This is a genomic window from Corynebacterium sp. HMSC074E01 (genome assembly GCF_001808885.1).
Lineage (GTDB): Bacteria > Actinomycetota > Actinomycetes > Mycobacteriales > Mycobacteriaceae > Corynebacterium.
In genome coordinates, this window is record NZ_KV794854.1 from 114,785 (window position 1) to 162,974 (window position 48,190).

General features: G+C 60.9%; 49 protein-coding genes and 1 tRNA gene (1 of these 50 only partly in view). 12 read left to right on the forward strand and 38 right to left on the reverse strand.

Annotated elements, in window-relative coordinates; all coding sequences use genetic code 11:
* The 22 genes from uvrC to pyrR all read right to left on the reverse strand — a co-directional run.
* Positions 1-1,185: the 5' portion of an excinuclease ABC subunit UvrC gene (gene uvrC / locus HMPREF2537_RS09960; protein WP_070528452.1), read on the reverse strand. Its footprint begins 870 nt before the window's first position; 1,185 of the gene's 2,055 nt are visible here — the first part of the coding sequence; its start codon is at positions 1,183-1,185; its stop codon lies off the left edge, out of view.
* A complete protein-coding gene (locus HMPREF2537_RS09965) occupies positions 1,185-1,808 on the reverse strand; it encodes a PH domain-containing protein (protein ID WP_070528454.1) in 624 nt (207 codons plus the stop codon). Before HMPREF2537_RS09965 ends, uvrC begins: the two co-directional genes overlap by 1 nt.
* An 85-nt stretch (positions 1,809-1,893) precedes the next feature.
* Positions 1,894-2,376, reverse strand: a complete 483-nt coding sequence (gene ribH, locus HMPREF2537_RS09970; protein ID WP_070528456.1) for a 6,7-dimethyl-8-ribityllumazine synthase — start codon at positions 2,374-2,376, stop codon at positions 1,894-1,896.
* Between the two features lie 49 nt (positions 2,377-2,425).
* Positions 2,426-3,688, reverse strand: coding sequence for a bifunctional 3,4-dihydroxy-2-butanone-4-phosphate synthase/GTP cyclohydrolase II (locus HMPREF2537_RS09975; RefSeq protein ID WP_070528458.1), 1,263 nt, complete (start codon positions 3,686-3,688; stop codon positions 2,426-2,428).
* An 11-nt stretch (positions 3,689-3,699) separates the two neighbouring features.
* Positions 3,700-4,338, reverse strand: coding sequence for a riboflavin synthase (locus tag HMPREF2537_RS09980; protein WP_070528459.1), 639 nt, complete (start codon positions 4,336-4,338; stop codon positions 3,700-3,702).
* A gap of 104 nt (positions 4,339-4,442) precedes the next feature.
* Positions 4,443-5,471, reverse strand: a complete 1,029-nt coding sequence (gene ribD / locus HMPREF2537_RS09985) for a bifunctional diaminohydroxyphosphoribosylaminopyrimidine deaminase/5-amino-6-(5-phosphoribosylamino)uracil reductase RibD (protein ID WP_083299013.1) — start codon at positions 5,469-5,471, stop codon at positions 4,443-4,445.
* Complete coding sequence (gene rpe / locus HMPREF2537_RS09990; protein ID WP_070528461.1) at positions 5,468-6,145, reverse strand: ribulose-phosphate 3-epimerase; 678 nt, start codon at positions 6,143-6,145, stop codon at positions 5,468-5,470. The genes ribD and rpe overlap by 4 nt, the downstream gene beginning before the upstream one ends.
* 28 nt (positions 6,146-6,173) lie before the next feature.
* Positions 6,174-7,772 (reverse strand): RsmB/NOP family class I SAM-dependent RNA methyltransferase, encoded by a 1,599-nt coding sequence (locus HMPREF2537_RS09995; protein ID WP_070528464.1) that lies wholly within the window; start codon positions 7,770-7,772, stop codon positions 6,174-6,176.
* Positions 7,769-8,767, reverse strand: a complete 999-nt coding sequence (gene fmt / locus HMPREF2537_RS10000; RefSeq protein WP_070528465.1) for a methionyl-tRNA formyltransferase — start codon at positions 8,765-8,767, stop codon at positions 7,769-7,771. The genes HMPREF2537_RS09995 and fmt overlap by 4 nt, the downstream gene beginning before the upstream one ends.
* 85 nt (positions 8,768-8,852) lie before the next feature.
* A complete protein-coding gene (gene def / locus HMPREF2537_RS10005; RefSeq protein WP_070528468.1) occupies positions 8,853-9,362 on the reverse strand; it encodes a peptide deformylase in 510 nt (169 codons plus the stop codon).
* Positions 9,363-9,457: 95 nt separating this feature from the next.
* Positions 9,458-11,500: a primosomal protein N' gene (locus HMPREF2537_RS10010; RefSeq protein ID WP_070528471.1), complete on the reverse strand. Its 2,043-nt coding sequence runs from the start codon at positions 11,498-11,500 to the stop codon at positions 9,458-9,460.
* An 11-nt stretch (positions 11,501-11,511) separates the two neighbouring features.
* Positions 11,512-12,735 carry a methionine adenosyltransferase gene (gene metK / locus HMPREF2537_RS10015; protein ID WP_070528473.1) on the reverse strand — a complete coding sequence of 408 codons (1,224 nt, stop codon included), beginning with the start codon at positions 12,733-12,735 and terminating at the stop codon, positions 11,512-11,514.
* 115 nt (positions 12,736-12,850) lie between these two features.
* Positions 12,851-14,110, reverse strand: coding sequence for a bifunctional phosphopantothenoylcysteine decarboxylase/phosphopantothenate--cysteine ligase CoaBC (gene coaBC, locus HMPREF2537_RS10020; protein WP_070528475.1), 1,260 nt, complete (start codon positions 14,108-14,110; stop codon positions 12,851-12,853).
* A 160-nt stretch (positions 14,111-14,270) separates the two neighbouring features.
* Positions 14,271-14,573: a DNA-directed RNA polymerase subunit omega gene (rpoZ, locus tag HMPREF2537_RS10025; protein WP_010186799.1), complete on the reverse strand. Its 303-nt coding sequence runs from the start codon at positions 14,571-14,573 to the stop codon at positions 14,271-14,273.
* Between the two features lie 38 nt (positions 14,574-14,611).
* Entirely contained in the window at positions 14,612-15,181 is a 570-nt protein-coding gene (gene gmk / locus HMPREF2537_RS10030) for a guanylate kinase (protein ID WP_010186800.1), read from the reverse strand.
* An 8-nt stretch (positions 15,182-15,189) separates the two neighbouring features.
* Entirely contained in the window at positions 15,190-15,510 is a 321-nt protein-coding gene (mihF, locus tag HMPREF2537_RS10035) for an integration host factor, actinobacterial type (protein ID WP_010186801.1), read from the reverse strand.
* A gap of 270 nt (positions 15,511-15,780) precedes the next feature.
* Entirely contained in the window at positions 15,781-16,629 is an 849-nt protein-coding gene (pyrF, locus tag HMPREF2537_RS10040; protein WP_070528478.1) for an orotidine-5'-phosphate decarboxylase, read from the reverse strand.
* On the reverse strand, positions 16,613-19,954 hold the full coding sequence (carB, locus tag HMPREF2537_RS10045; RefSeq protein WP_070528481.1) for a carbamoyl-phosphate synthase large subunit: 3,342 nt from the start codon (positions 19,952-19,954) through the stop codon (positions 16,613-16,615). Before carB ends, pyrF begins: the two co-directional genes overlap by 17 nt.
* Positions 19,955-19,984: 30 nt before the next feature.
* The gene (carA, locus tag HMPREF2537_RS10050; protein ID WP_070528483.1) at positions 19,985-21,148 is read right to left on the reverse strand and encodes a glutamine-hydrolyzing carbamoyl-phosphate synthase small subunit; all 1,164 of its coding nucleotides are present in this window, start codon (positions 21,146-21,148) and stop codon (positions 19,985-19,987) included.
* A 105-nt stretch (positions 21,149-21,253) separates the two neighbouring features.
* Positions 21,254-22,612 carry a dihydroorotase gene (locus HMPREF2537_RS10055; RefSeq protein ID WP_070528486.1) on the reverse strand — a complete coding sequence of 453 codons (1,359 nt, stop codon included), beginning with the start codon at positions 22,610-22,612 and terminating at the stop codon, positions 21,254-21,256.
* A gap of 44 nt (positions 22,613-22,656) precedes the next feature.
* Positions 22,657-23,628, reverse strand: a complete 972-nt coding sequence (locus tag HMPREF2537_RS10060) for an aspartate carbamoyltransferase catalytic subunit (protein WP_070528489.1) — start codon at positions 23,626-23,628, stop codon at positions 22,657-22,659.
* Entirely contained in the window at positions 23,629-24,219 is a 591-nt protein-coding gene (gene pyrR, locus HMPREF2537_RS10065; RefSeq protein ID WP_010186814.1) for a bifunctional pyr operon transcriptional regulator/uracil phosphoribosyltransferase PyrR, read from the reverse strand. It abuts the gene before it with no gap.
* 160 nt (positions 24,220-24,379) lie between these two features.
* Between pyrR and HMPREF2537_RS10070 the strand changes: the two genes are divergently transcribed.
* The 5 genes from HMPREF2537_RS10070 to HMPREF2537_RS10090 are packed head-to-tail and all read left to right on the forward strand — an operon-like array spanning position 24,380 to position 27,895.
* Positions 24,380-25,777 carry a TIGR01777 family oxidoreductase gene (locus tag HMPREF2537_RS10070; RefSeq protein WP_070528491.1) on the forward strand — a complete coding sequence of 466 codons (1,398 nt, stop codon included), beginning with the start codon at positions 24,380-24,382 and terminating at the stop codon, positions 25,775-25,777.
* Between the two features lie 28 nt (positions 25,778-25,805).
* Positions 25,806-26,321, forward strand: coding sequence for a YbjN domain-containing protein (locus HMPREF2537_RS10075; protein WP_070528493.1), 516 nt, complete (start codon positions 25,806-25,808; stop codon positions 26,319-26,321).
* The gene (locus HMPREF2537_RS10080; RefSeq protein WP_070444961.1) at positions 26,314-26,835 is read left to right on the forward strand and encodes a YbjN domain-containing protein; all 522 of its coding nucleotides are present in this window, start codon (positions 26,314-26,316) and stop codon (positions 26,833-26,835) included. The genes HMPREF2537_RS10075 and HMPREF2537_RS10080 overlap by 8 nt, the downstream gene beginning before the upstream one ends.
* Complete coding sequence (locus HMPREF2537_RS10085) at positions 26,832-27,368, forward strand: hypothetical protein (RefSeq protein WP_070528499.1); 537 nt, start codon at positions 26,832-26,834, stop codon at positions 27,366-27,368. The genes HMPREF2537_RS10080 and HMPREF2537_RS10085 overlap by 4 nt, the downstream gene beginning before the upstream one ends.
* The gene (locus HMPREF2537_RS10090; RefSeq protein WP_070528501.1) at positions 27,365-27,895 is read left to right on the forward strand and encodes a YbjN domain-containing protein; all 531 of its coding nucleotides are present in this window, start codon (positions 27,365-27,367) and stop codon (positions 27,893-27,895) included. The genes HMPREF2537_RS10085 and HMPREF2537_RS10090 overlap by 4 nt, the downstream gene beginning before the upstream one ends.
* A 3-nt stretch (positions 27,896-27,898) precedes the next feature.
* On the opposite strand, the gene HMPREF2537_RS10095 is transcribed toward HMPREF2537_RS10090, so the two are convergent.
* The 8 genes from HMPREF2537_RS10095 to HMPREF2537_RS10130 are packed head-to-tail and all read right to left on the reverse strand — an operon-like array spanning position 27,899 to position 35,803.
* Entirely contained in the window at positions 27,899-28,753 is an 855-nt protein-coding gene (locus HMPREF2537_RS10095; RefSeq protein WP_210383649.1) for a PPK2 family polyphosphate kinase, read from the reverse strand.
* A 25-nt stretch (positions 28,754-28,778) separates the two neighbouring features.
* Positions 28,779-29,534 (reverse strand): sulfite exporter TauE/SafE family protein, encoded by a 756-nt coding sequence (locus tag HMPREF2537_RS10100; protein WP_070528510.1) that lies wholly within the window; start codon positions 29,532-29,534, stop codon positions 28,779-28,781.
* A gap of 6 nt (positions 29,535-29,540) precedes the next feature.
* The gene (gene coaD, locus HMPREF2537_RS10105; RefSeq protein ID WP_070444976.1) at positions 29,541-30,017 is read right to left on the reverse strand and encodes a pantetheine-phosphate adenylyltransferase; all 477 of its coding nucleotides are present in this window, start codon (positions 30,015-30,017) and stop codon (positions 29,541-29,543) included.
* Positions 30,018-30,019: 2 nt separating this feature from the next.
* Entirely contained in the window at positions 30,020-30,622 is a 603-nt protein-coding gene (rsmD, locus tag HMPREF2537_RS10110; protein WP_070528513.1) for a 16S rRNA (guanine(966)-N(2))-methyltransferase RsmD, read from the reverse strand.
* Positions 30,623-30,664: 42 nt separating this feature from the next.
* The gene (locus HMPREF2537_RS10115) at positions 30,665-32,761 is read right to left on the reverse strand and encodes an ATP-dependent DNA helicase RecG (protein ID WP_070528516.1); all 2,097 of its coding nucleotides are present in this window, start codon (positions 32,759-32,761) and stop codon (positions 30,665-30,667) included.
* Positions 32,762-32,764: 3 nt separating this feature from the next.
* Complete coding sequence (locus tag HMPREF2537_RS10120) at positions 32,765-34,183, reverse strand: DAK2 domain-containing protein (RefSeq protein WP_070528519.1); 1,419 nt, start codon at positions 34,181-34,183, stop codon at positions 32,765-32,767.
* A 10-nt stretch (positions 34,184-34,193) separates the two neighbouring features.
* A complete protein-coding gene (locus HMPREF2537_RS10125) occupies positions 34,194-34,802 on the reverse strand; it encodes a uracil-DNA glycosylase (protein WP_210383656.1) in 609 nt (202 codons plus the stop codon).
* A gap of 35 nt (positions 34,803-34,837) precedes the next feature.
* Positions 34,838-35,803 (reverse strand): thiamine-phosphate kinase, encoded by a 966-nt coding sequence (locus tag HMPREF2537_RS10130; protein WP_143342265.1) that lies wholly within the window; start codon positions 35,801-35,803, stop codon positions 34,838-34,840.
* A gap of 92 nt (positions 35,804-35,895) precedes the next feature.
* Between HMPREF2537_RS10130 and HMPREF2537_RS10135 the strand changes: the two genes are divergently transcribed.
* On the forward strand, positions 35,896-36,810 hold the full coding sequence (locus tag HMPREF2537_RS10135) for a DUF3515 domain-containing protein (protein WP_070528530.1): 915 nt from the start codon (positions 35,896-35,898) through the stop codon (positions 36,808-36,810).
* Positions 36,811-36,862: 52 nt separating this feature from the next.
* Here HMPREF2537_RS10135 and HMPREF2537_RS10140 read toward each other — a convergent pair whose 3' ends face one another.
* Together HMPREF2537_RS10140 and HMPREF2537_RS10145 are read right to left on the reverse strand one after the other, a co-directional pair.
* Positions 36,863-37,933: a D-alanine--D-alanine ligase family protein gene (locus HMPREF2537_RS10140; RefSeq protein WP_070528532.1), complete on the reverse strand. Its 1,071-nt coding sequence runs from the start codon at positions 37,931-37,933 to the stop codon at positions 36,863-36,865.
* 21 nt (positions 37,934-37,954) lie between these two features.
* Positions 37,955-38,953, reverse strand: a complete 999-nt coding sequence (locus HMPREF2537_RS10145; protein ID WP_070528535.1) for an NAD(P)H-dependent glycerol-3-phosphate dehydrogenase — start codon at positions 38,951-38,953, stop codon at positions 37,955-37,957.
* Positions 38,954-39,101: 148 nt separating this feature from the next.
* On the opposite strand from HMPREF2537_RS10145, the gene HMPREF2537_RS10150 reads away from it, so the two are divergent.
* The gene (locus HMPREF2537_RS10150; protein ID WP_070528537.1) at positions 39,102-40,100 is read left to right on the forward strand and encodes an NUDIX hydrolase; all 999 of its coding nucleotides are present in this window, start codon (positions 39,102-39,104) and stop codon (positions 40,098-40,100) included.
* 50 nt (positions 40,101-40,150) lie between these two features.
* On the opposite strand, the gene HMPREF2537_RS10155 is transcribed toward HMPREF2537_RS10150, so the two are convergent.
* The 3 genes from HMPREF2537_RS10155 to leuC all read right to left on the reverse strand — a co-directional run bounded on the left by HMPREF2537_RS10155 (position 40,151) and on the right by leuC (position 43,136).
* On the reverse strand, positions 40,151-41,011 hold the full coding sequence (locus HMPREF2537_RS10155; protein ID WP_070528539.1) for a hypothetical protein: 861 nt from the start codon (positions 41,009-41,011) through the stop codon (positions 40,151-40,153).
* A gap of 75 nt (positions 41,012-41,086) precedes the next feature.
* Positions 41,087-41,677, reverse strand: coding sequence for a 3-isopropylmalate dehydratase small subunit (leuD, locus tag HMPREF2537_RS10160; protein WP_070528542.1), 591 nt, complete (start codon positions 41,675-41,677; stop codon positions 41,087-41,089).
* A gap of 16 nt (positions 41,678-41,693) precedes the next feature.
* The gene (gene leuC / locus HMPREF2537_RS10165; RefSeq protein WP_070528544.1) at positions 41,694-43,136 is read right to left on the reverse strand and encodes a 3-isopropylmalate dehydratase large subunit; all 1,443 of its coding nucleotides are present in this window, start codon (positions 43,134-43,136) and stop codon (positions 41,694-41,696) included.
* A gap of 48 nt (positions 43,137-43,184) precedes the next feature.
* On the opposite strand from leuC, the gene HMPREF2537_RS10170 reads away from it, so the two are divergent.
* Positions 43,185-43,898, forward strand: a complete 714-nt coding sequence (locus tag HMPREF2537_RS10170) for an IclR family transcriptional regulator (protein ID WP_070528547.1) — start codon at positions 43,185-43,187, stop codon at positions 43,896-43,898.
* Positions 43,899-43,948: 50 nt separating this feature from the next.
* Here the strand turns inward: HMPREF2537_RS10170 and HMPREF2537_RS12540 are convergent, their stop codons facing one another.
* Complete coding sequence (locus HMPREF2537_RS12540; protein ID WP_083299014.1) at positions 43,949-44,752, reverse strand: chymotrypsin family serine protease; 804 nt, start codon at positions 44,750-44,752, stop codon at positions 43,949-43,951.
* Between the two features lie 167 nt (positions 44,753-44,919).
* Here HMPREF2537_RS12540 and HMPREF2537_RS12545 point away from each other — a divergent pair, with 167 nt between their 5' ends.
* Both HMPREF2537_RS12545 and HMPREF2537_RS10180 read left to right on the forward strand, forming a co-directional pair.
* Complete coding sequence (locus tag HMPREF2537_RS12545) at positions 44,920-45,210, forward strand: hypothetical protein (RefSeq protein ID WP_083299015.1); 291 nt, start codon at positions 44,920-44,922, stop codon at positions 45,208-45,210.
* 209 nt (positions 45,211-45,419) lie between these two features.
* Positions 45,420-46,034: a hypothetical protein gene (locus HMPREF2537_RS10180; protein WP_070528549.1), complete on the forward strand. Its 615-nt coding sequence runs from the start codon at positions 45,420-45,422 to the stop codon at positions 46,032-46,034.
* A gap of 76 nt (positions 46,035-46,110) precedes the next feature.
* On the opposite strand, the gene HMPREF2537_RS10185 is transcribed toward HMPREF2537_RS10180, so the two are convergent.
* Positions 46,111-46,183: transfer RNA gene (locus tag HMPREF2537_RS10185), tRNA-Glu, on the reverse strand.
* A gap of 635 nt (positions 46,184-46,818) precedes the next feature.
* On the opposite strand from HMPREF2537_RS10185, the gene HMPREF2537_RS10190 reads away from it, so the two are divergent.
* Both HMPREF2537_RS10190 and HMPREF2537_RS10195 read left to right on the forward strand, forming a co-directional pair.
* Positions 46,819-47,223 carry a hypothetical protein gene (locus tag HMPREF2537_RS10190; protein ID WP_070528551.1) on the forward strand — a complete coding sequence of 135 codons (405 nt, stop codon included), beginning with the start codon at positions 46,819-46,821 and terminating at the stop codon, positions 47,221-47,223.
* A complete protein-coding gene (locus HMPREF2537_RS10195; protein WP_070528553.1) occupies positions 47,216-47,545 on the forward strand; it encodes a transcriptional regulator in 330 nt (109 codons plus the stop codon). Before HMPREF2537_RS10190 ends, HMPREF2537_RS10195 begins: the two co-directional genes overlap by 8 nt.
* On the opposite strand, the gene HMPREF2537_RS10200 is transcribed toward HMPREF2537_RS10195, so the two are convergent.
* Positions 47,540-48,103, reverse strand: coding sequence for an RBBP9/YdeN family alpha/beta hydrolase (locus HMPREF2537_RS10200; protein WP_070528560.1), 564 nt, complete (start codon positions 48,101-48,103; stop codon positions 47,540-47,542). The two genes, HMPREF2537_RS10195 and HMPREF2537_RS10200, sit on opposite strands and share 6 nt — an antisense overlap.
* Positions 48,104-48,190 lie beyond the last annotated feature (87 nt).

The window sequence follows — 48,190 nt, forward strand, 5'->3', positions numbered from 1 at the left end:
GTCGCCTCGCTGCGGTACCCGTACATCAATCTGGGCACCCCGCAGTTCCTCCAGAACAATCTTCACCTCCTCGGCTTCCTCCGGCAGTGCTTGGACCAGAATCTCGCGAGGAATGGCGTTACCCTGCCGCGTCTCGGCATGAGATTCTTGGTCCACTCCCCTGCGCTCCATTTTGGCGTCCTCGGCAGCCTCTTGGCGCTGACGCTCGACGGCATCCGAATAAAACTGGATGAGGAAGTTCTGGATCAGTGCCGGCAGACCCGGATCTGGTTGGCCCTCCTCAACCACGTGTGTCGTTGCCTGATCACCAGAGCGCTCGACCACCCAACCACGCTGACCGCGAATACGGCCTGCGCGCACATGGAAGATCTGCACGGCCGCCTCCAATTCATCCGAACTAAACGCGATGAGGTCTGCATCCGTGCCGTCGGGCAGGACGACGGCTTGCTGCTCCATAAGCTTGTCGATGGCGCCAAGGTCATCGCGCAGGCGCGCTGCCAGCTCGAACTCCAAGTTCTCTGCTGCCTCTTCCATGCGCTGGGTCACCCTCTTGCGCACGGGCGCGGTATTACCGTTCATGAAGCTGATGAGCTGGTTGACCGTCTCGCGGTGTTCCTCGGGGCTGACTCGGCCAATGCACGGTGCATCGCACTTGCCGATATAGCCCAACAAGCAAGGCCGCCCTAGCCGCTCGTGGCGATTGAAAACACCTTTGGCGCAGGTGCGCACAGGAAAGATTCGAGTGAGAAGATCAAGGGATTCACGCACCGCCCAGGCATGGGAATAGGGACCAAAATAGCGCACTCCCTTACGGCGTGGGCCCCGGTAGAAGAACGCACGCGGAATGCTCTCCCCCACAGAAACCGCGAGCATGGGGTAGGTTTTGTCGTCGCGGTACATAACGTTGAAACGTGGATCGAAGCGCTTGATCCACGTGTACTCCAGCTGCAGTGCTTCCACCTCGCTGGCCACCACGGTCCATTCGACTGAGGCCGCGGTCAGAACCATCTGGCGGGTTCGCGGGTGCAGTTGGGTGATGTCCTGGAAGTAATTGGATAGCCGCGCGCGCAGGTTCTTTGCCTTGCCCACGTAGATGACGCGGCGGTTTTCATCGCGGAACTTATAAACGCCCGGATCCGTGGGGATGCTTCCGGGCGCGGGGCGGTACTCTGAGGGATCAGCCACTAGTCATCCTGCGGCATGTAGCGGGCTTCCAGGTCGCGGAAGGAGCGGACCTTGGTGATAACGTCCTGCTTATCACCTGATTGCAGGGCCCAAACCGGCACGTATTCGAAGTCAGGCAGCTCGATGCGCGCCATGCGGGATCCTTCGGGGAAGGACAGGCCGTAGATGACCTGCCACGGGTAGAAGCGGGTACCCAGGATGTTGCGGATCTCTACTCCATCGGAGTTTGCACGCAGTCGCGGTCGAGTCAATGCCAACCACGATAGGATTGAAATCACCACGCCCACACCGGGGAAAGCGAACTTATCAATCGTCGTCACCGTCGCACCGGTAAAGGACAAGCCCACCGTGAAGCCCATAAACAAGTGCGCTGCCATGACGAGGATGATCCAGACGATCGCCACCTTGCGCAGATAAGGCGAAGTAGCTTCATATTCCCAAGGCTTGGATGAGGTCAGGGCAAAAGGATCAGCGCTGGTGTAGGCCAATAACTGCTCCTCGCTCATGCGCTGTGCGCCCTCCGCAGAGCTCGATGCGGCCGGCCGCAAAGATTGCGAGGACTTATTTGCGTGAGCTGACTGTTCCCGCTCTTCATGGCCCAAGGGCACCTGTGGGTCCGTCATCGAGTTCTCCATCTCCTCATCACTCCGCTGAGGCAGGCCACGGCCTTGTCCTGATATGCAGGGCACAGTGGTTGCGCATGGCAGCCTACTTTAGGTTTGACTCGTCCAGTGTACGCAAGGTGTGCACGGTTTCTAAAGCTGCCTGCATGGCCTCCGCACCTTTATCTTCCGCGGAATCAGCAAAGCCGGCGCGATCAACTGCTTGTTCATAGTCGTTGACAGTGAGCACACCATTAGCCACCGGAGTGGATTCGTCGAGCGCGATGCGGGTCAGGCCCTGGGTGACGGAATCACACACATAATCAAAGTGCGGAGTACCACCACGGACAACACAGCCCAGTGCCACCACGGCATCGTGCGTGCGCGCCGCGGCCTGCACCACCACGGGGAGCTCAAGAGCGCCCACAACGCGCAGCGGGGTGACAGTGGCACCGGCTGCTTCAGCGGTCTCTAGTGCGCGGCGATGCAGCTGGTCACATATCTCGGCGTTCCACGTGGCGGTGACAACGGCAACGCGGAGTCCTTCACCCGAGACATTCTTCGGGGTTGGCAAGCCTTCCTTGCTCATTGTGTGCTCCTTTGTTTTAGTCTTTTACTCGATCTTCCGGCTTAATGCCTTACGAGTGCTTCTGGTCCCACTCAGCGACCTGGGGCAGATCATGCCCCATGCGGTCGCGCTTCGTGCGCAGGTAGCTGATGTTCTCCGCCGTTGCGGGGGTCGCCAGCGCGGTGCGTGCGGTGGCGTCGATGCCGAAGCCCTGCAGACCCTCGCCTTTGTGGGGGTTATTGGTCAAGAGGTTCACGGATTTCACGCCCACGTCCCGCAGGATTTGGCCGGCCACGGAATACTCGCGGGCATCTTCCGGTAGGCCCTGCTCCACGTTGGCATCAACGGTGTCCATTCCCTTGTCCTGCAGGCGATAGGCCTTGAGCTTGTTCACTAAACCAATGCCGCGGCCCTCTTGCCCACGCAGGTAGATGACGATGCCTCGTCCTGCTTCTTGCACCGCACGAAGGGATTCCTGCAGCTGCGGGCCGCAGTCGCAGCGCTGAGAGGCAAAGACGTCACCTGTAAGACACTCGGAGTGCACACGAACGGGCACGTCCTCCGCACCGCTATAGCTCTCCACGTCACCGACGAAGAGGGCGATGTGCTCGCGCTTGTCGACGTCACTCGAATAACCCACCGCGCGGAACTCGCCGTACTCGGTGGGCAGGCGGGTTTCTACCTCGCGACGAATCTGCTGTTCGTTGTGGCGACGCCACTCGATGAGCTGCTCGATGGAGATCATCGTCAGCCCGTGGGCGTCCGCAAAGCGGCGCAGCTCCGGCGAGCGGGCCATGTCCGTGGGGTCCTCTTCGGAAACGATTTCACACAGCACGCCGGCTGGGCGCAGACCAGCCAGCCGGGCCAAGTCGATGGCGGCTTCGGTATGTCCATCGCGCTCGAGGACACCATTCGGGCGGGCTGCGAGCGGAACAACGTGGCCAGGGCGTGTGAACTCCGCTGGCTCAGAGGAAGGATCAGCCAACCTGCGGATAGTTTCGCAGCGCGAAGTGGCGGAGATGCCTGTGGAGCCATTGGCCAAGTCCACCGTCACGGTGTAAGCGGTCTGGCGCACGTCCTGGTTAACCGCCAGCATTGGGGGTAGGTTCAACCGCTCACAGTCTTCCGGGAGCAGCGGCGCGCAAATGTAGCCGGAGCTATAGCGCACCATAAAGGCCACGAGCTCCGGAGTGGCGAGCTCAGCGGCGAAGATGAGGTCGCCTTCATTCTCGCGGTCCTCATTGTCCACGACGACGACTGCCTTGCCGGCCGCGATATCGGCGATGGCCTGGTCGACGCTATCTAAACTAAAAGCTGAATCTGCAGCGCTCATAAGGACTAACTCTATCCCTCTGTTCCCACGCCGTGGGCGTTAGGGTGAACCATTTTCTCCACATACTTTGCAACCACGTCTACCTCGAGGTTTACCCGGGCGCCTGGCTCCATGGAACCAAAGACGGTATCCCGCAGTGTGGTGGGAATGAGTGAGACTTCAAAATAGCTCTCTGTATCGGACTCTCCTTGCCCATCTGACAAGGCCGATACCGTCAGGGAGGTTCCCTGCACCGCGATGGAACCCTTTTCCACCACGTAGCGTGCCAACTCAGCCGGCAGGCTAAAACGCAATACCTCCCAGTGCTCTGAAGGCGTGCGGGACAACAAGGTCCCGGTGCCATCGACATGTCCCTGCACAATGTGGCCGCCCAAACGGGTCGTCGGGAGCACCGCGCGCTCAAGGTTAACCGGCGAGCCCTCCGCGAGTTCGCCGAGGGAGCTACGGTTCAAAGATTCTTTCATGACATCAGCGATGAAGGTTCCTTCTCCTAGCTCAGCCACGGTCAGGCATACGCCATTGACCGCTATGGAATCCCCCAGTTGCGCGTCACTCAATACGGTGGACGCGGCAATACCCAACCGCACGGCATCACCCTGCGGTTCGACGCTATCGACGCGACCAATCTCTTCAACGAGTCCGGTAAACATAGACCGCACTCCCCTTCCCTTTTAACTCTCTAAATCTCTAAATCTTCTAGCCCGTGAAACTACTAGCCTTTGAAAGCTTTCCAGTTTTCAATGCTTGTCAGCTTTCAAAGCTCTTCATCCTTGCGATATTCCACAAGTAGGTCCTCGCCGAGCTCGGTAACCGCGCAACGCCGCCATCTCTGGGCGCGGGCCAAGTTCGACGACACAGCACTGGTGAGAACGCCTCTGCCTTCGCCGAGGATGACATTTCCTATATAAGCCTGGATCCGGTCGACGAAACCTAGCTCCATGAAGCTGGTTGCGAGCCCCGCGCCACCTTCGACGAGAAGGTCCCGGGCGCCCGTGGCATAAAGCTCAGCTAGGGCCTCCTGTGGGGAGGCATAGTGCTCAAAACCTAGTCTCTCGAGGTTGGTTCTTCCACCTTGAGACACATCCCGGGATCCGATGACCACACGCCTCGGTTGCTGAGGGCGCAAGGAACCATCCGGAAAGCGCGCCGTCAAGGATGGGTTATCCGCTAACGCTGTGCCCGTTCCGATAAGGATGGCATCGCGCTGGGCCCGGTCACGATGCACATGCTCGCGGGCCTGCTCCCCTGTGATCCACTGGCTGCTGCCATCCACCGCGGCGGTGAAACCATCCAGGCTCTGTGCGAACTTCAGCGTGACGTGCGGGCGACCGAGTGCGACGGCACCTAACCACGGCTCCAGTGCATCTGCTCTCTCTGCCGGTGCCGAGAGCTGTCCCACGGTGATGCCGGCGCGGCGCAGAGTGGTCGATCCTCCCCCGGCTTGCGGGGTGGGATCCGGGTGGAGGTAGTACACGGCGGCCACGGAGGCATCGATAAGCGCCTGCGCGCAGGGCCCAGTACGGCCAGTATGGTTGCAGGGCTCCAAGGTGACCACCGCGGTTCCACCGCGCGCCTTGTCCCCCGCATCGCGCAGCGCCATGACTTCAGCATGCGGTCCGCCCGGGGGCTGGGTTGCACCGACGCCGACGATCTGCCCGGAGGCATCAAGAATCACCGCACCGACTGGCGGATTCGGGCTCGTCGTACCGCGCACCTGCTGGCCGGCCTCCATGGCTAAGCGCAACGCTTGCGATAGGGCAGCAGAATCGAGGCGTGGGTTCACAGCGTGGCCAGTCGGCGCAGCTCCTCGACGGCCGCTGCCTTATCTGCTTGTTTATAAATGGCCGAACCCGCTACGAAAGCATCGCAGCCCGCCTCAGCGGCGGAGCGGATCGTCTCGGCAGAAATGCCACCATCGATTTCGATGAGGACATCGAGGCCGCGCTCATCAATAGCTGCGCGCAAGGTGCGGACCTTGTCGAGCTGATCCGGCATGAAGCTCTGACCGCCGAAGCCTGGTTCGACTGACATGACGAGAACCTCGTCGAAGTGCTCCAGGGCATCCAACCAGGGCTCAATCGGGGTGCCCGGCTTGATGGAGAAGCCCGCGCGCACCCCTAGGTCACGGATCTTGCGGGCCAAAGTGATGGCCGCATTCTTGTCGGCCACGGCCTCGACGTGGAAGATGATGCAATCAGCTCCGACCTTGGCGTAGGTTTCCACCCACTTCTCCGGCTCCTCGATCATGAGGTGAACGTCGAGGGTCTGCGAAGTAATCCCATCCACCGTCGCGGTAATATCTGGGCCGAAGGACAGGTTGGGCACGAAGTGACCATCCATGATGTCAACGTGGATCCAATCCGCGTTGGCCACGGCCTGAACCTCCTCACCCAAACGGGTGAAATCAGCGGCCAGAATGGATGGGGAAATGATGGGACCAGACGAGTGTGCAGACATGACACTCAGCCTAGTCCCTCACGCGGCGCTAGTCCGCCACTCGGCGAAGGACGGCGAAAAACATTGCATCTGTGCCATGGCGGTGCGGCCACATTTGGGCAGAAAGCTCGCTGCCGAGGTCTCCCATGTCAGGCAGCACATCGCGCGCATCCAGCTCCTCGATACGCACCTCCGCCCCGGCTCCATGGCGCTCCAAGGCCGCATCCACGATGCCCCGGGTCTCACGCAGATCGGGCGAACAGGTGGAGTACACCACAACACCACCGGGGCGCACGAGCTCCAACGCGGATTCAAGGAGCTCGGTCTGGAGTTTGTTGAGCTCCGCAATATCGGACTCGGCTTTGCGCCAACGGGCTTCGGGGCGGCGGCGCAGTGCACCGAGGCCGGAACAGGGGGCGTCGACAAGCACGCGGTCGAAGCCTGCGCCGAGACTCGGCGCACGGCCATCCGCACGATGCACATGGACGGGTAGATCACCCACCGTCTTTTCCACCAAGGTGGCCCGATGCGGAGAGACTTCTACGGCATCGACCTCTGCCCCCTCTATGCGGGCGATGGCACCCATCAGCGCAGCCTTACCACCGGGGCCCGCGCACAGGTCCAACCAGCGTCCGGTGTCTTCGCCGATGAGTTGAGCTTCCGTCACTGCGCGTGCGATGAGCTGCGATCCTTCGTCCTGGACCGCTGCCAACCTTTGGCGGACAGGCTCTAACGAGCCCGGGTCACCCTGCTCAAGATACACCGCATACGGCGAATAACGCCCTTCCTCACAACCGGTAATGAGAGCAAGCTCTTCGGCAGAGATTTCGCCGGGCCGTGCTACCAGATGCACCAGGGGCCGCTCAGAATCCGCTTCGAGTGCACGCTCCAGTTCCGATGTCTGCTCGGCGTTGAGCTTGCTCTTACCAGCGGTGTCCAGCAGGCCCAAGGCGCGTCCGAAGGAGCGGGCAATCCACTCCGGGTGAGCGTGACGGAAGGCCACGGCCGCGATCTCTTCCTTCGGAGAAAGCTTGTCTAGCCACTCGTGCGCAGGCGTGCGGGTGATGGTGCGCATAATGCCGTTGGCAAAGCCCTTGGCCTTTTCGTGGCCAGCTGCCTCCACGAGGCGGACGGTGGTATCGACCGCCGCATGCGCTTCAACGCGGGTGTACAGCACTTGGTAGGTGCCCATTCGCAAGGCGGTGAGAACGTCAGGTGCAATGGCCTCTAAGCCGCGCGAAGCGCACTCGGCGATAACGGCATCAAGCACACCTTCGCTGCGCAGCGTGCCGTAGGTGAGTTCCGTAGAGAAGGCTGCATCACGGCCGCTCAGGTTGTTCGCACTCACTGCCTTTGGCAGCGTGAGGTTGGCAAAAGCATCATCGGCCTCCACGCGCTGCAGCACTTCGAAAGCTACCGCGCGTGGGACATCGACTCCGCAGTGCCGCGCTGCGGACATGAAGGACGCCGACTGTCCGTCCCGTCGGTTGTTATGGCGCTGCCCGCCTCGATGCTCTCGCTTTCCTTTAGCCTGGCGGTTCGTACCGCCACGTGCGGTTCTGCGTCCACCGCCGCGCTGCTGTTCGGCGCGCTCGGAGCGAGCTGCCGGATCACCGGACTTACTGCGGGATCGGAAACCTCTACTCATGAGAACTTCACCTCATTCTGGCCGCCCTCTGCTGCCTGGGCAGCCTGGCTGGAAAGCCCTCGGCCCCAGTCGGCGGCATTCATCATCTTCTTACCTGGTGGTTGGATCTGGCCTAGGCGTACCGGGGTGCTCCCAGTACCGACCATAACCTCCTTCTTCGCCACGTGTACTTCGCCCGGTTGCAGCGACGTCAACGCGATAGCGTCTGGCAGCTCCTCTAATTCCGCTGGCTCCACGACGCTGACCGGACCCACCTTTAAGCGCGACTCCCCTAGCAGAGTCCACGCGCCCGGCCCTGGAGTATGCGCGCGGACGTGGCGATCGACAATGTCGGCCTGCGCGGTCCAATCTATCCGGGCGTCTTCCGTGGAAATCTTGTGCGCGTAGGTGGCCTCACCCTCCTGCGGCTGCGGGGTGATGCTGCCATCTTCCAAACCATTCATCGTCTCGACGAGAAGATCACCGCCGGCATACGCCAACCGCGTCAGCAAGTCATCCGCGGTATCGGTGGGTTGGATTGTCTCTTCCATGGTGGCCAAGATGTCGCCGGTGTCCAGACCTTGATCAATGCGGAAGGTAGTAGCACCTGTTCGCTTATCTCCCGCAGCAATGGCGGCCTGCACTGGGGCGGCACCGCGCCACGCTGGAAGAAGGGAAAAGTGGAGGTTGACCCAGCCGTGCCGGGGAAGGCTCAACAGGTCCTCGGTGATCAGATTTCCGTAGGCGACTACCGGAATCGCCTCGGGGGCGATCTCTGTAAGCCGTGCACGCAACGCATCGCCGTCCTCGGTGCCCTGCTTGAGGGTGGTTGGCGTGAGCACCTCGATGCCGTGTTCCTCAGCTAGGGCTTTCACGGGGCTCGGGTGCAAGCTGCGTCCGCGACCACGGCGGGCGTCGGGCCGAGTGATGACTGCAGCTACTTCATGATGGGACTCGATGAGCTTCTGCAAAGCCACAACAGCGGGCTCGGGGGTTCCGGCAAAAATAATGCGCACTGTGAGAGCAGGCCTTTCTTAGTTCACGTTGTTTGGGTTCTAGTTTTTAATCGATGCGTGGCCGCACTGTCGTTCGAGCGTGCGGCTATGAGTTGAACCACTCCGCTTGGCGGATGGTCTTCATGGATTCTTTGCGCAAGTCGTCGCTCAGGCGCTGGAGGAACAAGACACCGTCCAGGTGATCTGTTTCGTGCTGTATGCAGCGCGCCATAAGCCCCGAAGCCAGCATCGATACAGGCCGGCCCTGCGGGTCATAGCCGCGCAGTCGCACCGTGGAGAATCTCTCGGTGGCCTGCGAAATACCTGGGATGGAGAGGCAGCCCTCAGTTCCTAACTGCGTTTCCTCCCCAACCGCTTCCCACTCCGGGTTAATAACCGCACCGCGCAGGCCGTGCTGGAAGTGCGAGCAATCGAAGACAAAGATGCGTTTGGTCACGCCGATCTGGTTGGCAGCTAATCCGACTCCCCCAGCATCTTCCATGGTTTCCAGCATGTCCTGGGCCAAGCGTTCCAGTGACGGCCCGAACTCGGTGATCTCCTCGGCACGGGTGGTCAGAACCGGATCGCCATAAAGGCGAACCTCGCGCACGGTCATAGTGGTACTCCTCGAGGGCTAAACAGTGTGTCGGCTACCGAGAATAGTTCACCTCCAGCAGCGCGCGCCCGCCAGGGGTGAAAAGGAAGCACCTGTTAACCAATGTTGATTGGATCCACGGTAATGCGCAGCGGCAGCACATCCTTGCGTGCACTGCGCACGGAATTAGCCCTTCTCAAAGCCTGACCAAGCTCTGAACGCGGACCTAGCGGGGTACGAATCAGTAGGCGCTGCGGCTCACCGCCGCGCTCATGGTCATAGTCACCGGGCAAGCTCACTCCCGGCGGCAACGGGACGGGTCCGAGAAGCTCCGCATGTTCCGGCAGTTCCGCCAACTCCAAAAAGGCATCGAGGGAGGCATCGGCGCCGTCGACGGCCGCCATATGCACGGCCGGTGGAAAGCGTACCTCACGGCGTGCCTGCAATTCTGCTGCTGCAGCCCCCACCATGTCCCAGCGGCTCAAGAAGCCCACTAGTGGCAGCTGCTCATCGGCGGCAACAATCACCGCACCGCCGTCGCGAGCCGGCGCGACGAGAGTGGCCGCAGCCGCCCACTTGGCCAAAGTGTCCTCCGTGGCTCGCAGATCCTGGCGGCCCAGCAGCGCCCCGGTTTCCACCAAGAGAGCGGCGCCATAGAGCCCGCCCTCCGCGATGCGCGGTTCCGCGCCGGGTGTGGCGATAACCAGCGCGGGGCCGGCTGGGATCTCATCGAGGATGGTGGCGCCGCCCGACTGAATCACCCTGGTATTAGGAAAAGCGCGGCCCATCTCTTCCGCTGTGCGCTCAGACCCCAGCACGATGGCGCGCAGCCGCGGCGAGCCGCATTCGGAGCACCGATAATGCGCGTCGACGCGCCCACACCACCGGCACGAGGGCAGCGCAGCCGAATCTGTCGATTCATCCCTCGAAGCACCAGCGGAAGGCAGGCCTAAGGGGCCATTGCAATGGCGGCAACGCGCCGGGGACGCACAGTGCCCACACGCCAAAATCGGCGCGTATCCCTTACGCGGGACCTGCACGAGAACGGGCTCACCGCGATCGAGCGCTGCACGTGTGGCCTGAAATGCCGGGCCGCTGACAGCCGTGGTCCCGCCCTGCATGTGGCGGGCTAGATTAATCCCGTACGCACCCACCGCAAGGATATTGGGGCGCCTCTTCTCCAGCGCCGTATCGCTAGGGAGAAGATCGTGAGCCCACCCCGATTCAACAAGCAACTGTGCTTCTGAGGTGCGCGCATGGCCGGCAAGGATAAGGCTGCAGCCTTCCTGCGCCGAGCGAGTGCTGAGCACCTCCCGCGAATGGGCATAGGGCTTGAGGTTATCTACCAAATTATCGTCGCCGTCATTGAGAACAACGGCCAGCTTGAGGTCCTTGACTGGGGCGAAGGCTGCGGAGCGAGTACCAATGACGATCCGTGCTTGACCAGTTAAGGCGGAAAGGTAGCGACGATAACGGGCCTGGGGCCCAGTACTATGTGCGAGGACAGTGATCTGTTTGGCGGAGACGTGGCGGCGAAACGCCGCCTCCAGGCAATCCAAGTCACGCTGATCGGGGACGACCATGAGCACGCCCCCGCCCTGCAGCGCCACGCTGGTGCCGAGGGCTGCCAAAGCGCCGGCCCAGTCTTCCCCGGGTGCAATCTGCCAGGCTGCCCGGGCAATGTGCCCCGACAAAACCGAATCTACGAAGGACTCACCGTGCTGATAGCCCGACCACGCGGAGAGATCCGGATGCTCGGCAGTACCAAGTTCCTCCCACGGCGTATCGACGTCCGCTTCTTCGGCCTTGGCGTGGCGCGCCGGGATCGCGGTGCGAATGATGTCGGAGCGCACGCCGCCATAACGCGCCGCGAGGGATTCGATGAGCGCCGACATTGTCGGGGTGTACACCGAGTAGGGAGAAATGACGCGGTCGATATAGCGAAGCGAACCCGCGTAGTCGGAATCGCTAGCTCGCGACAACAAGATGGCGTCTACCAGACGGCCGTTGAACCGGATACGCACCCGTACTCCGGGCTGGGCTGCCTGTGAGTCCGATTCATCGATGAGGTAATCGAACTCTCGGTCTAGGTGAGCTACCCCTAACAAAGGCAACACCCGCGCAACCGGTTGCTGGGCGGCGGGTGTCTTCTTGGGCATAGGGCCCGATTCTACAGGTCGACGGCGCGGCGCAGGTCGTCGGCTCGCGAGGTGTCCTCCCACGGCAGTTCGACATCGGTGCGCCCGAAGTGTCCGTAGGCTGCAGTCTGGCGATAGATTGGGCGCTGGAGGTCGAGCTCGCGAATAATCGCGGCTGGGCGCAGGTCGAAGACCCTATTTACCGCTGTCTGAATGTCAGCATCGCTCAAACCCTCGTGGGCAGTGCCGAAGGTCTCCACATACAGACCGACCGGCTTTGCACGTCCAATGGCGTAGGCAACCTGTACCTCGGCGCGGTCTGCCAAGCCAGCGGCCACGATGTTCTTAGCCACCCAGCGCATAGCGTAAGCCGCGGAACGGTCCACCTTGCTTGGGTCCTTACCGGAGAACGCACCGCCGCCGTGGCGAGCCATACCGCCGTAGGTATCCACGATGATCTTGCGGCCGGTCAAGCCCGCATCACCCATCGGCCCACCCAGAATGAAGGAACCGGATGGGTTGATGAGAAGCTCAGTGTCTTCGGTGTAGTACTGGCTCAAGTCAGCATCGTTCACGACCCACTCGACGACGTGGGTGCGAAGTTGCTCGGCCAACCACTCCTGGGTCACTTCCGGATCATGCTGCGTGGAGATGACGATCGTCTCCAAGCGCGTCGGCACATCATTTTCGTCGTAAGCGAAGGTGACCTGAGTCTTTCCATCCGGGCGCAGCGAAGGCACAATGCCTTCCTTACGGACGTGGGTAAGACGGCGCGAAAGGTGGTGAGCCGTCGAAATCGGCAGCGGCATAAACTCTGGAGTTTCGTTCGTTGCGTAGCCGAACATGAGGCCCTGATCACCAGCGCCATACTGGTCATCATCCTCAAACGTTCCCGAACGCACCTCTGTGGAGGCGTCGACGCCGGCCCCAATCTCTTGGGACTGTTCACCAATGGCCACGTTGACACCACAGGTATGGCCATCAAAGCCCACATCGGAAGAGGTAAAACCGATCTCTACGAGGGTCTTGCGGACGATCTGCGGGATTTCAACATAACCGGAGGTACGCACCTCGCCCACGACGTGGACTTGGCCCGTCGTCACGAGGGTCTCCACAGCAACGTGGGCGTCAGGATCTTCCTCCAGAAGGGCGTCAAGAATGGCGTCCGAGATCGCGTCACAAATCTTATCCGGGTGACCTTCTGTCACGGATTCGCTAGTAAAAAGGCGCACTGCCTGAGCAGCTTTATCAGTCACAAATCTTCCTTAAACTAATTCTGCGCGCCGTGGGCAGGACTTCGCCTCGCCCACGCCTCGGCTGTTAACACCGCCCCATCGTAGACCAAGCGGTCTACAGCTGCAAGAACGAGTGCTACTTTTCCAATATTTCATTCACCACATCAAGAATCTGTGCGGCCACAACCTGCTTTGAGCCCGGGGCAACCACCACTGGGTCGGAAGAGCGACGAAGGATCCACCCGGCACTTGTGGCTTGGCCAAAGACCTTGCCCTCCCCGACCTCGTTAGCCATGAGCACATCACAGCCCTTCTTCATAAACTTCTGCTGGGCATACTCGAGCACGCTAGTAGTCTTATCACCAGTCTCGGCAGCAAAGCCAACGATGATTGCCTCGCGCTTTAGTTCACCATTCTCTCGCCGCTGCACCAGCCCCTTGAGTATGTCCGGGTTCTCCACTAGCTCCAGGCTAGCCAAATCATCATCGGCTGCGCCCTTCTTCATCTTCGAATCCGCGACGGACGCTGGACGGTAGTCGGCGACAGCCGCGGCCATGATAATGATGTCGGCATCGGCAGCTTCCCTATTCATCGCCTCCTGCATATCCCGCGTCGATGTCACGCGCACCACGGAAGCGCCTGCAGGGATGGGAAGCGCTTCAGTATTTCCAGCGACAATAGTGACATCCGCCCCGCGTTGCGCAGCGATCTCCGCCAAAGCAAAGCCCTGGCGTCCAGAAGAGCGGTTGCCAAGGTAGCGCACTGGATCGAGGTTCTCTTGGGTACCTCCGGCAGAGATCACAACCTTCCGGCCCTGCCAATTATGGTCCACGCGATGCCCCGCGATAGTCGTGCGGGCAAACTCCGCTATCTGCTCCGGCTCCGGCAGGCGGCCGGCACCCGTATCCGTGCCGGTGAGACGACCATGCGCCGGCTCCATCACGGTGATGCCGCGGCGGCGCAACGTTGCCACATTGTCCTGGGTTGCTGGGTTCAGCCACATCTCGGTATGCATAGCGGGGGCAATGATGACGGGGCATGTAGCAACGAGTACGGAAGCGCTCAACAGGTCGTCAGCGCGGCCACAGGCCAACCGGGCGATAAGGTCTGCGGTGGCAGGGGCAATGACGACCGCATCAGCCTGCTGCCCCAAGGAAACGTGTTGGACCTCATCCACGGCATCAAAGACGGTTGTGGAGACGGGATGTCCTGACAAAGCTTCGAAGGTGGCTGCCCCTACGAAGTTCAACGCGGCCTCCGTGGGAACGACGCGAACATCATCGCCGTGCTCTTTAAAGTCCCGAATAAGGTGACACGCCTTATAGGCAGCAATTCCGCCTGCCACGCCGATAAGGATTCGGCGGCCCCCTGCGGACTCGGTCGGCGCAGGTTTCAACTCTGAACTATCTGGGGTTTTCTGTACGTCCTTCACTCGGCCGATAGTACCCAAGACACAGCAAACCCACCGAAGCGTCTGGGAAACACTTGGGTGGGTTTTGATTCAGAATGGCGCTAAGACACTTGAAGAAGCTGCCTTTGCCTTCACGATGAACGGGCTAGTTGCCTTCCTCGTGGTCCAGCAGGCCAGCGTCAATCTCGCGGAGGGCGATGGACAGCGGCTTCTCACCCGGTTCCGGGGTTACCAGCGGTCCGACGAACTCAAAGACGCCTTCATCCTGTTCCTGGTAGTAGCTGTTGATCTGGCGTGCGCGCTTAGCGGCGAAGATCACCAGAGCGTACTTGGACGAGACCTTGCCCAGCAGTTCATCAATCGGCGGATCGGTAATACCCGTCGGCGGATCGAATACTGGCTCCGGCTTCACGGCCTCAGAATTGGCAGGTGTGGTCACGTTGGTCACATGCACCTTTACTGTTGGTAGATGGTCAAAATCGTGGTCTATCCACGCAGGATAGCACTAATTGCAGCAACGGCCTCATCGAGATCTTCATTCACAACGATGTGGTCGAATTCCTTTTGCGCGGCAAGTTCCGTCTCTGCAGTATGCAGTCTGCGGTCAATGACATCCTGCGGTTCGGTCCCGCGCCCAGTCAGGCGTTCAACCAGAACTTCCCAGGACGGTGGGGCAAGAAACACGGTTTCCGCCTCCGGCATCGCCGCCTTCACGTTGCGAGCGCCTGCAAGATCAACCTCCACCAACACCGGACGGCCGGCCGCCATCGCTTCCTGCACCGGCTGAGCCGGCGTCCCGGAGCGCTGCAAACCACCGTGGATCTCAGCCCATTCGAGCATGTCACCGGCATCAATGTGTTCTTGGAAAGCCTCCGGGGAGACAAAGAAGTAATCCACCCCATCAGTCTCGCCGGGACGGGGTTGGCGCGTCGTCATTGAGACGCTGAAGTAGAGGTTGTCAACATCATCACGCAGGCGCGAAACCACAGTGGACTTACCCACAGCGGACGGCCCGGCCAAAACGACCAGGCGCCCGCGTGCAGTTTCGTCAGCCATTGTGCTAATTACTCGCCGTAGCCGAAACGCTCGAGCAGGGCGCGACGCTGACGGTCACCCAGGCCACGCAGGCGGCGGGTCTGAGCAATCTCCAGGTCCTCCATGATTTCCTTGGCCTTGACCTTGCCAACCTTCGGCAGAGCCTCGAGGAGAGCGGAGACCTTGGTCTTGCCGATGATCTCGTCGGTCTCGGCCTTCTCCAGAACTTCCTGCAGGTTGGTCTCGCCGCGCTTCAGCGCAGCCTTGAGCTCAGCGCGAGCCTTGCGGGCCTCAGCGGCCTTTGCGAGAGCTTCTTTGCGCTGCTCATCTGTCAACTTGGGAAGGGCCACGGGTTTCCTCCGATTTCATTAGTACGAACATTGTCATCTGATGGCTAGCACCAGAATCTCGGCTCACGGTGGGAAGATTTCCCCAGCGCGGGATAGCTTTTGCTACCTCCACGAACCGACTTCTGGCAATCCTAGCACTGGTCTGTACGCGGTGACGTAACGCGGCCCCTTTCTTTTAAAGGTTCCTGCACGTCAACGCACATGCCTTAAACAAAATACCAGGTAAACAGCGCTCCTGTTAATCCAGCGCGCTGTTAATTACCCGTCGTCTTAGTCCCGAAACTCTGAGGCGGTGTCGATAACGGCTTTGCGCAGGTCAGTAACCTCGGGGCCCGCCGAAAGGATGGCCCTGGAGACGTTAGCAAAGCCCAGTTCAGGCGCCGCAGAGGTGAGTTGCCTAACATCTGCGGGCGTTGCGCCTTGCGCACCGACGCCCGGCAGCAGCACTGGGCCGTTTAATTGGTCTAATGCAGGCGGAGCCTCCAACGTCGCGCCCACGACCACGCCGAGAGCACCCACGGTGTTGTTTGGCCCCGCCGCAGACGCATTGCGCTGAGCAAGCTCATCGACGACTCGTTGCGCCACGCTGCGGCCGCCCACGCTCAGCGACTGCAACGCCACGGCCTCTGGGTTAGAGGTTGCCGCAAGGACGAAGACTCCACGCCCAGTGTCCTCCGCTAGGTCGAAGACTGGCCTCAATGCACCCACGCCGAGGTAGGGCGAGACCGTTACTGCATCGGAACACAACGGCGAGTCCTCCCCCAGCCAGGCCTGTGCGTAGCCGGCCATGGTGGAACCGATGTCTCCGCGCTTAGCATCGGCCAGGCTAAGACAGCCCTGTTCCCGAAGGCCCGCCAGGGCCTCCTCGAGTACTGCGAAGCCGCGGGAGCCGAAACGCTCAAAAAAGGCCACCTGCGGCTTCACCACCGCGGCGGTCTCGGCGAAGGCTTCCACGCAACGCAACGTAAACGTGCGCAAACCGTCCACATCAACCGACAGGCCCCAGGCCTCCAGCAGGTGCGGGTGCGGGTCGATGCCCACGCACAGGCGCCCGCGCTCCGCACCGGCTGCCACGAGGCGTTCACCGAAAGACGGCGTCTTCCTAGTTTGCTGGGTCATGCTCAAGCTCCTGCAGCGCGCGTACCTTGAGGTCTCCGCGCCGCAAGGCCTCGATGCCCTGCACGGCGGCGGTCACGCCCTGGACGGTGGTCACCAACGGAATGCCCACAGATACGGCAGCAGCGCGGATGTCATAGCCGTCGTGCCGGGCGCCGGCGGAGCCTGCCGGGGTGTTGAGGATGAGATCAACCTTTCCAGCGAGAATCTGGTCCACGATGGACTCCTCGCCTTCCGTGGCCTCCGAGACCTTCACCGCCACCTCGCACTCCACGCCGTTGCGACGCAACATCTGCGCAGTACCTGCCGTAGCGACGATGGTGTAGCCCATGTAGGCCAGCCGCTGAATCGGGAAGATAAGCGTGCGCTTATCGCGGTTAGCTACGGAGACGAACACGGTTCCCTCGGTGGGCAGCTCGCCGAAGGCGGCCATCTCACCCTTGGCATAGGCAGCGCCGAAGTTATCAGCCAAGCCCATCACCTCACCGGTGGACTTCATCTCCGGCGAGAGCAAGGTATCCAGCAGCTGGCCGTCGGGGCGACGGAAGCGGTTGAACGGCAACACAGCTTCCTTGACGGCAATCGGGTGCTCTAGCGGCAGGGAACCACCGTCGTAAGTCGACGGGATGATGCCTTCTTCGCGCAGCTCGGCGATGGACGCCCCCAGCATGACGCGCGCGGCGGCCTTGGCCAGCGGCACGCCGGTGGCCTTGGAGACGAAAGGCACGGTGCGGGAGGCACGAGGGTTGGCCTCGATGACGTAGAGAGTGTCATCCTTCAGGGCGTACTGAACGTTCATCAGGCCCTTGACGCCGATGCCGTGCGCTAGGCGACGCGTCGACTCCCGCACCTTCTCAATATCCTCCGGGCCCAGCGTCATCGGCGGCAGCGCGCAGGAAGAGTCACCGGAGTGAATACCGGCTTCCTCGATGTGCTCCATCACGCCGCCGAGGTATACCTCTTCACCGTCGCACAGCGCGTCGACGTCGATCTCAATGGCGTTATCCAGGAAGCGGTCAACCAGGACGGGGTGATCCGAGGTGATCTCGGTAGCGCGCTCAATGTAATCGCGCAGCGAATCTTCGTCGTAGACGATCTCCATGCCGCGGCCACCCAGCACGTAGGACGGGCGGACCAGCACCGGGTACCCGATGTTTGCGGCAACCTGACGCGCCTCTTCAAAGGAGGTAGCGGTGCCGAAGGCCGGTGCGGGCAGCTCGGCTTCGGCGAGAACCGTGCCGAATTCACCGCGGTCCTCGGCCAAGTCGATGGCGGCGGCCGAGGTTCCCACGACCGGAACGCCAGCAGCCGTCAGGCGCTCAGCCAGGCCCAGCGGGGTCTGTCCACCCAGCTGAACGATGACGCCGGCAACCTCACCACATGCAGCTTCCGCGTGATAGACCTCCATGACATCCTCGAAAGTCAGCGGCTCGAAGTAGAGTCGGTCTGCAGTGTCATAGTCAGTCGACACCGTCTCTGGGTTGCAGTTAACCATAACCGTCTCGTAGCCCTCACGGGAAAGCTCCAGCGCTGCGTGCACGCAAGAGTAATCAAACTCGATGCCCTGACCGATGCGGTTCGGGCCAGAGCCCAAGATGATGACCTTGCCCTTAGTCTTCTCGTCGCTTGCGCGGACCTCGGACTCAGCGTTCGGGTCCATTTCATAAGCGCTGTAGTGGTACGGGGTCTGGGCCTCAAACTCACCCGCACAAGTATCAACGGTCTTGTACACCGGGCGAATGCCCAAAGACCAGCGCAGGGAACGCACGCCATCTTCACCGGCGAACTCTGGGCGAAGAGCAGCAATCTGGGCGTCGGACAGGCCGAAGACCTTAGCGCGGCGCAGTAATTCAGCGTCCAGGACCGGCGCGCTCACGAGCTCCTCGCGGAACTCTACGAGCGCCTCAAGTTCGGCAAGGAACCACGGGTCAATGTGCGAGTGCTCGTGCAACTGCTCCACCGTGGCACCGAGGCGCAGAGCCAACTCGACATCGTAGATGCGGCCCTCGGTCGGGCGCTCCAGGTCCTTGAGAACGGCCTCCACGTCCGTTGCGCGCTCCCCAGCGAAGTACTCATCCGGCTTGGTCCAGAAGCCAGAAGGCTTGCCCTCCAGCGAGCGCATGACCTTATTCAGGCCAGAGATGTAGTTGCGGCCGATACCCATGGCCTCGCCCACAGACTTCATCGTGGTGGTCAGGGTGTCATCGGCGCCCGGGAACTTCTCGAAAGCAAAGCGCGGAGCCTTGACAATGACATAGTCAAGCGTTGGCTCGAAGGCCGCCGGGGTCACGCCGGTGATATCGTTGCGCACCTCATCCAGGGTGTAGCCAATAGCCAGCTTGGCAGCCAGCTTGGCAATCGGGAAACCTGTGGCCTTAGAGGCCAGCGCGGAAGAGCGGGACACGCGCGGGTTCATCTCAATGGTGATGATGCGGCCATCATCCGGGTTTACAGCGAACTGGATATTGCAGCCGCCGGTGTCAACGCCGACCTCGCGGATGATGGCGATACCCTGGTCGCGCATCTTCTGGTACTCGCGGTCCGTGAGGGTCAATGCTGGGGCCACGGTAACGGAATCACCGGTGTGAACGCCGAGGGCGTCGACGTTCTCGATGGAGGCGATGACCACCACGTTATCGTCGCCGTCACGCATGAGCTCAAGCTCGAACTCCTTCCAGCCCAGGATGGACTCCTCAATGAGGACGTTCGCCTCCGGCGAGGCAGCTAAGCCGCCGCCAGCAATGCGCTCAAGGTCCTCCTCGTTGAAGGCCAGACCAGAGCCCAGGCCGCCCATGGTGAAGGAGGGGCGTACAACGACCGGGAGGCCAAGCTCAGCGACGGTCTCGTGGACCTCCTCCATCGTGTGGCACACACGGGAGCGCGCGGATTCACCGCCGATGGAGGCGACAATATCCTTGAACTTCTGGCGGTCCTCGCCACGCTCGATGGCGTCGATATCAGCACCGATGAGCTCGATATCGTACTTCTTCAGAATACCCAGGCGGTCCAGCTGCACCGCGGCGTTCAGAGCGGTCTGGCCGCCGAGTGTGGCCAGCACCGCGTCGATTGGGTTTCCCTCTTCCTTTTCCTTCTGGAAGATCTTCTCAATGAACTCAGGCTCAATGGGCTCCACGTAGGTGTGGTCGGCGAATTCCGGGTCCGTCATGATCGTTGCCGGGTTGGAGTTGACCAGCGTGACGCGCAGGCCTTCTTCCTTGAGCACGCGGCAGGCTTGGGTGCCGGAGTAGTCAAACTCGCAGGCCTGACCAATAACAATCGGACCGGAGCCGATAACCAGGACGTGATTGATGTCGTTGCGCTTTGGCATGTGTTGCTTCTTCCTCTTCCTGGTTGCGTTCTACTTGTTCGGGGACTTTTCAGTCATGAGCTCGATGAACTGGTCAAAGAGCGGGTTGGCATCGTGTGGGCCGGCGGCGGACTCCGGGTGGTACTGCACGGAGTAGGCCATGCCATCCTTGAGCGCAACGCCTTCGATGGTGTTGTCGTTGAGGCAGGTGTGGGAGACCACTGCTGGGCCGAAGTCGGTATCGAATTCCTCACCGGCCGGGTCTTCCTTGCCCGAGGGGCTGGCCAAGGCAAAGCCGTGGTTCTGGGAGGTGATATCGATCTTTCCGGTGAGCTGGTTGCGCACCGGAACGTTGATGCCGCGGTGGCCGAATTTCAGCTTGTAGGTCTCCATACCCAGCGCACGGCCGAGGATCTGGTTGCCAAAGCAGATGCCGAAGAAGGGGTACTTGGCAGCAAGGATGTCGCGGACGATGCCGACCATGGTGTCAGCGGTAGCCGGGTCGCCCGGGCCGTTGGAGACAAACACGCCATCTGGGTTGTACTGCTTGATCTCCTCGAACGGGGTGTTGGCGGGAACCACGATGGTCTCGATGCCACGCTCGGCGAAGTTTTTCGGGGTGGCGGTCTTGACTCCCATGTCATAGGCCACGACGGTGAAGCGCTTCTCCCCTACTGGCGGGAAGGTGTAGACCTCATCGGTCGAGACCTCTGCGGACAAGTCGAGTCCAGCCATGGAAGGTTGGTTCTTGACCTCAGCGATGAGCTCATCGACGTCCCTCTCAGCAGCCTCGCCGGAGAAGATTCCGGCCTTGATTGAGCCGTGATTGCGCAGGTGGCGCACCAAGGTGCGCGTATCGATTCCGCCAATGCCGATGATTCCCTGCTTCTCCATCTCCTCCGACAGAGAGCGGGCGGCACGCCAGTTGGAGACGCGGCGGGCCAGATCACGGATAACGAGGCCGGCGACCCAGATTTTGTCGTCGTGGGACTCGTTGTCCTCATCGTTCCAGCCCGTATTGCCAATCTGCGGCGCGGAGGCGACGACGATCTGGCGATGGTAAGACGGGTCCGTCATGGTCTCCTGGTAGCCCGTCATGGCGGTGGTGAAGACTGCCTCGCCCAGGGTCGTACCGGTGGCGCCGAAGCCGAAGCCTCGGAAGGTGCGGCCATCAGCGAGAACCAGAATGGCGGGGGTGGTGGTAGTGGAAGTCACTGTGTGTTGGACCTTTCAGTGAATTTTCTCGGTGAAGGGTTGGGTGTGTGGGGATGTGCGTTGGTTACTTAAGTGTCGAGCAACTCTGATTGTCGATTATCCCGATTACTCGGCCGCCTCGCTGGCGCTTTCAGCAGCAAGGTCGTAGGTCACTGCGCCACGCAGGATGGTGTAGGCCACTCGTGCACCGAATTCCTCCCCCTCATAGGGGTTATTCTCCGACTTCGACGCCAGGCGCGTGGAATCCGATACCCACTTGTGCTCGGGATCGACGATGGTGAGGTTGGCCGGCTCGCCGACTGCAATCGGGCGACCATGGCCGGGCAGGCGGGTAATCTCTGCCGGACGCTCTGACATGACGCGGGCGACGAAGCGCCAGTCAGCCAGGCCGGTGGCGACGAAGAGCTTGGCGATGACCGCCAGGGAGGATTCCAGGCCCAGCATGCCCGGCTTAGCGTGCTCGAACTCGACGCACTTGTCTTCGCTGCCGTGCGGCGCGTGGTCGGTCGCTACGACGTCGATAAGCCCGTCAAGCAATGCTTGGCGCAGGGCCAGGGTGTCGGATTCCTCCCGCAGCGGTGGGTTGACGCGGAAGACGCCGTCGTAGGTCACCAGCTTGTCATCGGTCAACAGCAGGTGGTGCGGGGTCACCTCTGCAGTCAGCGGGATGCCCTGTTCCTTGGCCCACTTGAGCAGCTCGACGGTGCCCTTCGTCGAAGCGTGGCAAATGTGCATGCGGTTGCCGTAGTCACGCGCGAGCAGTGCGTCGCGGGCGACGATGGATTCCTCGGCCACACGCGGCCAGCCGCGCAAGCCTAGGCGGGCTGCGACCTCGCCCTCGTGGGCGCTCGCGCCTTCGGTCATGCGGTGATCTTCTGCGTGCTGGGCCAGCAAGACGTCAAGCCCCTTGGCATATTCCAAGGCACGGCGCATGAGCTGCGGGTCTTGGACGCACTTGCCGTCGTCGGAGAACATGCGCACCTTGGCATCCGAGCGGGCCATCATGCCGAACTCGGTCAGCGTTTTACCCTCGAGGCCCTTCGTGATGGATCCAACCGGATGCACATCGCACAGGCCGCGTGCCTGGCCCTTGGCCCAAACGGACTCCGCGATGATCGGCTGGTCCGTGACCGGGGAGGTATTCGGCATGGTGAACACGGCAGTAAACCCTCCCTTGGCGGCGGCCCGCGAGCCGGTCTCGATGGTTTCTGTGTCCTCGCGGCCCGGCTCACGCAGGTGGACGTGCATGTCCACCAGGCCCGGCAGCAGCACGTTGCCGCCCCCGTCGATGGTGCGGTCGACGCCTTCCGCTGGGTTGATATCGGCGGCGCCGATCGCCTCGATGACGCCATCCTTGATCAGAAGGCTAGTGGGCTCGCCTTCGCCATAAGGGCGGACGTTGGTGATGAGCAAGGTGCCCGCCGCAGGAGCCGAGAGCACGCCGGTGTCTGGATAAGTAGTCATGGTTTCTGAAAAGCTCTCCTCGTTGGTATGTGAGATAACTCGATTTAGATACCGGCGTTCTCGCCGTTGGTGAGCAGCGTAAAGAGGGTGGCCATGCGCACGTGGACACCGTTGTGGACCTGCTGGAGCACCGCGGTGTTGTCATAGTCAGCCACCGCGTAGTTGATTTCCATGCCGCGGACCATGGGGCCCGGGTGCATGATGATGGCGTGCTTCTTCATAGCAGCAGCGCGGTCCTTGGACATCCCGTAAAGAGCCGCATACTCGCGGTGCGAGGGGAAGAAGCCGCCGTTCATACGCTCTGCTTGGACGCGCAGCATCATGACGACATCGGCCTTGGCCACCTCGGAGTCGAAGTCATGGGAGACGCGCACCGGCCAGGTGTCGACGCCAAAGGGCAGTAGCGTCGGCGGAGCGACAAGCGTAACCTCAGCGCCCAACGTCGACAGCAGGTCCACGTTGGAGCGCACGACGCGGGAGTGCAGGCAGTCACCGACGATGGTGACGTTCAGTCCCTCGAAACCGGTGCCTGCGGCGCAACGATCCGCGCCCAGGTGCAGGCGCTGGCGCATCGTGACGGCGTCGAGAAGCGCCTGCGTGGGGTGCTGGTGAGAGCCATCGCCGGCGTTGATGACGCTCGGCCCCTGCCCTTCGGGCGCCACCCAGCCGGCGAGCTGCTGCGCCGCGCCCGAAGAAGGGTGGCGCATGATGATGGCATCGGCACCAATGGAGGCCAAGGTCAACCCGGTGTCCTTGAGGGACTCACCCTTCTTGACCGAGGACGTCGAGGCAGAGAGGTTGATGACATCTGCCGACATCCACTTACCCGCCGTCTCGAAAGAAGAACGTGTACGGGTGGAGTTTTCATAGAACAAGGTGAAAACGGTGCGCCCGCGCAGAGTGGGCAGTTTCTTGACTTCGCGGCCTTCGAGGGCTTCCCGGAAACGGTCGGCCTCATCCATCAGCCCGAGGATCTCCTCGGCGCTGTGGTCGGCGATATTAATGAGGTGCTTCATTTATGCCTCCTTGCCGGGCTGTGCAGTGAAGCGGGTAAGAACGACGGCATCGCGGCCATCGATATCGGCGTTGTACACGGTGACGTCCTCGTCGCGTGCGGTGGGGATGTTCTTGCCCACGTAATCAGCACGGATGGGCACCTGGCGGTGCCCGCGGTCCACGAGGACGGCAAGTTGGATGATGTCGGGGCGCCCGATATCGGCCAAGGCGTCCAGCGCGGCGCGGATGGTGCGGCCGGAGTACAGGACGTCGTCGACAAGGATCACGGTGGCGCCGTTAATGCCGCCATCAGGCACCGTCGTAGGCTGCAATGCACGGTGCGGGCGGGCATAAAGATCATCCCGGTACAACGTGATGTCTAGGGAACCCCAAGGAACCTCCACCCCGGAGAATTCCTCAATTTTTTCGGCAAGACGCTGTGCCAAAGGCACGCCACCAGAGGGAATGCCTAAGAGCAGGACTCGAGGGGAATCACTCGAATCAAGCGCCGTCTTTTCAATAATCTGGTGCGCGATGCGTGCGACAGTGCGCGCGACGTCTTTCGAGCTCAGCAGCTCGTTGGACTCCGCGTGGGTGCCGGTTTCACTCATCGTGACCTCCTTCCCCGCCTCACGGTGCGGTCTTTAAAGGATGTCGGACAATGGTTAATAGGACTTGTCTATGCTTGAAAGCCAGCACTAACCATAGCACTCTTCCGGCGTGCTGTGTACGCCCTCGCACCCCGAATCTTTTGAGGCAGGTCCCTAGACAGTGAGTTTTACTACCCAGCACGTTGTTCCAGCCCCGCGTGATGAGGTTTGGCAATGGCACACCCGTCCGGGAGCGCTCGCGCGCCTCACCGCGCCTTTCGGTTTCATGACTCCCCTGCGGCAGGCCGAGTCATTAGCTGATGGGACTTCTATCTTGGGGTTTCCTGGCGGCCTAAAATGGGTCGCCCGGCACGATTTGAGTAGGTATCAACCGCGGCGTTCCTTCGCTGATGTCTGTATCAACGCCCCCTTCCGTTCGCTGGCCAATTGGCGCCACGAACACTTCTTTGAGGACCACTCAGAGGGCACGCTCATCACCGACAAGGTGGATACCCGCATCCCCACGGGGCCAGTGGAATCGATTTTTGCGTACCGGCAGCAACAGCTTATTGAGGACTTTCGCTTTGCTCAGCGGCTGGGTGCTCTCAACGCCGAGCCCCGCACAATCGCAATAACCGGTACGCACGGCACGATAGGCACGGCTGTGGCCGCACAGCTCGGCACGTTGGGCCACACCGTCATTCCGCTCGTGCGCTCTAACCCGGGAGCCGGCGAGCGCCTGTGGCGGCCTACTTTGCCCGCCAAAAACTTGCTGGACGGCGTTGATATCCTCATCCACCTGGCCGGTGAGCCGATTTTCGGGCGTTTTAATACCGCGCACAAAGAAGCTATTCGGGATTCACGTGTAGGCCCTACTCACCTGCTGGCGCAGCTGGCGGCCGAAACATCCTCTGTGACCGCGATGGTCTGCGCCTCCGCGATCGGCATCTACGGTCCGGACCGGGGCGATGAAGTACTGACCGAAGACTCGGAGCGCGGTGAGGGCTTTCTGGCCGATGTCGTGGCGGCGTGGGAGGATGCCTGCGCGCCGGCACGTGAAGCCGGAAAACGAGTGGTGAACCTGCGCACCGGGATCGTGCAATCAGCCAACGCGGGAATCCTGCCGCTGCTGCGGGCGCTGTTTTCTACCGGACTGGGCGGCTCATTTGGCAAGGGCAACATGTGGAATAGCTGGGTCGCGCAGGATGATCTCTCAGATATGTTCGTCCGCGCCGCGCTCGACCCTGCCTGGAGCGGTGCCATCAACGCAGTCTCTCCCAACCCGGAGCTCAATCGCGATTATGTGGATGCCCTCGGCTCACTCCTTCATAGGCCGACCGTCATCCCCATTCCCAGTGTCGGTCCGGCGCTGCTGCTGGGTAAGGAAGGGGCACGTGAGCTGGCGCTGGCCAACCAAAAGGTTCTGCCCACCCGCGCGGAAGCGCTGAGCCATACCTTCCGCTACCCCGACATCGCTCCAGCGCTCGCCCATGAGCTCGGCGGTGAAAAACTCTTCGAGGCCCCCACCTGCGCACCCGAGGAAGACGGCTCCGGTAGTGTCGGGGCCGGAAAAGATTAAGAAAAATGTAGCGAAGTGAGTAGAAGAATTGACGGACACCACTAATCATGATGACGCGCAGCAGCGCCAGCTGGAGCCTGACACACCCATCGACGAAGTCAGCCTCGAGCGCATAGCGGAAATCTTTGAGTCAGAGGGCCTGGAATACCGCATCGAAGAGCAGAAGACCCAGGACGGCCAGACGGTCAACCTTTTGCGCACCGGCTTCTCCAACGCCGCCATAGCCTTCCAGCTGGTTGGTTCCTACCTCATCGTCGATTCCGTATGGCGCGGCTCTGTCCCCGCCTCCGAAGGCCCTGCGTTGCTCATGCACATCAATGCCTGGAACCAGGACCACTTCACGCCGACGTTCCGCTTCTTCGAGGCACCAGACAACGCTTTGGCGGTCTCGGGTGCGCGTGATCTGGACGTGACGCATGGTGCATCCCGCAACCAGCTCGGCGCGTTCGTCATGTCCACCCTGGATGCCGTGTTGCAGTCCTTCGAGTGGATTGAACAGCAGTACCCGCAGCTCGTCACCTGGAAGGAGCACAACCATGACTAATCCGACAACGCCTACCGCCGAGGATCCGCACGCACTACCAGAGGTCACCCTCGACCGCATCATCGAGGCAATGAAGACCTTCGACATCGAACTCGAGCCGGTCACCGGTCGCGACGACGCCGCTACAGCAAACCTCAACGGTCTGCCGTGCATGTTCGCCGTGCTGGAGAGCGTCGCCATCGTGCGTTGCGATGTACCAACGGACGTCAACTACGCCAAAGCTGACGCAGGCCTTTTCCTGGCAGCCAACCAGATTAACTCCGTGGCCATGGGTGCCCGCGCAGTGATCGCGGACTTCGACGGCATGCTCCTCGTACGCACCGAGGCTGACATTCCTTGCGCGGCCGGTATGACCGATGAACAACTCGCAGCCGCCCTACGCGCCTCCGTGGACGGCGTCATCAACGCCCAGAACGCCATGGTCGCCGCTGCCGAAGAAATGGCCAAGCTCGGTTCCGAGTCTGCCGCGCAGGCGGGCGAGGGTGCCGAGGGCGCTCAGGGTGAGCAGCAGTGACCGATCTCCACGTGGTTGAGCCGGTCACCATAGACAGGTTGGCGCAGTTGTGCGAGCTTATCGACGCCGACTATGCACTCATCGAGGCAACCCCAGAGCCAGAAGACGACGCTGACGCTGGCGCTGCCGCTGCCGCCGACAGCGCCGAATCCGCGCGCCGCGTGCTGCAGACCGGTGTTCCCCATATCGCAGTGCACTGTGAGCTCGACCCTGAAGGCGAGGTACTCAGCGCCTTCGCCTCGTGGGAGGGCATTCTTCCGGCACACCTCGAGCCGGAGGTGGCCGCCGTGGTGGCGGAGTTGAACTGGGCCAGCGTTGCGCCCACCCTGAACTTCCTCGTAGAAGAGGATGCGAAGGGTAACGCGGAGATTCACCTAGGCGCCAACCGTGCCATGGCTGTGGGTGAAGGCCTCTCCTTGGCTCAGCTCGGTCATTTCCTGCTGAGTTCACTGGCCAGCTTCGCTGAGATCTTCGACATCGTGGCGCAGCGCTTCCCGCTGGCTGTCACCTGGGACAAGGAGGAGCAACCATGAGCCAGGACTGGAACCAGAACCAGAACACAACCGCCAGTTCCGATCCTTTCGACATTCTCTCCGGATCACCGCTGCCAGCCGTCGACCGGGACCGCGTGTTGAGCGTGCTCAACGGCGCCGAGCTGGATATGGCGGCCACCGCGCATCCTGAGGACGCGACAAGCGTAGTTGCCCGCCTTAACGACCTTGACTGGGTCATCACCGTGGAGGAGGGCCTCGTGCGCATCGAGAGCGTACTGTCCACACAGCTCGACGCTGACATGCTCCCCATCTTCCATGTCCTCTGCAACGAGTTCAATGCGGGCGCGTTCGATGGGCGCGCGCTCGTCGGGCTGTCTGAGGATGAGGTTGAGCTGCGCGGTGATGCATGCTTCGTCACCACTGCTGGTCTGAACGAGGACCAGCTCTTTCACGCACTCAACCTCGGCATCATCAATGCGCAAGAAGCGCTGCTGTCTGTTCTGGACGCGTTTAACGCCGCCGCCCGTGAGCTGGCCAGCGACGTCGATGGTACAGAGAGCGACTAGCTCTTAGTCAGCGTCCTTAATGCGCTGGCGCTCGACTTCCGGATCAAAGTCGGGCGCCGGCCATTCCAGGTCGAGGTGGCGCAGGAGATCCACGATGAGGAACTTCAGCGCCATCCGGGCATATTTCTTGTTATCGGTGGGGATGACGTACCAGGGTGCGTAGTTTTCGTCAGTACGTTGAATAGCATCCTGATAGGCCGCCATGTAGTCATCCCAATAGGCTCGTTCCTCCACATCGGAAGGGTCATACTTCCAGAACTTGTCTTCCCGATCCGTGCGCTCGAGCAAATTCTCCTTCTGGGCCTCCTTGGACAGGTGAAGGAAGATTTTGATGACCTTGACTCCCTTGGCTGTTAGTTCCAGCTCATAGTCGCGGATGGCCTCGATGCGCCGATCCACCTCTTCTTCATCCACCCACTCGTGCACGCGCTGAATGAGGACATCCTCATAGTGGGAGCGGTCGAAGGCCACGATTTGTCCCGGCTGCGGGTCGTGTTTGCGGATACGCCACAGGAAGTCATGCTCTAGCTCCTCTTCGGTAGGTTTACCGAAGCCCACAGTCGTGGTTCCTTGCGGGTCGAAGGTGCTCAATACGTGACGGATAGCCCCGCCTTTGCCCGAGGTATCCATGCCCTGCAGGACGATGAGCACCGCTGGGGCGTCCTCACCATAGCTGCGGCCGTTGGCAAAAAGTCGCTCCTGCAGCTCATAGAGCTCGTCATCGTACTTGGAGAAGCGGGCGTCGAGCGCCGCCTTATCGCCGTCGAAGCCCGGCGTTGCCGAAGCATCAACCGAGTCAATCTGAAAATTCTTGCCCGCGCGCAGGGCGAGCGCGTCCTCAATCTTGAATTTCGCCATGGACTCCACCATACCGAGACGCTGTTTAAGCACCCAGGGTGAAAAGGCCTCGCAGCAATGCGCTGAGCGCTCCTAGGCTGGCCAGCCACAGTGATAGCTTATGGGCCTTGTCCCGAGAGACGCGCCCGGCAATCTTCTTTCCTAGGAGAATGCCCACGCACATGCCAATTACCCCACAGGGCCACACCAGCCAGTGCAAACCCTCGAAACCGCCGGAGCCCAGGAAATACTTCGTAAGAACCGAAGACAATCCACCGATGACAAAGCAGGGCTGTAGGGTTGGCGCGAGTACCTCTTTGGGCCACCGCGCGGCCTGCGCATAGACCGTGATGACCGGGCCAGCTACGCCCGCGAGCGTATTGGTGAACCCTCCCACGATGCCCGCGGAGATGGCTGGGCCCGTGCCGCTCATCTGCGGGACGAACTTGCGCCCAAAGACCACCACGGCCAGCGCAATCAATAAGGCGCCACCAACCAGAACCAACAATGCCGCGGTATCAATACGCGCGATGAGCAGTGCCGCCGGGATAGAGCCGAGGACCATGAAAGGCCCGATGCGCAGCCACTTTCCCCAGTCCACATTCTCACGCATCGAATAGGTCGTGAGGATGGCATTGAGGCAGGCCAAAACGTTGATGACCATGATGCCTTCGACTGGCCCGAGGAAGAGGGTCAGGATGGGCCCACCAATAAGTCCCAGCCCCATACCGGAGACTCGCTGCAGGCAGGAGCCAGCGATGACGGTAAGGAGGACAACCAGGGGTATTGCCAGTACAGACATGTCCCCTTAGCCTCGGTAGCGTTCCATCACCGCGGCTGCCACGTGGTCCGGGAACATACCCGTCACATCACCGCCATACTGCGCTACCTGCTTGCACAGCGAGGAGGAGATATAGCCGTATTTCTCATCCGTCAGCAGAAAGACCGTATCGATTCCGGAAAGGCGCCGGTTCATCTGCGCCATCGGCAGCTCATACTCATAGTCCAAGGAGGAGCGCAAGCCCTTGACAATCGTGTCTATGCCATGGGCACTGGTGTAATCCACCAGCAATCCGCCCCACCAATCCACCTCGATCTCTGGGGAGACGGTACGGCGAATGAGGTCCACGCGCTCCTCCACGCTAAACAGCCCGGAAGGCTTGTCGGGGTTTCCCGTCACCAGCACCGTGACCTTGTCAAAAAGTTCGCTGGCGCGATTAAAAACGTCGACGTGTCCCAGCGTGATGGGATCGAAAGAGCCGGGGCATACGGCGTGGGTCGGCATGGCTAGTCCTCCTGGGTTCCGGTGGTATCGGTCTTCGAGCTATCCGCACTGCGGTGATAAATCGCCATATCAAAACGCGCGATGCCAAAGGTCCGCTTCTTAAGTTTCTGACCGGTGGGCTCAAAGCCTTCTGGCCACTGCGTGTGCGGCGAATCCACGTGGCGCTCAATGACGACTATCGCGTCATCATCCAGCACCGGCTCGATGGCGGCGAGAAGCCCATCAACATCATCGAACTCATAGGGTGGGTCCGCGAGCACCATGTCGAAGTAGCCGCGCGGTGCGGTGGCCAGGTAGGACGAAGCTTTCATCTCGCGTACCTCGACGCGCGGGTGCTTCACCACCCCAATATTGTGGCGAATGACCTTCACGGCCGCGGCATTATTCTCCACGAGGACGACTTCCTCGGCGCCACGGCTAGCTGCCTCCAGGCCTAAGGCGCCGGAGCCAGCAAACAGATCCAGCACGCGGGAATCAATGAACCCCCAGCGCACATTCAACGATGAGAACAGGCCCTCGCGGGCACGGTCGGACGTGGGCCTCGTCCCAGCTTCGGGCACCTTGATGGTGCGCCCGCGGGCTTCTCCGGCGATGATTCTGGTCATGGCTTCTACCCTATCTTCCCTCAGTTTCCCGCGGTGACTACCCTAGTTTTTCTCCAAAAATCCCTGTTCATCTGCGCTCAAATTATGCGTCAGCTCCTCCGCTAATTCGGGGTTGCGCTCGACCAATGCGGCGGCATCAGCATGCGTGCGCTCAACGATATCCCGATCATTGATAAGGTCCAGCAACTTCAGGGTGCGTTTCGTTCCGGATTGCAGTGTGCCCAGGATATCGCCCTCATGGCGCTGCTGTAGGTCGAGCTCAGCTAGGTCAAAACCAGAGGGCGTATCCGCGATAGCTTTGATGCGCCGGAAAGACTTGCTATCAGGCTCAGCCGTCGTGTGCAGCAAACACACCGATTCATTGCCGCCGCGTCCCACGCGCCCGCGCAACTGGTGCAGCTGCGAGACTCCAAAGTTCTCCGATTCTCGGATCAGCATGACGGTGGCATTGGGAACATCGACGCCGACCTCAATGACCGTGGTGGCCACGAGGACGTCAATCTCCCCGCGCGCGAAGCTCTCCATTACTTGGTCCTTATCGGGCATTTTGCCATGGAGCATTTCCACCCGCAGTCCGCGCAAAGGAAGGTTACGCAGTTGGACCGACATGGTTTCCACGCCGCCCTCTCCTTCAATCCGTGGGCAGACGATATAGGCCTGGTGCCCCTTGTCCACCTCTTCACGGATGCGCTCGATGGCGCGGCGTACCCACTCCGGCTTCCATTCGGGAACCACTGCGGACAAGATAGGTTTGCGTCCACCCGGCAGCTCCTTGAGCGTCGAGACCGCCAAATCACCGAACACCGTCATGGCAATCGTGCGCGGGATAGGTGTCGCAGTCATCACCAATAGGTGCGGACTGGTCCCCTCCCGAGTCTTGGTGCGCAGGCTATCGCGCTGTTCGACGCCGAAGCGGTGCTGCTCATCGACGATGACCAGGCCCAAATCGAAGAATTCAACGCTGTCCTGGATGATGGCGTGGGTGCCAATCACGATATCGGCCTCGCCAGAGACAATCTCCAACAAAGCCTTGCGTTTCTCCGCCGTCTTCATCGAACCTGTCAAGACCGTGACGGTGACTCCTTCGGGAACGCTGGCGCTAATCGACGCCCCATGCTGCGCCGCCAGAACCTCCGTCGGGGCGAGCAGTGCAGCTTGTTTTCCAGCATCAACCGCCTGCAACATGGCACACGTGGCAACGAGCGTCTTGCCCGAACCGACCTCGCCTTGCAACAGCCGCATCATGGGCGCGGTGCCGCACAGATCTGCGTCGATCTCGCCAATGACTCGTCGTTGACCGTCGGTCAGAGCGAAGGGTAGCCCGCTGAGCAGCTCATCGCGGAAGCCTTCCAGAATCGCCGGCATTGGGGTTGCCGTACGCGCCTTAACATCGCGCTGCCGCAAGGCCATAACTAGGCCAACCGATAAGGCTTCGTTGTACTTAAGCCGCTGGATGGCGCGCTCCGGACCATTGTCACCCGGTTCATGGATCTCGCGCACGGCTTGATCCAGCGTCACCATCATCCGGTAGTCCAGCGGCTCCGGGATCGGCGGGGTGTGCTCGAGCACTTTGTGGATAGCGCCCATGATGTACCACGACGTCACCTTTCCGCTAGCCGGGTACACGGGAATCCATTCGCGCTGCAGGAATGTCTCCAATGAGCCGAACTGGGAGAGCTTCTTCAGCGAACCTGTCCCCTGCCCAGTGGTGCTATCCAGCAGAGACTCCTGATAGCGGCCGGGATCGAGGATAAGAAAATCGGGGTGCTGCAGGCTGGGGTATCCCCGGAAGTATTTCAACTTGCCCGAGAGCATGACGCGCATGCCTCGCCCAAGCACGCGTTGCACGTAGTGTGCATTGAAAAAGGAGGCCTGGACTCCGCTATCCATGTAGAGGATAAACACCATGGCTTTAGAAGTGTGCTTAACGCGGAGATCCTCGATAACGCCAGTGATGGTGACGTGTTCACCATCCTCAGCACCGCCGAGGCCCACGTCCTTATTGTGGCGGATGTAATCGCGCGGATAGTGGCTGAGCAGCTCCCCGCACGTGGTGTATCCGAAGGCGCGCTTGAAAGCCGCGGCATCCTTCTTTGCCAAGATTTCCGTCAGTGCGCGGTCATCCTGCCAGCCCAACATGGCCTACTCCACCCCAATCTCAGTGCGCAGTCCAGGCACGCGCAGAACGACGACCTCAATCCCCAGTTTACGGGCTAACTCCTCTTCATCTAGCTCAAGGCCAGTCAGCACCGTGATCTGCTCGCCGCCATAGCCCAGCTGAGTACGGCATGCTGCTAGAATCCCAGCCACGCTTTCTCTATCTGGATAAGCCACCCGCATGGAGCCGGCAGCGTCCGTCATAGCGGCGAGCACGTCGTCGGTGTGCGCAGAACTCGGCGTATAAACCGAGAGCGCCGCTAGCCCGGCAACCAGGGAATCGGTCGGAATGACAGTCGCCTTGCCTGGGTCGCCACCGCAGCCATTGGGTAAGAAAAGATCTCCCTCCCCGGCGCTCTGCAGCTCTTCGCCGGGCTGGACGACGTCCGCCCCCACCTTCTCAAAAAGCTCCCGCGCGGCCCCTTCAGGCACCGCAGCAAAGATACGCCGCTGTGCTCCCCCGCCACCAGCAGAATCTTCGCATCGGGCCGCCTGACCCGCCTGCGGTAGCGCTTCGAGCCGCAGGTTGCTGACATTTCCCAGGGCATAGGCCTTTTCGATCACGGCCCCCGCCTCAGCGCTATGGATGTGCACGCTGGCGGAGGTTTCCGTGGCCCGTGCAATGACGAGACTATTGCCCAGCGGAGCCAAGGCCTCTTCAATGTCGCTCAGGTTGCCCTCAAAGAAGAAAATTGCCTCGATCTCGGCGAGTTCTTCTCCTGCCTGCGGCTCCCGCGCCGCGAACTCGTCAGGGGGCGCAGACGCCGAGACGGTCAGTGGTTGGCTGGCGGGGGCGTGCCCTGTGACCTGAGCGAGCAAGCACTCGAGCAAAACTACGAAGCCGGTTCCGCCAGCATCCACAACGCCGGCTTCGCGCAGCGCTGGTAGCTGCGAGGGGGTCTCAGCAAGGGCCTTCCGTGCGGCCTCGACCGCTGCTAACAAGATGCCGTGGAGCTCGGCTCCAGGCTGCTCAGCAGCCTCACGTGCGGCGGTGGCTGCGGCTCGCAGCACGGTAATAATCGTTCCTTCCACCGGTGTAGCGAGCGCGCGGTCCACCAACGTGACGGCCAGCGTCAAAGCATCAGCTAAGACCGCACCATCCACGCGCGAATCTGTCGTGGCATCGGCAACACCTCGCAGGACCTGGGAAAGCACCATCCCCGAGTTGCCGCGCGCACCGCGCACCGAGCCGATGGCCAAGGCTTCAGCCACGTCCGCCTCGCCCTTATCGGCCTCCGCCAAGGCGGACTCCATGGTGTGCGCCATGTTGGATCCTGTGTCCGAATCGGGCACCGGGAAAACGTTGAGGGCATTGATCTCAGCGCGGCGGCGCTGCAGCTCCTCCACGGTTCGTGCGGCCCACTCGTGCAGGCCACGAGCATCCAACTCGGCGGGATATGACATGCTGGCTAGTTTACAAGCGCCAGTCCACCGCGGGGACGCCGCGGGCCTCTAACGCCGCGTTTGCGCGGGAGAAGGGACGCGAGCCGAAGAACCCACGCCGCGCTGACAGTGGCGAAGGATGCGGGGAAGTAATGCAGTCCGTGCCCGGTAGAAAGGCCTGGCAGGACTGGGCGTCGCGGCCCCACAGGATGGCAACGATATCGCGCCCTGCCAGCGCCCTGATCGCTGCCTCGGTAATCGCCTCCCACCCGAGACGGCGGTGCGAACCCGCCTGGCCCGGGGCCACGGTGAGTACCCGGTTGAGCAACAGCACGCCCTGGTCATACCAGGCCCGCAAGTCGCCGTCCGCGCGGCCGGGGATGCCGAGGTCGTCGCCAAGCTCGGCGTAGATATTCTTCAGCGAACGCGGTGCCGGCACACCCGGCCGCGTGGAGAAGGACAAGCCCATGGCATGCCCCGGCGTGGGATAGGGATCCTGGCCCACGATGAGCACCCGCACCTCCTCGAGGGGCATGGACAGAGCGGCGAATACATCCTCGGCAGGCGGCAAGAACTCTGCGCCAATCGCGCGCTCGATGCCTGGGAGATTCTCCTCCAGGGCCTGTCGGATGTGCGGCATCCACGAATAGTGGATGCGGGAAGTATCGATGTGGCTCACGCGAATCCCTCCCAGCCCTCGCTATAGCGTGGCTCCTCTCCATCAATGAATACTCCGGTGCCGCGCAGTACGCGGCCGATTTCGCGGAAACCAGAGGGAGCGGCCTTAAATGTGGTGGCCAACAGCGTATGGTCCTCGCCGCCAGCCAAGACCCATTCCCAAGGATCAATATCGAGCACCGCGCCGGCAGCCGCCAGCAGCGGATCGGGAGCAATCGCGTCGCGGTCGAGGTCGATGCGCACCCCGGAACGCCCAGCCAGATGTCCTACATCGCGCACGAGCCCATCGGAATTATCCGTCATCGCCGTCGAGCCCGTTGCCCGAGCGATGACTCCGCGCCCCGGGGCGAGGGTGGGAGCACAGTGGGCGTCGACCAGCGGCCAGAACTCCTCCAGCTCCGGTGGCAAGGCGCGGCCATAGCGTTGCAAAAGAGCCAGGCCCGCCCCGGAGTACCCAATCTTGCCGTGCGCCACCAGCTTCTGACCCGCACGCGCACCATCCAAAGTCAGAGGTGCTCCGCTTCCGCCCAAAGAACCCATCGCGGTGACGTTAATAACCAAGCTATCGCTGCGGGTTAGGTCGCCCCCGACGAGCTCAGCGTTGTACACCGCGCAGCGCTCAGCAATGCCTTGCGCGATCCCCCGCACGAAGTCCACCGGGGTATCTCCTGGGGCGGCAATCGCCAGCAATGCTGCTGTAGGCCGCGCACCCATCGCTTCGATGTCTGCGAAGTTGCGCACGATGGCTTTCTGGCCGATTTCCGCGGCGGTGGACCAGTCCCGCCGGAAATGCCGGCCTTCCACCATCATGTCCGTCGCGGCCACCGTGCGGGAGTTCGGCGCCGCCGGGTAGAGCACCGCAGCATCGTCGCCGTTGAGCGCGCTCGGGGCGGCGGTGACAATCTCATGGATAACGTGCCGTTCGCCGGCTTGGTCGAGGGTATGGGACAAACCCACCGTCACGGACTCCTTTTCCTTGCGCAGGCCACGCGCCGCTCGTGCGCGCGCAGTCCACGTTCGTTCTTCTCGGGCTATCAGCGATAGGATAAGCCCCTATGGATACCCAATTTAACCGCACCGCAATTTACATCTCACTAGGGATCGCCATCGCGATGGTCTTCGCGGTAATTTTTGGGGCAAAATACGTATTCACCAGCGCCGCGCAACAGCCGGTAGCGCTGCCTCCCACTCCGTCTGAAGCAGCGGACTCCCCCGAGTGCGCCGCTGTCGTTGACGCTCTGCCGGACAAGCTCATGGGATACTCACGGGTCGAACTCGCCGACCCAGCCCCGGCGGGTGCCGCAGCCTGGACGAAGAGCTCGGAGGACAAAATAACTCTGCGCTGTGGCGTTGACCTGCCGCAACAATTTACGGAGTATTCCCAGACCATCGAGGCTGACGGGGAATCCTGGCTGCAGGTCGTCGACGCCACCCCCGGATCCAACCTCACGACGTGGTACAGCACCGAGTACACCCCCGCCATCGCCGTAACCACCTCCTCGGAGAACGCCAAGGACGAGGCGCCGGAGGGGCTGGAGGATGCCTTCAAGCACCTAGATTCGAAGCCCCAGAAGGCAAATGCAGCACCACTGTCGCAGCTGAAGGCGGGCCCGGATTCCATGTGTCCCGCCCTAGAGAAGGCCCTACCGGAAACACTTGCGGAGGGTTACACGCGCCGCACCGATGTGGGCGATAAGAACACCTGGGTGTACAGCGCGCCGGGCCAAGAGGAGATCGTCGTGCGCTGCGGCGTGGGCGCCCCAGAAAACTACCGCGCGGGTGTTCAGCTCCAGCAGGTTAACGACGTCCCGTGGTTCGAGGACACTACCCTGGCAGAGGGCACCACGGCCGGCACGTGGTTCGCGCTCGGCCGGGCGGAAGATCTCGCACTATCCACCCCACAAGAGGCGGCGAACTCCGCACTGGTGCGTCTGAGCGACGCCCTCGTTAAAGCCACCCCTTCCCAATAGGAGCAGCACAGCTTCCACATTCAGTGCCTGGCCTTTGCACTCGGCTGGGGAACTAGGCGCGCGCGAGGGCGGTCTGGATGAGGATATCGAGCAGCTCGGCATAGTCCACGCCCACGGCGGCGAAGACCTGCGGGTACATCGAAATTGGGGTAAAGCCAGGGAAGGTATTTACCTCGTTGATGCAGTAAGAATCACCGCTGACGAAGAAGTCCACGCGGGATAGGCCCGCAGCGCCCAGCGCCCGGAAAGCCTCAATTGCCCGCTGGCGAAGCTCGGTGGTCATCTCCTCACTCAACGGAGCCGGAATCGCTGCCGAGACGCCCTCGTCGATGTACTTGGCGTCGAAGTCATAGAAGCCTTCCTCAGACTCCGTGGTACCCAAGAGCTTGGCTGGCACAGAAGCCTGGAGGCTGCCGTCTGGACGTTCGAGAACACCCACCTCCACCTCGGCACCGCTGATCTCCGGTTCGACGAGAACCTTGTCATCGGACTCATAAGCCAGGGCCAACGCTGCGTCGAAGTCTTCCCAGGCAGAAACCTTGGAAACGCCGATAGAGGAACCACCACGCGCCGGCTTCACAAAGACGGGCAGGCCAAGGCGTTCCTTTTGGGCGTCGTCAAGCGTGGCTTCACCGGTAAGTACTACTTGGGGCGCTACCGGAAGGCCTTCCGCGACCAGAAGCTTCTTGGTGAACTCCTTGTCCATTCCCACAGCCGAAGCCAATACGCCTGCGCCGACGTAGGGAATCCCCGAAAGTTCAAAGAGGCCCTGCACTGTGCCATCTTCTCCAAAGGGGCCGTGCAGAACTGGGACGATGACATCCACCTCGGTGTAGTGCTCGTGGCGGGTGACATTGTGGATACGCCCACGCGTGGCAGGGTTGAGGGATAACGCCAGCTCATCGTGGAGTTCTACTTCGGGCAGGCGCCCGTCAACAATGCTGAGCCCCGCGCGGTTGCCCTGCGTCCAGGTGCCTTCCCGCGTAATGCCGATGGGCACGACTTCATATTTTTCCGGATCAAGGTGCTCCATGATGGCGCCAGCGGAAATGCACGACACCGAATGCTCGGAGCTGCGACCGCCGTATACAACGGCAACGCGCACAGGTTTCGCTTCAGTCATACCGAGCAACTTTACTCGGCTTTACTCAGCTTTCTTGGTGCGACCCATCAGAGCAACAATCATGTCGTCGACAGTCACCCCGCGATGGCACACACCGTAGACCGCTTGGGTAATCGGCATCTCTACGTCTGCGCGCTGCGCCAACCGGAAGATTGAATCAGATGAGATAACGCCTTCCGCGACCTGACCATTGGTGGCGGCTGTAGCTTCCTCCAGAGTGCCGCCCTGGCCCAGGCGGTAACCAAAGGTGCGGTTGCGAGACAGCGTCGAGCTGCACGTCGCCACAAGGTCACCCATTCCAGCAAGACCAGAGAAGGTGAACGGGTCCGCTCCCAGCTTCACGCCGAGACGGGTAATCTCTGCGAGCCCGCGCGTGATAATGGTGGCCATCGTGTTATTGCCCAGTCCTTTGCCCGCAGCCATGCCGCAAGCCAGTGCAATCACGTTCTTGCAGGCGCCGCCGATCTCCGCGCCGATGACATCGGTGTTGGTATAGGGACGAAAATACGGTGCTGCGGCAGCATGCTGGACGGCCTCGGCACGGGCAGCGTCACTGCAGGCAATGACCGTAGCGGCAGGCTGTTCCTGAGCCACTTCCTTGGCCAAGTTGGGCCCTGAGAGCACGGCAATGCGGTCAGCGGATACGCCGGCGGCGTCCGCAATGACCTCGCTCATCAAGTTGAGAGTGGCCTTCTCCACGCCTTTAGAGATTGATACCAAGGTCGCTTCTTCCGGCAACAGTGGCGCCCACTTTTCCAGGTTTCCGCGAAGCGTCTGGGAAGGAACGCCAAAGATGACGATGTCTGCGGTTTCCAGTGCAGTCGCCGGCTCGGTGGTCGCCTTAATGGACTCCGGAAGTGAAAGCTCTGGGAGGTAGTCCGGATTCTCGTGGCGCGTGTTGATAGCGTTCGCCAGCTCCTCGCGGCGCGCCCACAAACGGACGTCGTTACCCGCGTCAGCAAAGACTTTCGCCAGCGTGGTTCCCCACGAGCCCGCCCCCATTACTGCCACGTTTGCCATGTGCCACCTCACTCTAGATTCCTCTGCATCGGCTTTTCCCATTAAAGCACGCCTGGCATTCCTGCACGCTCGGCGCGTAAGACTGCATCGCGACAGCGAGTGGAGGAAGATGGAGGAGGTTGAAAGCTACTGGTGCAAAAGGAGCAGCATGCCCAAGGCAAAGAACATGCATGAGACGGACAAAGATAGTCGATCGGAGGTCTTTATCTCCGGACGCCACCAGGAGATCCCGGTCGATCCGGCGGATGAGTTCAAGCGCACGACGCTTGCCGCCGGTGCGGTTCTCTGGCGTGGTGACCCGCACGATCCGGAGATTGCGCTTATCCACCGCCCGCACTATGACGATTGGTCGCTGCCCAAGGGCAAGGTCGATCCGGGTGAATCCCTCCCCACCACTGCCGCGCGCGAGATCCTCGAGGAAACCGGCTATAGCGTGCGCCTAGGAAAGCTCATCGGCAAGGTGGCTTACCCCGTGCAAGGCCGCACGAAGGTGGTTTACTACTGGCTAGCGCGGGTGCTCGACGGCGAGTACACCCCCAATCAGGAGACTGATGAGCTGCGTTGGATGAAGATCGACGAGGCCAGCGCGCTGCTCTCCTACGACGTAGATGCCCAGGTTTTAGCAAAAGCTAAGAAACGTCTCCGCCTCACTCCAACGACTCGCGTCCTGTACGTGCGCCATGCTCGCGCCCACCAGCGCCGCTCCTGGGAGGGCGACGATGACCTGCGCCCGCTGGATAAGAAGGGCCGCCGCCAAGCGGAGATGCTCGTGCCGATGCTCACGCCTTTCCACCCGACCGCCATCTACAGTGCACCGCCGCAGCGCTGCCAGCACACTGCTGCCCCGCTGGCGGACGAACTCAGCATGGACATCGCCGTGAACAAAGCATTCGGCGATGATGTGTTTGCTGAATCTCCGGAAGAAGCACGCGCGGCCTTCCAGCGCGTTGTCGACGGCGGCGGCGTTCCGGTCATCGTGAGCCAAGGCCTGACCATTCCGGGAATCCTCGAATCCTACGCGCCGAAATTCCTTAAGGCGCCAATCGAAGAACTCAAGTTCAAGAAAGCATCGGTATGGGTTCTTTCCTTCAACGACGGTGAGCTTACCGGGGCGGACTACCTAGCGAGCCCGCTTCCTGTGCGTTAAGCACGGCATCGCCCACGTCTCTTAGAGAGTTTCTACGCCGCCCTGCTGCCTTATTCCCATCGCGCTGCAGGGCGGCGCTGCATAGCGCGAGTGAAAAGGACCATCCCTAGCGCCCAGATCGGATAGGCGGCAATGAAGCCGACGATGGGAATAAAGACAAGCAGGCTCGTGATGAGGGAGCAGACCAAGATAAAGAGCAGCGACTGCCCTAGGTTCTCCATGACCAGGTCAAGGGCCTCTCGGAAGCAGTCCATGAGAGGCTTTTCGGGGTTATCAGCCTTGATCACGGGCGCTGGCCACAGAAGCGCAAAGAGAATCAGTCCGGGGAAGCCGCCCGCAATTGTTCCGAGCATTGCCAAAATAAAGAAGCAAGCATAGACGCCGGCGCAACCACTCAGCTGGGCAAACCTAAAGTAGTCGCGGAAGGTGACCTTCTCCCCATCAGCGATCTTCCGGGAACCATTAAAGAGGTTCGCCATCAGCCAGAAAAGATAAGCGAAGGCGGCTAGCCCCATGACAACCATGAGAGGGATCCCCACGGTAGGCACCAAAGGCTCAATATCCGTGCCGCTTTCTTCCATTGCTGCAAAGATGCCGCCTACAACGGTACTCGGCACAAGGAGAAGAGCAAAAGTGATGATGAAATGCACCAGCATGGCCAGCATCCCTGGCACAGGCTGCTTCAGGTAGCCTTTGAAAGATTGGCCCACGATATCCATGGCGTCGATGGGCTGCGCACCCGCCCCGCCGGATGGATTACCAGGCACAGCGCCGGTCTGCTGGTAGCCGAAACCCCCTGACTGTTGATAGCCATAACCGGTGGCGTCGTGGTAGTCATAGCTGCCGTACCCGGTGGTGCCGCCGAATTGATTACCGTTGTCTCCGCTAATGCCTTGGTAAGGGTTGCTCATGCTGAGGATGTTAACGGGGCGGTGTGTCCGGCGCCACAGGAAGCGGGGAATGCTACCCCGCTGGCGACACGTCCGTTAGGGCGTGATGACGCGCGGCTTGAATCCCGGACGCGTGGATTCAAAGGCATCGATATCCGTCTCATTGCGCAGGGTCAGGCCGATATCATCCAGCCCCTCCATAAGGCGCCAACGGGTGTAGTCATCGATATCGAAGGTATAGCTATTGCCGCCCACGGTGACCGTGCACGCCTCCAAGTCGACGGTGGTTTCGGTCTCCCCTGCCTCCAACTGTTTCCAGATGAGCTCAATGTCTTCTTGTTCCATGAGCCCCGTCAGCAGGCCGGCCTTGCCAGAGTTGCCGCGGAAAATATCGGCGAAGCGAGAAGAAAACACCGCCTTGAATCCGTACTCAGCAAGCGCCCATACCGCGTGCTCACGGGAAGAACCGGTACCAAAGTCCGGGCCCGCGAAAAGCACAGAGCCCTCCCTAAACGGTTCCTGGTTGAGCACAAAGTTTTTATCACTGCGCCAATTGGAGAACAGGCCGTCTGCAAACCCCGTGCGCTTCACGGACTTCAGGTAGCGCGCTGGGATGATCTGGTCGGTGTCCACATTGGAGACACGCAGCGGAACGCCGACGCCAGTGTGAGTAATAAACTTCTCCATTTTCTTCTCCCTTTCCTTAAGCGCCGGCAACGGCGGAATCGTCAATATCTGCAGGTGCGGCCAAGTGCCCCAGAACTGCGGTTGCCGCGGCGACGGCCGGGGACACCAGGTGGGTGCGGCCGCCAGGGCCCTGACGGCCCTCAAAGTTGCGGTTGCTTGTCGACGCCGACCTCTCCCCCGGCTTCAACTGGTCCGGGTTCATGCCCAGGCACATCGAGCAGCCAGCAGTGCGCCATTCGGCGCCGAAGTCGGTGAAGATTTTGTCCAGCCCTTCTTCCTCAGCCTGAGCCTTGACCACGGCCGAGGACGGAACCACCATCATGCGGGTATCCGCCGCGATGCTGCGCCCCTTGACCACCTCGGCGGCTGCACGCAGATCCTCAATGCGTGCGTTCGTGCACGATCCAAGGAAGACCGTGTCGATCTGGATATCGCGCAGCGGCGTGCCGGGCTTTAGATCCATGTAGGACAATGCCTTTTCGACGGAGGCCTTTTCTCCATCGTCACCGCACTCCTCCGGGTCGGGCACCGTAGCGCTCAGCGGCAGGCCCTGCCCCGGGTTAGTACCCCAAGTCACGAAAGGCGTGAGTGCGGAGCCGTCGATCTCTACGACGGTATCGAACTCGGCGCCCTCGTCGGTCGGCAGAGTCTTCCAGTACTCGACGGCCGCATCCCAGTCTTCTCCTTGCGGTGCGAATTCACGGCCCTTGACGTATTCAAAAGTGGTCTCATCCGGAGCCACCATGCCGGCGCGGGCGCCAGCTTCGATGGACATGTTGCAGATGGTCATGCGGGCTTCCATCGACATTTTGCGAATGGCCTCACCACGGTATTCGATGATGTGGCCCTGGCCGCCGCCGGTGCCAATCTTGGCAATGATCGCCAGAATCAAGTCCTTGGCGGAAACGCCTTCCGCCAGCTCACCGCTAACCTCAATGGCCATCGTCTTAAAGGGCTTGAGCGAAAGCGTCTGGGTGGCCATGACGTGCTCCACCTCAGAGGTACCGATACCCATAGCAATAGAGCCGAAGGCACCGTGCGTCGACGTGTGCGAGTCACCGCACACAATGGTCATGCCGGGCTGGGTAATTCCCAGCTGCGGGCCTACGGTGTGAACGATGCCTTGCTGAGCATCACCCATCGAATGCAGACGCACGCCGAACTCCTCACAGTTCTTGCGCAGCGTGGACACCTGCGTGCGAGAGACCTCATCTTTGATTTCTAAAAGGTTGCCGGTCTTAATTCCCACCGTCGGAACATTATGGTCTTCAGTAGCCAGGTGCAGCTCCGGGTGGCGCATCGTGCGTCCGGCCAGGCGAAGACCGTCGAAGGCCTGCGGGCTGGTAACTTCATGCAGGAGCTGGAAATCAATATAAAGAAGATCGGGCTCGCCGTTCTCTCCCTTGCGCACGACATGGTCGCGCCATACCTTCTCTGCGAGTGTCAGTTTCTCAGTCATGTACCTCTCCACTTGAAATCTCAATTAATGGGACGTAGATTTCATTATATGGGAGAGTATAGCGCAGTATCAGGAATTAAGGTATTGGATCGCGCCGTAGCCATCATGATGGCCGCGACCAACCAACCTTCTACACTCAACGAGCTTTGTGAGACCACCGGCCTGCCTCGAGCAACCGCTCACCGTCTCGCCACAGCGCTCGAGGCGCACCGAATTCTTACCCGCACCCCGGATGGAAAGTGGGGCGCGGGCCCTGCCCTTCCCGGCAACAGGGATCGGATCATCGAAACCGCCGGCCCGATTATGGAGGAGCTTCTTGACGCCACAGGCGAATCCGTCCAGCTTTACGAACTCTCCGGCACCACCCGTACATGCATCGCCACGCGTGAGCCGGAAATTGGACTCCACAACGTGGTACCCGTGGGTCGCCAACTTCCCCTGACCTCCGGCTCGGCAGCGCGTATTTTCGCGGCTTTTGCCGATGTCCACGTTCCCGATGCCATCTTTAGCGAGCACGACGTCGAACTCGCGCGCACTAACGGCTACTCCGAATCCATCGAAGAACGCGAGTCCAACCTCGCCTCCGTCTCCGCCCCCGTCTTCGACGGCGCCGGAAATTTCATCGCTGTTCTCTCCATCTCCGGTTCAGCCGAGCGCTTCCACCCCTCTCCAGCTGAAAAGTTTGCGGACGTACTGGTGGGCGCTGCCAACCGTCTCAGCGCCGCACTTTCCCACGGCGCACCACGCAACGGCAACCACTAGGCACGCCAGTAGCCAAACCCTCATTGCCGTATGCATAGATACCTAGCTACCTAGATACTCAGCCCAAAATACATTGCGAGACCACGCAGCCCTTCTGGACCCGTGCTGCTTGTCGAGGACAATGCCTCTCCCTTTTCCTGAACCACTCGGACCGGGTTTCCTGGCTCCCGATTAGGGCGGCGCGGTACCCATCCCTGGTGCGGCAGGCGCGCTAGTTCATCTGCATGCGGCATCCGTGCATAGTTTGAGAAAGTCACTGTCCGGCCATTCCGGTTGGTCTGGGTAATACCCTGGTAAATTCCCACTACGCCCGGCTGCCCTGGAACGGAGACTGCTCCACCGCTATCCCCTGGTGCCAGCGAGACGTCGACCGCATAGTTCATCCCCGGGAAAAGACCCGGCCCTCGGACGGCAGTACCACACTGGCGGGACGCAGCCTGCCCGTCGAAGCACACTGTTGCACCTTCACCAGGAACCGGCGTCATGCCATCCCCTGTGAGGGGGTTTCCTGCCGAATAGGTTCCGCCAGCGAATTGAATATAGGCCAAGTCATGCCCTGCAGCTCCGGAAGGCTTGAACCAACGTAGCGTACCCAGGTGCTGACCCGCTTCGTTATACATCTGCTCGCCATTCAGACCGCAGTGCGCCGAAGTCCACGCTCGATTAGCTTCGACATAACCAACAGTACACAAGGAGCCATCAGCCGCAGCAATCTTTTGCCCTTGTCTGACTGGCACACCTTCTACGGCTGTTGCAGGGGCAGCGAGAGCAACAGCCAGGGAGCACGCTCCAGCCACCGAGGCAAGGCTGGACACAAAGCGCGAAACACGGCACTGAGAAGACTTTTTCAACATGGGTTTACTCTAGCCTGTTTTGCCCCATGTGCACCTCACGCACCTCACATCACTCCGCTAATACCCCCAAGCACCCCCACTATTGAAACTAAATTGAAAACACGCTTTACTGGCGTTGTCAGCTACTGAAAATTGATTGAAAATCCCCAGCCTTTCAAGGAGGAGTCATGACCCACACCATTCACGACGAGCACACGCACACCCACGGCGAAGGCTGCGGCCACGTGGCATTCCCGCACGGCGATCACACCGACTACGCGCACGATGGCCACATCCACCGCGAGCATGAAGGCCACTGGGACGAGTGCGAGGCATCCGAGCACACCGTTCACGAGGGCCACGACCACGAGCACGGCGAAGGCTGCGGCCACGTAGCCATCCCTCACGGCGATCACGTGGACTACCTCCACGATGGCCACCGCCACGCAGCACATGATGGCCACTGGGATTGCCACTAAGAGCGCTCCGGATTCCATTTTTCTCAGCTGCCTAGCCCGCGCTTACGCTGCCGGGCCTGGGCAGCTCTCTCCGTTTTCTCCAGCGAATCTCGGTACATCCCGTTAGGGTGGGTCTTATGATTTCCACGCGCGCCCTCCGTCCCGTCGCAGCTTTTGCGGCCATAGCCACCGCTGGTGTTTTAACCGTTGGATGCTCTACATCGTCCGACATGGCAGCGCCCTCAACCCCAGGCGAAATATCGGGTGAGCCAACTTTCGAGAACACATACCCGGCCTTTCAGCCGCTCAATGACGACGCCGAACTTCACGTCCCTGACTCCGCCGATGAAGGAGCCCCAGCCGGCCCCGAGCCGACGTTGCCGGGCACCGCAACCGATCAGCCTGCGGGCCAGGCTCAACAGCCGGATACTCAAGCGCAAGGTGTGCAGGGAGCCAAACCAGGCGCAGGCCAACACCAGACCGCTCAGGCTGCAAAGATGGCCACCTACAACAGCCTTTCCGGACAGCTTCCCCAAGGCGAGGCCAACGGTGCATCAGTCAACGTTCACGGCACACCCGCCACGGTGTGCCAGATGGGCGATGGCTATAACATTGCCTTCGTCATGGCCGGCGCAAACACTAGTTGCGATTTTGCGCGCTCCACAGCCGGGCGCTTGATGACTTTAGCCCCAAGCTCCCAAGATGACCTCCGCGCCTATATCCCCGCACAGGTAACCGTCAACAGCTCGGTCACACAGCAGAACTACTCGCTGACGTGCAACATCGATGAGCACGAGGTCATTCGCTGCACGGGCGGCAATAACGCTGAAGTCCTAATTGTCTAGAGCCCAGGCCGCTAACCCCGTATCCCGATCACAAAAGAGGGCGGCAAGCTATATTGCTTGTCGCCCTCTTTATTTGTACCCCGTACGGGATTTGAACCCGTGTTACCGGCGTGAGAGGCCGGCGTCCTAGGCCGCTAGACGAACGGGGCTCGTTTAGCTGTCCGTTGCGGACTTGCTAAACACTATAGGATCTCCAAAAGATTGCACAAATCGGCAGGTAAAGGACCTTTTTACACAGATAAAATCCCGAACCTCGTTGCCACTTATGGCCGCGATGTAAACTTCGACTCTCAAGGCCTAGGTGCGGATCGAATCAGTGGTTATTCCGCCGGCGTGCCGTTGGCTGCAGGGGCCGGAGCACTCGTTAGACATCGCTGGAGGTTCGGGAGGACACGTGCACTAACAGCATGTGATGCAAGGCTCCTACTTCGCTCGAGTGTTGGCTTTAAGAAGTTGTGGATTATGGCGATGCCGCCTTGTATTATCTGCTAGGGTTGCGTCGGCGATAGTGATGATTTTCAACTTCCGCCATCCGCTCTCCTTTCTGTCGGGAATGCGTTGTACCTACAGTGTATGGCCAGAAAAGGCATACCGGTAGGACTTAGGCCAATTGAGTACTGGTTCACCCCCTGGTACTCCAGTGCCCCTCCCGTCTACCTCGCCGAGGATTGAAACCGGTATGGGGTAAAACCAGACCACTCAAATGATCCGAGTACCACACCCCTTTACTTGCTACCTGTGCAATCATTACACTTGCACTAGATGCAAACAAAGGAGGCACATCATGGACAGCGACCTAAAAGTCATTGAAGAGATTCAGCAACGCACCACCTGGACGCAGGGCTGGTGGGCAGTAGCACTTGTAGCACTCGGCATCGGTAGCAGTCTTGCGCTATCCAAGCTGTCCTGGTGGTACACACTCGCAATCCTGATACCGACGTTCATTCTCGGCTTCCTCCTCAAGGACAAAATCGCGAACCCTTTTGTTCGCCCCAATCCCAACATGGGGCCGAGGAACGATCGCGCCACGTGGTCACGCGTACTGCTCCCCGTCGCCATGATCATGTCCACCACGCCGACACCTGATACATGGCCATGGATGATCACCAGCGGGGTCATTGTTTCGGCAGCAACGGCTTGGATGCTCTACGAAAACCGCAACGCGGCCATAAAGGGCCCCAATGCCTAAGGAAGCCCCCAATCAATCTCCTGAGCTGGATCCAGTTATCCACCCGATTAATCGCCTCAGAATCTGTGCGACGCTCTACTCCGCCGGTGCCACCGACGGCCGGCAAATGAAGTACAGCAAGCTCGCCGAGTTGACCGAGCTGACCGCCGATACGCTGTCCAAGCAGCTAAAGCACCTCGAAGACCGCGGCTACATTAGCCGCACCCGAGAGTACGGCTCTACCCGCGCCAAGGACGCCGTGTGGGTCGCGCTTACTGAGACGGGCACACGGGCTTACGTGCAGCACGTGGAAGCGCTCAAAGCGATGACTGAGAGACTATAGACTGCGCAGCCACTGCGTGATGCGGTCCCCCAGCTGTGGAAACTCGGTATAACCGTCACTCTCGAGGAAATGTCCCCCACCGTGGATGGTGATGGGAATGGCCGAGAGGGCGTCGGCAAGCTGCTGCGTGAGGGCGGGGTCAACCAGGACGTCGTTAGTGGACACGAAGACCTCTGTGTGAGCGATGTGGGGTTTGACAGCAGGCACGTCGACGTGGGCCTGGCCAATAAATTCGTCAAGCTCCGGGATGACACGAAGCTTCTTCACAAACCCAGAGACAATGAACAGCCCAGGAAGCTCCCACTCGCCATCCAATGCCGTGAGATAGTGCAGCAGCGCGGTGCCGCCTAGGCTATGCGTGATGATGCAGGTATTAGCGTTTGGACGCTCAATATCGTTGCGAATCGCCTCGACCCACTCATCGAGCTTCGGTTCGTTCGGTTCCGGCAGCGCGATGGTGTGAACTGTGTGGCCGTCGGCGGTCAACAGGCGTTCTAGCCACGGGAACCAGTGACTGTCAGGGCTGGCTTGGTATCCATGAACAATGTAGAAGTGCATGGTCGCCAATTATAAGAAAAAGAGTGGTAAGCCCATGTGCTTGCCACCCTTTAAGTGGTACCCCGTACGGGATTTGAACCCGTGTTA

What these genes read in the sequence shown, in the direction of transcription:
- HMPREF2537_RS10120 (WP_070528519.1), bottom strand. Translation starts at nt 34,183, where the DNA reads ATGTCATATCCCGCCGAGTTGGATGCTCGTGGCCTGCACGAGTGGGCC.
- gmk (WP_010186800.1), bottom strand. Translation starts at nt 15,181, where the DNA reads ATGGCTGACGAAACTGCACGCGGGCGCCTGGTCGTTTTGGCCGGGCCG.
- leuC (WP_070528544.1), bottom strand. Translation starts at nt 43,136, where the DNA reads ATGACTGAGAAACTGACACTCGCAGAGAAGGTATGGCGCGACCATGTC.
- HMPREF2537_RS09995 (WP_070528464.1), bottom strand. Translation starts at nt 7,772, where the DNA reads ATGAGTAGAGGTTTCCGATCCCGCAGTAAGTCCGGTGATCCGGCAGCT.
- HMPREF2537_RS10060 (WP_070528489.1), bottom strand. Translation starts at nt 23,628, where the DNA reads ATGAAGCACCTCATTAATATCGCCGACCACAGCGCCGAGGAGATCCTC.
- HMPREF2537_RS12540 (WP_083299014.1), bottom strand. Translation starts at nt 44,752, where the DNA reads ATGTTGAAAAAGTCTTCTCAGTGCCGTGTTTCGCGCTTTGTGTCCAGC.
- HMPREF2537_RS10135 (WP_070528530.1), top strand. Translation starts at nt 35,896, where the DNA reads ATGGATACCCAATTTAACCGCACCGCAATTTACATCTCACTAGGGATC.
- HMPREF2537_RS10100 (WP_070528510.1), bottom strand. Translation starts at nt 29,534, where the DNA reads ATGTCTGTACTGGCAATACCCCTGGTTGTCCTCCTTACCGTCATCGCT.
- pyrF (WP_070528478.1), bottom strand. Translation starts at nt 16,629, where the DNA reads ATGACCCAGCAAACTAGGAAGACGCCGTCTTTCGGTGAACGCCTCGTG.
- HMPREF2537_RS09965 (WP_070528454.1), bottom strand. Translation starts at nt 1,808, where the DNA reads ATGACGGACCCACAGGTGCCCTTGGGCCATGAAGAGCGGGAACAGTCA.
- def (WP_070528468.1), bottom strand. Translation starts at nt 9,362, where the DNA reads ATGACCGTGCGCGAGGTTCGCCTTTATGGCGATCCGGTTCTGACCACC.
- ribH (WP_070528456.1), bottom strand. Translation starts at nt 2,376, where the DNA reads ATGAGCAAGGAAGGCTTGCCAACCCCGAAGAATGTCTCGGGTGAAGGA.
- HMPREF2537_RS10115 (WP_070528516.1), bottom strand. Translation starts at nt 32,761, where the DNA reads ATGTTGGGCTGGCAGGATGACCGCGCACTGACGGAAATCTTGGCAAAG.
- rpe (WP_070528461.1), bottom strand. Translation starts at nt 6,145, where the DNA reads ATGTCTGCACACTCGTCTGGTCCCATCATTTCCCCATCCATTCTGGCC.
- HMPREF2537_RS10145 (WP_070528535.1), bottom strand. Translation starts at nt 38,953, where the DNA reads ATGGCAAACGTGGCAGTAATGGGGGCGGGCTCGTGGGGAACCACGCTG.
- HMPREF2537_RS10125 (WP_210383656.1), bottom strand. Translation starts at nt 34,802, where the DNA reads ATGCCGCACATCCGACAGGCCCTGGAGGAGAATCTCCCAGGCATCGAG.
- HMPREF2537_RS10010 (WP_070528471.1), bottom strand. Translation starts at nt 11,500, where the DNA reads ATGCCCAAGAAGACACCCGCCGCCCAGCAACCGGTTGCGCGGGTGTTG.
- HMPREF2537_RS12545 (WP_083299015.1), top strand. Translation starts at nt 44,920, where the DNA reads ATGACCCACACCATTCACGACGAGCACACGCACACCCACGGCGAAGGC.
- rsmD (WP_070528513.1), bottom strand. Translation starts at nt 30,622, where the DNA reads ATGACCAGAATCATCGCCGGAGAAGCCCGCGGGCGCACCATCAAGGTG.
- HMPREF2537_RS10170 (WP_070528547.1), top strand. Translation starts at nt 43,185, where the DNA reads ATGGGAGAGTATAGCGCAGTATCAGGAATTAAGGTATTGGATCGCGCC.
- coaD (WP_070444976.1), bottom strand. Translation starts at nt 30,017, where the DNA reads ATGCCGACCCACGCCGTATGCCCCGGCTCTTTCGATCCCATCACGCTG.
- HMPREF2537_RS10080 (WP_070444961.1), top strand. Translation starts at nt 26,314, where the DNA reads ATGACTAATCCGACAACGCCTACCGCCGAGGATCCGCACGCACTACCA.
- HMPREF2537_RS09980 (WP_070528459.1), bottom strand. Translation starts at nt 4,338, where the DNA reads ATGTTTACCGGACTCGTTGAAGAGATTGGTCGCGTCGATAGCGTCGAA.
- HMPREF2537_RS10195 (WP_070528553.1), top strand. Translation starts at nt 47,216, where the DNA reads ATGCCTAAGGAAGCCCCCAATCAATCTCCTGAGCTGGATCCAGTTATC.
- HMPREF2537_RS10150 (WP_070528537.1), top strand. Translation starts at nt 39,102, where the DNA reads ATGCCCAAGGCAAAGAACATGCATGAGACGGACAAAGATAGTCGATCG.
- leuD (WP_070528542.1), bottom strand. Translation starts at nt 41,677, where the DNA reads ATGGAGAAGTTTATTACTCACACTGGCGTCGGCGTTCCGCTGCGTGTC.
- HMPREF2537_RS10090 (WP_070528501.1), top strand. Translation starts at nt 27,365, where the DNA reads ATGAGCCAGGACTGGAACCAGAACCAGAACACAACCGCCAGTTCCGAT.
- HMPREF2537_RS10140 (WP_070528532.1), bottom strand. Translation starts at nt 37,933, where the DNA reads ATGACTGAAGCGAAACCTGTGCGCGTTGCCGTTGTATACGGCGGTCGC.
- HMPREF2537_RS10055 (WP_070528486.1), bottom strand. Translation starts at nt 22,612, where the DNA reads ATGACTACTTATCCAGACACCGGCGTGCTCTCGGCTCCTGCGGCGGGC.
- HMPREF2537_RS09975 (WP_070528458.1), bottom strand. Translation starts at nt 3,688, where the DNA reads ATGAGCGCTGCAGATTCAGCTTTTAGTTTAGATAGCGTCGACCAGGCC.
- HMPREF2537_RS10095 (WP_210383649.1), bottom strand. Translation starts at nt 28,753, where the DNA reads ATGGCGAAATTCAAGATTGAGGACGCGCTCGCCCTGCGCGCGGGCAAG.
- pyrR (WP_010186814.1), bottom strand. Translation starts at nt 24,219, where the DNA reads ATGAGTGAAACCGGCACCCACGCGGAGTCCAACGAGCTGCTGAGCTCG.
- HMPREF2537_RS10190 (WP_070528551.1), top strand. Translation starts at nt 46,819, where the DNA reads ATGGACAGCGACCTAAAAGTCATTGAAGAGATTCAGCAACGCACCACC.
- HMPREF2537_RS10155 (WP_070528539.1), bottom strand. Translation starts at nt 41,011, where the DNA reads ATGAGCAACCCTTACCAAGGCATTAGCGGAGACAACGGTAATCAATTC.
- HMPREF2537_RS10200 (WP_070528560.1), bottom strand. Translation starts at nt 48,103, where the DNA reads ATGCACTTCTACATTGTTCATGGATACCAAGCCAGCCCTGACAGTCAC.
- HMPREF2537_RS10180 (WP_070528549.1), top strand. Translation starts at nt 45,420, where the DNA reads ATGGCAGCGCCCTCAACCCCAGGCGAAATATCGGGTGAGCCAACTTTC.
- carB (WP_070528481.1), bottom strand. Translation starts at nt 19,954, where the DNA reads ATGCCAAAGCGCAACGACATCAATCACGTCCTGGTTATCGGCTCCGGT.